Below are 55,437 nucleotides of genomic sequence, written 5' to 3' on the forward strand. Positions count from 1 at the left end.
GCCGTTCACCGGTTCGTCGAGCAGCAGCAGCTGTGGCCGCACCGCCAGCGCCCTGGCGAGTTCGATGCGTTTGAGGGTGCCGAACGGCAGCCCGGCGGCCGGGTGGTCGGCGACCGCGGTCAGGTCGAGGCGTTCGAGGAGTTCGTCGGCCTCGGCGCGCAGCAGCTTTTCCTCCTTGCGGACCTTAGGCAACCGCAGTCCGGCTGAAACGAAGCCCGCGCAGGCTCGGTGGTGCGCGCCGACGAGGACGTTCTCGCGCACCGAGAGGCGGGGGAACAGACCGAGGTTCTGGAACGTGCGGGCGATACCGAGCGCGGCCAGCGCGTCGGGCCGCACCGTGGACAGATCGGTGTCGAGGTAACGCATGGTGCCCGACGTCAGCCGGTTGCGCCGGGTCATGCAGTTGAACAGGGTGGTCTTGCCGGCGCCGTTGGGTCCGATCAGGCCGACCATCTCGCCGGGAGCGACCGTGAACCCGACGTCCTGTAAAGCGGTGATGCCGCCGAAGCGCACCGTCAGGTTGGTTATCTCGAGCATGTGAAGAACACTAAGACCGCAGGTCGGAGCCCACATCGGACGTTGCGGACCAAGAAACTCGGCCGGTGCTCGTCCGCTGCGGACAGTGTGACGTGGTTGACACTGTGGGCGCGTTGCCTGCACACTCCCGAAATATGTCAGCTGGATCACTTTTATCCGTTTCGACCGAGTCCGATCAGGTGCGGGCCGAGCGTCACCGGATAGCGGGCGCCGCTTACGACCACGCCGACGAGATCGCCGACGATGTGATGGCCAAGATCCGCGCCGAGCTGCCCGGCTACGCCACCGCGGGTCCCGGCCTGCTCGATGACGTGCACGATCAGCTCGCCCGGCTGAGCCGCACGGGGCTCGGCGCGTTGCTCGAGCACCGACGCGTCTGCCCGTCCGACGTCGCCTATGCCCGGCAGGCGGCGGCGCGGCGGGCCCGCACCGGGCTGCCGCTGGTCGACTACATCGCCGCGTTCCGTCTCGGCCAGCGGGCCATCTGGAAATCGCTGCTCGCGCACGCGGGCGATTCCGAGGCGGGCCGCGCGGCCGTGCTGTCGCTGGCCGGTCCGCTGGCGCGCTACACCGATCTGATCAGCACCCAGGCCACCGACGCGTATCTGGAATTCCAGCAGTACGTGGCCGCCGAATCGGGGCGCGACTCGCAGGCTCTGATGGACGCGTTGCTCGACGGCGCGCTGCCCGCGAGCGGTCCGCACCTGTCGGTGGCCACCGCGCACGGCATCGGGGCCGAACGCGCCACGCCGGTGGTCGTCGTCACCGCGGTGGTCCTGGATCGGGGCGAGGACTCGTCCGAAAGCTTGCTCCAGGCAAGGCAATTGGTGTCCGCGGCACTGGCGCGCTGCACCGTCAACGGATTGCGGACCCTGTCGGTGGTGCGCGGATCCGAGATCGTCGCGGTGCCCGCGCTCGGTGCGGGCCTCGCGGCCGACGGACTGTGCGAGCGGCTGCGCGCGATGCAGGACGAATTGGGCGCCGAGGGCATCACCCTCGCCATCGGGGTGAGCACCACGGTGACCGAGGTGGCCCAGATTCCCCGCGCCTACCGGCAGGCGCAGGCCGCGCTCGAACTCCTGCCCGAAGGGGGTGGGGTACTCGCGTTGCCGCAGATCACGCCGTTCAAATACCTGCTCCTGCGTGCCGATGACACGACCCGCCAGCTGGTCGACCCGCGCATCGGCAGCGCACTGGCCGAGGACCGTGTTCGCGGCGGGACCTTGGCCGAGACGATCCGCGCGTTCGCCGCCGCCGACATGAATCTGCGCGAGGCCGCCGACACCCTCCATATCCACCTCAATACGGCCAAGTACCGCCTCGGCCGGATCCAGGAGCTCACCGGTCGCAATGTGCGCAGTGTGAACGACCTCGTCGAACTGCTGGTGGCCATCGAACTGGCTGCTGTTATAAACGAGGCATGAGCCTCGACCCTGCCATCGCCGCCCGCCTCAAGCGCACCGAGGACGGACTGATCGCCGCGATCGCGCAGGAGAAGGCGACCGGTGACGTGCTGATGATGGCGTGGATGGACGACGAGGCGCTGGCGCGCACGCTGCACACCCGTCGGGCGACCTACTATTCGCGCTCGCGGCAGCAGTACTGGGTCAAGGGCGAGACCTCGGGGCACACCCAGTACGTGCACGAGGTGCGCCTGGATTGCGACGGCGACACGCTGCTGCTGATCGTCGATCAGGAAGGCGCGGCCTGCCACACCGGCACCCACACCTGCTTCGACGCCGACGTGCTGCTCGCCGCGGACTAGTCGCCGTCTTCGGCGAGGATCCGATTCAGCCGGTCGGACAGAGTTTCCCCGAACACCGCCAGTTGCGCGGTCTGCTGATCGGTGAGACCGTCGAGCACGAGCCTGCGCACGGCGTCGACATAGCCGGGGGCAGCTTCGATCACCTTCTCGAAACCCGCGTCGGTGAGTACCGCGTGCACTCCGCGTCGACCCGCGGTGGTGTCGCGGCGGGCCCAGCCGAGTCGTTCCAGCTTCGACACCACATGGGACAGTCGCGATAGCGACGCATTTGCCTTGTGGGCGAGATCACTCAACTGCAGGCGATGGCCCGGCTCCTCCGAGAGCGCGCTGAGCACTCGGAATTCGAAATGGGTGAGCCCGGACTCGCGTTGCAGCCGGGTGTCCAACGCGCCGGGAATCCGGGTCATGAGCGCGACGATCGCCTGCCATGCGCGTTGTTCGACGGGGTCGAGCCACTGAGTCATCGCCGTGACTGCCTCGCGGCCGGACGGCGGACATGGTGGAATTGGGCGCGCACAAGAAAGAGTTTGCCACGACGTCGCTGTGGCGTCCGCGAGTTGGCGGTGGTCGTGAGGTCACTCACATCACCGCGGGGGTGTGCGTGAAGGCTATCGATCGCCGGTCATCGGCGGGGTGACGGGCTCCGGCGCCTGGGCGGCGGCCTTGGCGGCCTTGTGACGGCTGAATCCACGCTTGCCCATCAGTGCGAGCGCCAGTGCGAACACCACCGCCGCGATGATGGCGCCGACCAGGCAGGCGCCGCGGAAGGCCGGTGCGTCGACATCCAGAATGCGTTGACCGGCGTGTGCGGCATTGTTGCCACCGAGCACGATCGTCAAGGTCATCAGATTCGGCAGCGAGCAGGCCAGGGCGACGATCACCGCCGCGCCCGCCATGAACTTGCCGCCCTTGCGCTTCCAGACCCGCACCGCGAATATCAGCAGCACCAGTGGCAGCAGGGTGAACACGAACCCGTAGACCAGTCCCCACCAGATGCCCGAGCTGAAACTGCCGTGCACAGTGTTGGCCAGTCGCTGTGCCCACCATCGGGGGATGAACGAGGAAAGAACGAAGTAGGCGATCACCAGCACCACCACCGTGGCGAGGGTCATGATCGCCCGGTTGCGCCAGATGACGGCCGTGGATTTCTGACCGCTCGACTGCACCTCGCCGGTTGTCATCTGGCCAGCGTAAGTGCGTCGAGGTCGCCGGGCGTCGATCCGCCGCCCGGCGATTCGTCGATCGGTGCTACTCCGGGGTGTGGCTGCGTTCGCGCAGGAAAGCCAGTGCTTCGTCGGCGTGCACGGCCGCGCGCAGTTCGCCGGTGATGATCTTCAGGATCGTGCGGTCGGTGTCGATGACGAAGGTATGCCGTTTGACGGGGGCGAGTTTGCCGAGCAGTCCACGCTTGACGCCGAATTCGGCGGCCACCGCGCCGTCGTGGTCGGACAGCACGGGGTAGTCGAGGCGCTGCTTGGTGGCGAAACCGGCCTGCACCTCGGTGCTGTCGGTGCTGATGCCGACGCACGAGGCGCCGAGCGCGGCGAACTCGCCGCTCAGATCCCTGAAGTGGCAGGCTTCCGCGGTGCACACCGGGGTATTGGCGGCGGGGTAGAAGAACAGCACCACCGGGCCGTCGGCGAGCAAGCCGTCGAGCGAGCGGAGCTGGGCGGACTGATCGGGGAGCTCGAACTGCGGAGCGCGCTGGCCTGGCTGCATGCCCAGACAGTAACGATCAGCGGCCGAGTAAGGAAGATCCCCGCTCACGGAGACGAGCGGGGATCGTCGCGGCCTACTGGTCGAGCAGCGCCGCGATGTCGGGATTGCGGATCTGCATCACGTCGAGGATGCCGTGCGCGCGCAGCAGTGGTTCCAGCTCGCGGATGCGATCGCTGTGCCCGGCGTACTCGTCGGGGAAGGTCTTCTTGTCGAGGTCCTGGATGGCCTTGGCGTAGGTGACGAACGAGTTGATCGCGCTCGTGGGCACCGCCTGCTGGCCGGGACCGTAGTGCTGCTGCGACGGGACAGCCAGTCGGCCGTCCTGTGCGCCCTGGTGCGAGGGGTACAACATTGCTCCTCTCGGAAAGGGGATTACCGCATGCGACATGGAACGCGCGCGAGTGTAGTGATGCCGGTCACCGCCCGATTCGGCGCGGGGTCGGGTCCGCGCGCGTCGGCGGCGGCACGCCTGGGATGATGGGCTCATGCAGGGCGCGTCGACACCAACCACCACGACCCGCGAACAGTTCCGGCTGCTCGCCGCCGAGCACCGGGTCGTCCCGGTGACCCGAAAGGTGCTGGCGGACTCCGAAACTCCGCTCTCGGCCTATTCCAAACTGGCCGGTGACCGGCCGGGGACCTTCCTGTTCGAATCCGCGGAGAACGGGCGTTCGTGGTCGCGCTGGTCGTTCATCGGCGCGGGCAGCCCGTCCGCGCTCACCGTCGTCGACGGTGAAGCCGCCTGGCTTGGCACGGTGCCCGCCGACGCACCCACCGGCGGTGACCCGCTGCGTGTGCTGCACGAGACGCTCGAACTGCTGCGCACCGAACGGCTGCCCGGTCTGCCGCCGCTCACCGGCGGCATGGTCGGCTTTCTCGGCTACGACGCGGTGCGCCGGATCGAACGACTGCCCGAGCTCGCCACCGACGATCTGCGAGTTCCCGAACTGGTGCTCATGCTGGCCACCGACCTGGCCGCGTTCGACCACCACGAGGGCGCGATCACCCTCATCGCCAACGCGGTGAACTGGGACGGCACCGACTCCCGCGTCGACGCCGCCTACGACGACGCCGTCGCCCGCCTCGACCGGATGACCGCCGCGCTGGCCACCCCGGCGCCCTCGACGGTGTCGGTCTTCGACCAGCCCGAACCGCAGTTCCTGCGCAGGCGCACCACCGAGGAATTCGGTGCGGGCGTGCGCCGCCTGATCAAGGAGATCGAGGCGGGCGAGGCGTTCCAGGTGGTGCTCTCGCAGCGCTTCGAAATGGATTACACCGGATCCCCGCTCGCGGTCTACCGGATGCTGCGGGCCTCGAATCCGAGCCCGTACATGTATCTGATGCACATCCCCGACGGCGAGGGCGGCACCGCGTTCTCCATCGTCGGATCGAGTCCGGAATCGCTGGTCACCGTGATAGATGGGGTGGCCACGACACATCCGATCGCGGGCACCCGCTGGCGTGGCGACAGCGCCGAGGACGACATCCTGCTCGAGAAGGATCTGCTCGCCGACGAGAAGGAGAACGCCGAGCACCTGATGCTCGTCGACCTCGGTCGCAACGATCTCGGCCGGGTCTGCCGTCCCGGCACGGTGAAGGTCACCCAGTACCGCCACGTGGAGCGATACAGCCACGTGATGCACCTGGTCTCGACGGTGTCCGGGCTGCTCGCCGAGGGCAAGGACGCGCTCGACGCGGTGCGGGCCTGCTTCCCCGCCGGCACGCTGTCGGGAGCGCCGAAGGTGCGGGCGATGGAACTGATCGAGGAGCTGGAACCGACCCGTCGCGGCATCTACGGCGGCGTGGTCGGCTACCTCGACTTCGCCGGTGACGCCGACACCGCCATCGCCATCCGCACCGCCCTGCTCAAGGACGGCACCGCCTATGTCCAGGCCGGCGCGGGCGTGGTCGCCGACTCCGACCCGATCGCCGAGGACACCGAGGCCCGCAACAAGGCCATGGCGGTGCTCAAGGCGATCGCGGCCGCGCAGACCCTGCACACCTACGAAGGCGGTGCCCTATGACGGCCACCCCAGGAGAAGACGACACCGGACGGTCGGTCGACGCGACTGACGCCGACGTGCCGGGGACGGGCGCCACGCCCGCCCCGACGGCGAAGCCGATCGTTCCGGTCGTGTTGCTCGCGCTGGCGGCCGCCGGTCTGTGGGCGTCCTCGCGGATGACGTGGGTGACGGTGCACTCGGCCGACGGTCTCACCGAGCCGCGCACCGACGACCTCAACGGCGGGGTGTGGTTCGGCGCCCTCACCCCGCTTGCGCTGGTGCTGGTCGCCTCGATCGCGGCGGTCTTCGCGGTCAAGGGCGTGCTGCGTCAGCTGCTCGGGGTGGTGATCTCGGTGGTGGCCGCGGCCGCCGCGGTGCCGGGCTTCGCGCTGGCCGTCGGCGCGGGCAGGACCGCCGAACGGGCGGGCACACTGGCCGAGCTGCCGGTGCGCGCGGTGGTCAGCTCCGCCGAGACGCATCTCGCCCCCGCGATCCTGTCGATCTTCGCGGCGGGCCTGGCACTGGCCGCGGGCATCCTGCTCACCCGCCGCCCCGGTGAACACGCCGAGGTCTCCGACAGATACGACAACCCCGTGTTCCGTAAGGCCGACGCCAGCGCCGCGGTGAGCAAGCAGAACACGGAGACCGGAACCGCGGCGCCACTGTCGGACCGGGTGCTGTGGGACGCGCTCGACGCGGGCACCGACCCGACCGACACCTCCGACACCTCGGGCGCCGACCAGCGTCCGGCCGAGGGAAACAAGTGACCGGCAGCACCCCCGCCGCAGTGACACGCGCGACGGGCATTTATTCTTTACCAGCATCGGTGAGACAGCGCCTGAGGGGACTCTCGGGCGAGAAGTGCGTCTCCCCAGAAAGGATTCGAGCCAGATGACGGTACTCGACTCGATTCTCGACGGGGTCCGAGCGGATGTTGCCGCTCGCGAAGCCCTCCTCGATTTTCAAGCGATCAAAGCTGCTGCTGCCGCGGTCAAGGGCCCGCTGGACGCACACGCCGCGCTGCACGAGGACGGAATCGGTGTCATCGCCGAGGTGAAGCGAGCCAGCCCCTCCAAGGGCGCGCTGGCCGACATCCCCGATCCCGCCGTGCTGGCCAAGGCCTACGAAGACGGGGGCGCGCGCATCATCAGCGTGCTCACCGAGGGTCGCCGCTTCGGCGGATCGCTCGACGATCTCGACGCCGTGCGCGCCGCCGTGAACATCCCGGTGCTGCGCAAGGACTTCGTCGTCGGTCCGTACCAGATCCACGAGGCCCGTGCCCACGGCGCCGACGTGATCCTGCTGATCGTGGCCGCGCTCGAACAGGACGTGCTGGCCTCGCTGATCGACCGCACCGAATCCCTCGGCATGACCGCCCTGGTGGAGGTGCACACCGAGGAAGAGGCCGACCGCGCCCTCGAAGCCGGTGCGACGGTGATCGGCATCAACGCGCGCAACCTCAAGACCCTCGAGGTCGACCGCGATGTGTTCGCGCGGATCGCGCCCGGCCTGCCCTCCGAGGTCATCCGGGTGGCCGAGTCCGGCATCCGCGGCACCGCCGACCTGCTGGCCTACGCCGGTGCGGGCGCCGATGCCGTGCTCGTCGGCGAGGGCCTGGTGACCAGCGGTAACCCACGTTCGGCCGTGTCCGAACTGGTGACCGCGGGCACGCACCCGTCCTGCCCGAAGCCGGCCCGCCGGAGCATCCGGTGACGGTGCTTCCCCCGGCGAGCGCCGGTGTCGCGCAGCACTCCGACTACGAACCCGACGCGGGCGGCCACTTCGGCGTCTACGGTGGACGCCACGTCCCCGAGGCGCTGATGGCCGTGATCGAAGAGGTCACCGCCGAGTACGACAAGATCCGCACCGATCGCACCTTCCTCGACGAGCTCGACCGGTTGCAGCGCGACTACACCGGCCGTCCGTCGCCGGTGTTCGAATGCACCGGGCTGGCCGCGCATGCCGGTGGCGCGCGGATCTTCCTCAAGCGCGAGGATCTCAACCACACCGGCTCGCACAAGATCAACAATGTGCTCGGCCAAGCCCTGCTCGCCAAGCGGATGGGCAAGACCCGCGTCATCGCCGAGACCGGAGCGGGCCAGCACGGCGTCGCGACCGCCACCGCGTGCGCGCTGCTCGGCCTCGACTGCGTGATCTACATGGGCGCGGTCGACACCGCCCGCCAGGCGCTGAACGTGGCCCGCATGCGGCTGCTCGGCGCCGAGGTGATTCCGGTGACCTCGGGTTCGCAGACTCTCAAGGACGCCATCAACGAGGCGTTGCGCGACTGGGTCAGCCACGCCGACGACACCTTCTACTGCTTCGGCACCGCCGCGGGCCCGCACCCGTTCCCACTGCTGGTGCGCGATTTCCAGCGCGTGATCGGTTTGGAAGCGCGCGAGCAGATCCAGACCACGGAGCAGGCGGGCAGGCTGCCCGATGCCGTCGTGGCCTGTGTCGGCGGCGGTTCCAACGCCATCGGCATCTTCCACGCGTTCATTCCCGACGCGGGCGTGCGCCTCGTCGGTTTCGAAGCGGCCGGTGACGGCGTCGAAACCGGGCGGCACGCGGCCACCTTCACCGGCGGCACCCCCGGCGCGTTCCAGGGCGCGTACTCGTACCTGCTGCAGGACGAGGACGGCCAGACCATCGAATCGCATTCGATCTCGGCCGGTCTGGACTACCCGGGCGTCGGCCCCGAGCACGCCCACCTCAAGGACATCGGCCGCGCCGAATACCGGCCGATCACCGACACCGAGGCGATGGACGCGCTGCTGCTGCTCTCGCGCACCGAGGGCATCATCCCGGCGATCGAGTCCGCGCACGCGGTGGCGGGCGCGCTGAAGCTGGGCAAGGAGCTCGGCGAGGGCGCGGTCATCCTGGTCAACCTGTCCGGTCGCGGCGACAAGGACATGGACACCGCGGGCCGCTGGTTCGGCCTGTTCGATGACGATGCCGCCGAGGAGAACAAGCAGTGAGCCAGCAGTCCCGTCTCGCGAACACCTTCGCCGCCGCGCGTAGCGAAGGTCGGGCCGCCCTGATCGGGTACCTGCCCGCGGGCTTTCCCGACCTCGCCGGATCCATCGCCGCCTGCCGCGCCCTGGTCGAAGCCGGGTGCGACATCGTCGAAGTGGGCGTCGCCTACTCCGATCCGGTGATGGACGGCCCGGTCATCCAGGCCGCCGCCGAGCAGGCGCTGCGCAGTGGGGTACGCGTACGTGACGTGTTCTCCGTCGTCGAGGCGATCGCCGACGCCGGTGGTCAGGCCGTAGTGATGAGCTACTGGAACCCGGTGCTCAGCTACGGCGTCGACACCTTCGCCCGCGACCTGGCCGCGGCCGGTGGCGCCGGGATGATCACCCCGAACCTGATTCCCGACGAGGCCGACGACTGGTTCGTCGCCTCGTCCACCCACAATCTGGATCGCATCTTCCTGGTCGCACCGTCCTCGACCGAAGAGCGTCTGGTCAAGACCCTCGAGGCCTCGCGTGGCTTCATCTACGCGGCCTCGACCATGGGTGTGACCGGTGCGCGCGACGCGGTCTCCTCGGCCGCACCCGCGCTGTGCTCGCGCATCCGCGCGCATTCCGACATCCCGATCGGCGTCGGCCTCGGCGTGCGTTCGGGTGCGCAGGCCGCCGAGATCGCCGCGTACGCCGACGGCGTCATCGTCGGTTCGGCGCTGGTCTCGGCGGTACCCGAGGGCCTCGACGCGGTCCGCGCACTGACCGCCGAGCTAGCTGAAGGCGTGCGCGCGGCGGCCGTTCGTTCCTGAGAGTTCGCACGATGGGCCCGGCCGCTGATCAGCGGCCGGGCCCATCGCTCGTCACCGGCCCGTCGTCCGCCGTCCGGGTCGCGGCAACACGCCCGTAAGCCTCTCCACTAACGTGGGCCGGGTGAACTCAGTCCTGGCTTACATTCCGAGTCCGCCCCAGGGGGTCTGGCACCTCGGACCCTTCCCGCTGCGGGCGTACGCACTGTTCATCATTCTCGGCATCGTCGTCGCCATCTGGTGGGGTGAACGGCGGTGGCGCGAGCGCGGTGGTCAGCCGGGCGCCGTGCTCGATGTCGCGATGTTCGCGGTGCCGTTCGGTCTGGTCGGCGGCCGGATCTATCACGTGGCCACCGACTGGCAGAAGTACTTCGGCGAGGGCAAGCACCCCGTCGAGGCGCTCTATATCTGGCAGGGCGGCCTCGGCATCTGGGGTGCGGTGTTCTTCGGCGCCATCGGCGCCTGGATCGGCTGCCGGATGTACAAGATCCCGCTGCCCGCGCTCGGCGACGCGGTCGCGCCCGCGGTGCTGCTGGCGCAGGCGATCGGCCGGCTCGGCAACTACTTCAATCAGGAGCTCTACGGACGCGCCACCGAGGTCCCGTGGGGCCTGGAGATCTACGAGCGGTTCGACCCGGAGACCGGCGCGCGCGACATGATGAACGGGGTGTCGACCGGGCGAGTGCTCGAAGTCGTGCAGCCGACGTTCCTCTACGAGCTCGTCTGGAACGTGCTGGTCGTCGTCGCGCTGGTGCTGCTCGACAGGCGCTACAAGATCGGTCACGGTCGCCTGTTCGCGCTCTATGTCGCGGGCTACAGCTTCGGCCGGTTCTTCGTCGAACTGCTGCGCAACGACGAAGCCACTCACATTCTCGGCATCAGGATCAACTCGTTCACCTCCGCACTCGTCTTCCTCGCCGCCATGGCCTACTTCGCGTTGGCGACCAAGGGTCGCGAGACACCGGCGCAGCTGCAGCCCGATGCTGAGCCACGCCCCTGGCCGTGGCAGTTCTCCGCGCTGCGGGCGGCCGGTGCGGCCGACGACACCGTGGTGGCGACGGACGCCGAGACCGCGGCCGTCGATGTCACGAAGAAGTTGGATTCCGCTGCGGTGGAAAAGGATTCGGGCGATGCGGCCGAGGAGAAGGCCGCGGCGGAGGTGAGCGGCGAGGACTCCGCGTCCACGACCGACGACTCCGCGGAGTCGACGAAATCAGGTGCGAAGAAGTCCTGATCCGCGACAGTTTTCGTGGACTCGGCGGGCGTCCGGCAACATTGCGGACGCCCGCCGCGATATTCCGAATGTATGGCGAGCACCGATCGGTGACACCCGACAAGACAACACAGGGCAGTACCGGCAACAATGTCGGCGTGATCGTCGCGGGCGCACCGCCGTTCGGCCGATCGCCACTGGCCGGGGGCCACGATGGGTACCCGCACGAATGATGGAGGACATGAGTGACCGACCCCTACAACCCCAATCCCCAGTACGGCCCTGACCTGAGCAAGCCGCAGGACGGCGGCTCGCAGCCGCAGTACGGTCAGCCGGCCTACGGTCAGCCTTCCGATCCGTACGCCCAGCAGCCGCAGCCCGGCTACGGCCAGCCGCAGTACGGTGCGCCGCAGCCGCAGTACGGTCAGCCCGCCGACCCGTACGCCCAGCAGCCGCAGCCGGGTTACGGTGCCGCGCCGTACGGGGCCATGCCGCAGGGCTACAACCCGAACGATCCGGAAGCGCCCTACGGCCGGGACATGTACGGCGTGCCCTTCTCGGACAAGCAGAAGCTGATGGCCGGTCTGCTGCAGATCTTCCTCGGCAGCTTCGGTGTCGGCCGCTTCTACCTCGGCTACACCGGCCTCGGTATCGCCCAGATCGCGGTCACCTGGCTGACCTGTGGCCTCGGCGCCATCTGGCCGCTGATCGACGGCATCATGATGCTCACCGGCAAGGTGCCCGATGCGCAGGGTCGTCCGCTGCGCGACTGATTCGTCGCGCATACGGGGATGTAGACGGGTGCTCTGCTCACGTGGAGCGCCCGTTTTCGCGTTTCCCCACCGGTATTGCGATCACGGTGAGCGATACTCTGTGTCGGTCTGTGGCGGCGCCGTAGCGTCGCTGGGCCTGCGCGTGCCCCATACGCGCAGCGGAGAAAGGGATGTCCGTGCGCAAATTCATTGCCGCCGCCGTACTCGCTGTCGTCGCCGCGACTGGCCTGTCGGCCTGCTCGTCCGCCTCGGACCCGAATGTGCTGAAGGTCGGCACCGAGGGCACCTACGCGCCGTTCAGCTACCAGGAGGGCGGCACGCTCACCGGCTACGACGTCGAGGTCGCTCGCGCGGTCGGCGAGAAGCTCGGCAAGCGGGTCGAATTCGTGCAGACCCCCTGGGACTCGATCTTCGCAGGTCTCGAGTCCCAGCGTTTCGATCTGGTCGCCAACCAGGTCACCGTGAACCCCGAGCGCACGGCCAAGTACGCGCTGTCGCAGCCCTATACGACTTCCGAGGGCGTGATCGTCACCAAGTCCGACAACACCACCATCACCTCGCTGGCGAGCCTGGCGGGCAAGACCACCGCGCAGTCGGCCACCAGTAACTGGAGCAAGGTCGCCGCGGGCGCGGGCGCGAAAGTCGAAGCGGTGGAAGGGTTCGTGCAGGCGGTACAGCTGCTGAAGGCCGGTCGGGTCGACGCCACCGTCAACGACACCCTCGCCGTGGGCGAGTACACCAAGAAGACCGGTGACACCGGCATCAAGGTCGCGGCCCAGACCGGCGAGACCAGCAAGCAGGCCTTCGCCGCCCGCAAGGACGACACCGCGTTGATCACCGACGTCGACAAGGCGCTCGCGGAGCTGCGGGCCGACGGCACCCTAGCTCGGCTGTCGGAGAAGTACTTCGGCACCGACGTCAGCAAATAGCGGATGGATCCGGCTACCTGGGAGCTGATCCGGCAGAACCTGGTGCCGATGCTGAAGGCCACGGTGACGATGACGTTGCCGCTGACCGCGATCAGTTTCGTCATCGGTCTCGCCATCGCGGTGGGTGTCGCGCTCGCGCGGATGTCGACCCGGCGGGTGCTGTCGCTGCCGGCCCGCTTCTACATCTCGATCATTCGTGGCACCCCGCTGCTGGTGCAGTTGTTCATCGTGTTCTACGCCCTGCCGCAGTTCGGGATCGTCATCGATCCGTTCCCGGCGGCGGTGATCGCGTTCAGCCTCAATGTCGGTGGATACGCGGCGGAGGTAGTGCGCTCGTCGATCATGAGCGTGGCGCACGGGCAGTGGGAGGCCGCGCAATCGCTGGGCATGTCCTATGTCCAGACGCTCTGGGACATCGTGTTCCCGCAGGCCGCCCGGATCGCGGTACCCCCGCTGTCGAACACGCTGATCTCGCTGGTCAAGGACACTTCTCTGGCTTCGACCATCCTGGTCACCGAACTGCTGCGCACCGCCCAGCTCGCCGCCGCGCCCACCTTCGACTTCTTCGCCCTCTACGGCGTCGCGGCGCTCTACTACTGGGTGATCTGCCTGATTCTCGGCTTCGGCCAAACTCGTCTGGAGACAAGGCTTTCCCGACACGTAGCAGTTCGGTGACAAGTGATTTCGTGAACACATGGGTAACTCATCGGGAACGCTCGGCCCCGTTCCGTCGATAACCGCCGGTCCGGTCGATAGGTGAGGACAACCCCCCGACCGGCAAAATTCGCGGAGCGGCGGACAAGCATTAGGCTAGGGGCCGTGATGCGACGGACGAAGATTGTGTGCACCTTGGGCCCGGCCACTGCCACCCAGGATCGTATTCGTGAGCTCGTCGAAAGCGGCATGGATGTGGCCCGGCTGAACTTCAGCCACGGCGACCACGCCGACCACGCCGACAACTACAAGATGGTTCGCGCGGCCTCCGACGAGACCGGCCGCGCGGTCGGCATCCTCGCCGATCTCCAGGGCCCCAAGATCCGCCTCGGCCGCTTCGCCGACGGCAAGACCGTGTGGGCCAACGGCGAGCAGGTGCGGATCACCGTCGACGAGGTCGACGGCACCCACGACCGTGTTTCGACCACCTACAAAGAGCTCGCCCAGGACGCCAAGGCCGGTGACCGGCTGCTCGTCGACGACGGCAAGGTCGGCCTCACGGTGGAATCCGTCGAGGGCAACGACGTCGTCTGCCGGGTGACCGAGGGCGGTCCGGTGAGCAACAACAAGGGCCTGTCGCTGCCCGGCATGAACGTGTCGGTGCCCGCCCTGTCCGAAAAGGACATCGCCGACCTGGAATTCGCCCTGGATTTGGGCGTCGACTTCATCGCGCTGTCGTTCGTGCGCTCGCCGTCCGACATCGAACTCGTGCACGACATCATGGACCGCGTCGGCCGTCGGGTCCCGGTGATCGCCAAGCTGGAGAAGCCGGAGGCGATCGAGAACCTCGAGGCGATCGTGCTGGCCTTCGACGCGGTGATGGTCGCCCGCGGTGACCTCGGTGTCGAGCTGCCGCTCGAGCAGGTGCCGCTGGTGCAGAAGCGCGCGATCCAGATGGCGCGCGAGAACGCCAAGCCGGTCATCGTCGCCACCCAGATGCTCGAGTCGATGATCGAGAACTCGCGCCCCACCCGCGCGGAAGCCTCCGATGTCGCCAACGCGGTGCTCGATGGCGCCGACGCGGTGATGCTGTCGGGTGAGACCTCGGTCGGCGCATGGCCGATCGACGCGGTGCGCACCATGGCCCGCATCGTGACCGCGGTCGAGTCCGAGACGTCGCGGGTGCCACCCCTGACCCACGTGCCCCGCACCAAGCGTGGCGTGATCTCCTACGCCGCCCGCGATATCGGCGAGCGGCTCAACGCCAAGGCGCTGGTGGCCTTCACCCAGTCCGGTGACACCGTTCGCCGCCTCGCCCGCCTGCACACCCCGCTGCCGCTGCTGGCGTTCACCCCGATGCCGGAGGTCCGCAGCCAGCTCACCCTGACCTGGGGCACCGAGACGTTCATCGTGCCGATGGTGGACACCACCGACGCGATGATCCACCAGGTGGATCAGGCGCTCCTGTCGCTGGAGCGTTATCGCAAGGGTGACCTGGTGGTCATCGTCGCCGGTTCCCCTCCGGGTACCGTCGGTTCCACCAACCTGATCCACGTGCACCGCATCGGCGAAGAGGACCACTAGTAGTGAACAGTTCGATCGAACTCGAGACCACCCAGGGCGAGCCGACACCCGATCTGCGGGTGTTGCTCGACCTGCTCGACCTCGAGTTGATCGGCGAGGACACCTTCCTCGGCAAGCACCCGGAGAAGGTGTGGAGCCGTACCTTCGGTGGGCAGTTGGTCTCGCAGGCCATCATCGCGGCCGGTCGTACGGCGGGGGATCGGCCGCTGCACGCGATCAACGCGCATTTCGTGCGCGGCGGCGATGTGAAGAAGCCGATCGAGTATCACGTGCAGCGTCACCGTGACGGTCGCGCGCTGGCCAACCGCACGGTGACGGCCAGCCAGGACGGCCAGGAACTGTTCGTCATGCTGGCCGCCTTCCAGGACTTCGGCAAAGGCCTCGAGCACTCCCACGAGGGCCCCGACGTGCCCGATCCCGAAACCCTGCCCCGGGTGGAGGAGAGCTTCGCCGGCTTCGAGGACAAGCTGGAGATGTTCATCAAGGCGCCGCACCCGATCGACATGCGCTACACCAATGATCCGGCCTGGATCCTCAAGGGCACCGGCGAGAAGCTCAATCACAACCGCGTCTGGATGCGTACCGACGGCACGTTGCCCGCCGATCCGCTGCTGCACACCGCCGCGTTGGGTTATTCCTCCGATACCACCGTGCTCGATTCGATCATCACCACGCACGGTTTGTCGTGGGGGCTGGACCGAATTCTCGCGGCGACGGTGAACCATTCGATCTGGTTCCATCGCCCGTTCCGTTTCGACGAGTGGGTTCTCTACGCCACCGAGTCGCCGGTCGCGGCGGGTTCGCGCGGATTGGCGACGGGCCGGTTCTATTCACGCACCGGCGAATTGATCGCCACCACCGTGCAGGAAGGCGTCATCCGGCACTTCCCGGCGCGCTGAGTACCGCGGAAGGCTCACGCGGGCGGACAGCTCAACGCAGTTCGTGGTCGAGTTCCGGTGCGACGACGTCGGTGCGCTGATCGGCGCGCAAGGTGAAAGGCACACCGTACACGGCCAGTGCCAGCCCGCGCTCGAGATCGGCGATGTCGGCGTCGGTGAGATCGGCCGGATCACCGACCAGACTCAGCGCGATCTCGTAGGTGCTCTCCGCGCTCGGCTCGCAGCCGGGAAAGCCTCCGCGCCACTGTGATTCGAGATCGCGATGAATCGGATCACTCGCGTCGACAGGCATGGTGAACCGCCAGGCATAGACATCGCGGTCGTGCACATGGTCGTCGAGGACCGTTCGAACACCGGCGACGATGCGGTCGAGGATCTCCGGCGTCACATACACATGGAGCGAAACATCCGAAATGCGTTTCGGCAAGTCTGTAGTCCCGTCGTGTGTCGAACCTGCAAGGGGTAACCACCCACGTCCGCGCCGAAGTCTAATCCCTGCGCGCCGTGGCGAACAGCCCTAGCGCGGACTCAGCGTCCGCGCTGCGCGGCGAGGAAGGCCGACAGGGGCCCGGCGGGCGCGCCGGGTGCTATCACCAGGCCGGGGCGATCGCCGTCGCCGGAGAGTTTCGTCTGTTCGTGCGGGGCGAGCGCTCCCAGTACGGGGAACAGCATTTCGGCGATGCGGTCGCCGACCGCGAGGAAGGCTTCCGGCGAGAGGCCGATCGGGTCGGCGATGTTCTCCCGGCCGACGTAGGCCAGGTTGTTGCGCGCATGGTGCAGGGCGGCAATGGATTTCGCGCCGGTGACTTTGGCGATGCGATACGCCTCGGCGAGGGTGAAGGTGCGCGGCGCGGCGCCGAAAGCCAGTTCGCCGACCTGGTCGCGTAAAGAATCGGTCATCGTCAGCACCAGATCGGCGCGATCGACCATCTCGGGCCGGAGCTTTCTGGCCTTGAATCCGGAGGTGTCGCCACCGAGGCCCTGGATGGTCTCCACGGCCATCGGCTCGGGCGGAAAGCCGACCAGGGCGCGGGTGCCCGCGCTTTCCGCGGTGAGGCCGGGTAGTCGGTGCTCTGTCGCGAACGCCCGGGTGAGCCGTTCGGCGATCACCGACCGGCAGACATTGGAGTTGCAGACGAAGAGCACGTGCATACCGACACCGTAATCGGGTCGATTGTCACGGAGTAGGCCCGAATTGTAACCATCACAAGCGTGGTACTACCTATTCACCTTTCGGTTGAATGCCGTACATCATTCACGATGCGCAAATCTGTTGTGTGTGACCGTGATACCCGCGAGATAGGGGCGTGAAACCCTGTGGTGATATGTGTCGGCCGTCACTCTTTTCGATTATAGTAATTCGATTCGGTAATAACCGGCGGCACCGCCGGTGGGGCGCCGTGTACGCGGCCCCTGGTGGAGAACATCGGGCCACGCGCGGGCACGACCGGCGCGAACGCCGCCAGTCCGGTCGTGGTCGACATGTCGTCGTAGACCGCGTCGATCCCACCGCGGCGGAAGTAGGCCTCGTGCCAGAAGCCGGTGCCGCCGGAATCGCGGAGGAATTCCCGCCACCACTGCCGGTGCGGCTCCGATCGCGTCCAGCGCTCGAGCGAATCCAGATCGCGCCAGTACTGCCTGGCTCCCCAGTGGGGCGGAAGCATCGACCACACGATGTCTTCGTGCCGGAGCAATCCGTCGGGCCGGTCGGTATGTGAGCGATACAACTTCGGGCCGACGCCGAGTAGTCGCAGCATGCCGCGCGGAGTGCGCACGCGCATGCCGAGCAGGATCATCACCAGGTCGGGGTAGGCATCGAGGTCGACCGTAGTTCTGTGCACGCGCATGATCGCAGCCCCTTCCGTGGTGCCCTTACGAGGTACTACGGCGCGGGCCGACGTCCGGTTCGACCGGCGGTTGGCTTCCCTGCGCGCCGAGACGCTATAGTGACCGCGGTGCGCCGGGTTGGCGGAACTGGCAGACGCGACGGTCTCAAAAACCGTTGTCCGGAAGGACGTGTGGGTTCGAGTCCCACACTCGGCACCACGGCGGAAGCGCGGCGCAAGTAGCCGCGCTCCGCGGGGGAGTATCCGGCGCAGGGTGTGCGCGATCTCATCGCAGGCGCATTCTCTGCGCGGAAGCAAAAGGTACTCTTTACAACGCCAGTCGTGGTGTGATCGACAGGCATCAGAATCCAGAGGGGTCGAACCTATGAGCACGAATGCAGCCGGCGCCACGCGTGAGGCCGCGGCCAAGCGGGTCGTCGTCGCCGAGGATGAGGCCTTGATCCGGATGGATCTCGTCGAGATGCTCAAGGAAGAGGGCTACGACGTCGTCGGCGAAGCGGGTGACGGGCAGCAGGCCGTCGAGCTCGCCGAGGAGCTGCGCCCCGATCTGGTCATCATGGACGTGAAGATGCCGCGCCGTGACGGCATTGATGCCGCCGCCGAGATCGCGTCGAAACGTGTTGCGCCCGTGGTGATTCTGACCGCGTTCAGTCAGCGCGATCTGGTCGAGCGGGCCCGGGACGCCGGCGCGATGGCCTATCTCGTGAAGCCGTTCACCAAATCCGATCTGGTCCCCGCGATCGAACTCGCGGCCAGTCGTTTTCACGAAATCACCGCGCTGGAAACAGAAGTAGCGAATCTGTCGGACCGTTTGGAGACGCGCAAACTGGTGGAGCGGGCCAAGGGCGTGCTCATGCAGACCCAGGGGCTGTCGGAACCGCAGGCGTTCAAATGGATTCAGCGCACCGCGATGGATCGCCGCACGACCATGAAGGCGGTCGCCGAAGTCGTGCTGGAGAACCTCACCCCGCAGTGACACGGTTCGGCTCTCGCTGCCGCGCGGGCCGAAAGCAGGAAATGTTTACGCAAGCGAAACGATAATGTGAACTATTGCTGGACAAGAGGCGTCCGACATGATGCGAATGTGATGCGGATCTAACAAAGCGGCGATATGTTCTCTGCGGGCTGAACGTGGTCGGCCCCCTCGGTGAACCCGGGGAGCACAGGACATAGAGGTGAGACGTGCTCAGTTCGACATGGCGCAGTCGGTCGACGCGAGGAGTTCTGGTTATCGGAGCTGCCGCGTCGTTGGTGTTGTCCGGATGCAGTGACAAGTCGTCCGATGGCGGCGGTGGCGGCAACACCGATCTCTCCATCCAGTCGGTCGTTCAGCTCGATACCCAGGGTAAGGCCGTCGCGACAACCGAAGCCGGTGCGGCCGCGGACCCCGCAGGCGACGGCAAGGCCAAGTGCGCGCCGCTGACCCTCGGCATGGCCGGCCCGCTGACCGGCGGCAATGCCGCCCTCGGCATCAACATCATCATGGGCGTGAAGCTCGCGCTCGACCAGCACAACAAGGCCAACCCGGACTGTCAGGTCTCGGTGAAGCAGTTCGACACCGAGGGCAAGCCGCAGATCGCCAGCCAGGTGGTTCCGACGATCGTCGCCGACCCGAACATCGTGGCGCTGGTCGGCCCGACCTTCTCGGGTGAGACCAAGGCGACCGGCCAGATCCTCAGCGAGGCAGGCATGCCCACGCTGACGGCGTCGGCCACCAACCCCACGCTCACCCAGAACGGCTGGAAGACCTTCTTCCGCGGTCTCGGCAACGACGACTCGCAGGGTCCGGCCGTGGCCAACTACCTGACCGGCGAGAAGGGCTTCAAGAAGATCTGCGTCGTGCAGGACAACACCGACTACGGTGCCGGTCTGGCGAAGGCCTTCATCACCGCCGCGGGTCCCGCGGCCGACGCCTCCTGCGGGACGAGCGTCAAGGAAGGTGACAAGGACTTCTCGGCAGCGGTCTCGAAGCTGTCCGCGGCCAAGCCCGACGCCATCTTCTACGCCGGGTACTACGCCGAGGCGGCACCGTTCGTGCAGCAGCTGCGTTCCGGTGGCGTGACCGCGGCCTTCGTTTCCGCCGACGGCACCAACGATCCCGAGTTCGTCCGTCAGGCCGGTTCCTCGTCCAAGGACGCGCTGCTGTCGTGCCCGTGCAGCCCCGCGCCGGAGAAGTTCGCCGCCGACTACAAGGCGCTCAACGGCCAGGCGCCCGGCGTCTACTCCGTCGAGGGCTACGACCTGACCACGATCCTGCTCAAGGGAATCGATTCCGGCAAGGTCACCCGCGCCGAGCTCGTCGACTACGTCCGCAACTACGACGGCACCGGTGTCGCCCGCCAGTACAAGTGGGGCGAGACCGGCGAGTTGGCCAATATCCAGATCTGGATGTACCAGGTCAAGTAGTTCAGACGATGTGTGCGGCGGTGCGCGTGGCTGTGATGCCACGCGCACCGCTCGCCTGACGCGAGAGTAATCATGACATCAGCGGCTTCGCTCGGTGTATCCCTGTTAGCCGAGGGGTCCATCGATTTCAACGTCTCCGGGGTGATCGACCAGTTCTGGCGATTGACCGTGGACGGCCTCACCTACGGCTCGATCTACGCTCTGGTCGCTGTCGGCTACACGCTGGTCTACGGCGTGCTTCGATTGATCAACTTCGCCCACTCCGAGATCTTCATGCTCGGCATGTTCGGCACCTATGTGGGGCTGGAACTGCTCGGCTTCGCGCCCAGCGGCAACGTGTATTCCCAGGGTGTCGGGCTGACGGTTCTGTATCTGGGCTTGGCGATGCTGTTCGGCATGCTCGTCTCCGGCATCGCGGCGGTGGGGCTCGAACGAGTCGCCTACCGGCCGCTGCGCAGGCGGGGCGCGAAACCGCTGGCCTTCCTGATCACCGCGATCGGTATGTCGTTCGTGATCCAGGAGTTCGTCCACTACATCCTGCCCAAGATCAAGCCCGGTCTCGGCGGGTCCAACGCCCAGACCGGTATCCGGCTCGTGGAGCCGAAGGTGCAGTTCACCTTCCTCGGCGCGCCGGTCACCAATGTGGCGCTGGTGATCTTCGCCGCGGCCATCGTGCTCGCGGTCACCACCGAGATCGTCATCAACAGAACCAAATTCGGCCGCGCCATCCGCGCGGTGGCCCAAGACCCCGACACCGCCACCCTGATGGGCGTCTCGCGTGAGCGGGTCATCGTGTTGACCTTCCTCATCGGCGGGCTGCTGGCAGGCGCCGCCGCGATGTTGTACACGCTCTACATCCCCACCGGCATCATCTTCTCCGGCGGCTTCATCCTCGGTATCAAGGCGTTCAGCGCCGCGGTGCTCGGTGGCATCGGCAACCTGCGTGGCGCGCTGCTCGGCGGGTTGATCCTCGGCGTCGCCGAGCAGTACGGACAGATCCTGTTCGGTACCGAATGGCGTGACGTGGTGGCATTCGTCCTGCTGGTGACCGTGCTGATGTTCCGGCCTACCGGCATCCTCGGCGAGAGCCTGGGGAGGGCACGCGCATGATCGACCTGACGAAAACCCCGAAAGCGCCTGTCGCGCACCAGGATCGACGTGGCGTCGGTGACGCGATCCGGGTCTGGTGGGACGGGCTCTCGCGTCCGGCCCAGTGGGCCGTCGGCGTGCCGATCATCGCCCTGCTGGCGCTGATGCCGCTGTTCCCGCCCCCGCTGCTCGACACTCCGGGCGTGAGCTTCGGCGGTGTGATGGCGCAATTCGCCATGTACGCGCTGATCGCCATCGGCCTGAACGTGGTGGTCGGCCAGACCGGTCTGCTCGACCTCGGTTACGTCGGCTTCTACGCCGTCGGCGCCTATACGGTCGGCCTGCTCACCAGTCCGAACAGTCCGTGGAACCAAACCGACGGCGGCTGGCTGGAACCCGGCTGGGCGTGGGTGGCCTGCCTGCCGATCGCGATCGCGCTGACCGCGCTGGCCGGGCTGATCCTCGGTGCGCCGACGCTGCGCCTGCGTGGTGACTACCTCGCGATCGTGACGTTGGGCTTCGGCGAGATCGTCCGGCTGATGGCCGACAACCTGACCGAGCTGACCAACGGCAGTCTCGGGCTCTCCAAGATCGCGTACCCCGCGGTCGGCGAGTCCGAGGCGCACCCCGGCGGCTTCTTCTCCCCGGGCAACCTCGGCGACCCCAACAGCTGGAATCCCTTCCAGCGGGCGAGCAACGGCACCTGGTGGTTCTGGCTCGGCATGGCCTTCGTGATCGTGGTGCTGCTGATCATCGGCAACCTCGAGCGCAGCCGGGTCGGCCGCTCCTGGGTCGCCATCCGCGAGGACGAGGACGCCGCCGAGATCATGGGCGTGCCGACCTTCAAGTTCAAGCTGTGGGCGTTCGTGATCGGGGCCTCGGTCGGCGGACTGTCCGGCGCGATGTATGCCGGTCAGGTCACCTACGTCAACCCCAAACAGTTCGACATCATCTTGTCGATGCTGTTCCTGTGCGCGGTGGTGCTCGGTGGTTCGGGCAACAAACTCGGCGTGATCGTCGGCGCGTTCCTCATCGCCTACCTGCCGATGCGGTTGCAGTCGGTGCAGTTGGTGTCCAGCGAGTCGACCGGATATCTGATGCTCGGCCTCGATGTCGCGCTGCTGATCGGACTGTGGCTGCTGTGGCGGTGGAAGAAGGATTCGCTGGCCGTGTGGGTCCGGCGGGTGGTGATCGGAGTGGCGATCGTCGGGGTGGTCCTCGGTTTGCTGCTGCTCGGCAGCGTGTTGCTGTTCCGTCCGGGCGGCGCCCAGAACCTCGGTGACCTGAAGTACCTCTACTTCGGCATCGCGCTCGTGGTGATGATGATTCTGCGGCCACAGGGTCTGTTCCCGGTCCGGCAGAAGCTGCTCGCCTACGGCAGACAGGTGTACCAGGCGGTCGTGCGCAAGCCGGCGGCCGGATCGATCGGAGCAGGGCAATGACGGGGCCGGGCGCGGGAGACGCGCTGTACGACAACGAAGACATGAAGGCCGGTTACCGGCCGCCGCCCGAGGTCGAGCCCGCGGGCGAGGTCGACGTCACCGCGGTGATGCCCGAACTCGCCGACGCCGAGACCGTCGCCGAGGTGGTCGCCCCGCATCGTGAGATCGACACGGCGGTGGGCGAGCCACTGCTGCGCACGGACGGTCTGACCGTCAAGTTCGGTGGTCTGACCGCGTTGGACGGGGTCAGTTTCGAGATCCGCCGCGGCGAGATCCTCGGCCTGATCGGCCCCAACGGCGCGGGCAAGACCACCTGCTTCAACGCGATCACCGGTGTGTACAAGCCCGCGTCGGGCAGCGTGCACTTCGACGGTCAGCCACTGGCCAAGACCAAGCGCAACGAGATCACCCGCATGGGTATCGCGCGCACGTTCCAGAACGTGCGGTTGTTCGGCGAGATGACGGCGCTGGAGAACGTCGTCGTCGGCACCGATGCTCGCCACACCACGTCGGTGCCCGGCGCGGTGTTCCGTACGCCGAAGTTCAAGCGCGAGGAACGCGACGCCATCGAACGTGGCATGGCGTTGCTCGAGTTCGTCGGCATCGCACCGCGCGCGGTCGAGAAGGCCCGCAATCTGTCCTACGGCGACCAGCGCAGGCTCGAGATCGCGCGGGCGCTGGCCACCGAGCCCAAACTGCTGTGCCTGGACGAACCGGCTGCTGGTTTCAATCCCAGCGAGAAGTCGGCGCTGATGGACCTGATCCGCAAGATCCGCGACGACGGCTACACCGTGCTGCTCATCGAGCACGACATGCGCCTGGTGATGGGCGTGACCGACCGGATCGTGGTCCTGGAGTTCGGGCGCAAGATCGCCGACGGCCTGCCCACCGAGGTGCGCGAGGACCCGGCGGTGATCGCGGCCTACCTCGGCGTTCCCGACGCGGACACCGTCGAGGAGGTGCGCGAGGGATCCGCGGCAGCCGCGGCGGAAGGGGTGACCTCGCCTTCGGTGCCTGCCACCGTGTCGGTGCAGGAGCGCGAGGACGAGCCGCAAGCCGCTGTCGAGTCGGCGGCGCCGCTGCTCGAGGTGCAGGACATGGTCGTGAACTACGGCCGGATCGAAGCGCTGCACGGCATTTCGCTCTCGGTCGCCCCGGGCGAACTGGTGACCCTGCTCGGTGCCAACGGCGCGGGCAAGACCACCACCATGCGGGCGCTGTCCGGTCTGCTGCCGCTCACCTCGGGTCGGATCCTGTTCCAGGGCAGAGACATCACCACGATGAAGGCCCACGATCGGGTGGTCGAGGGTCTGATCCAGGCGCCCGAAGGTCGCGGTGTGTTTCCCGGTATGACGGTCGCGGAGAATCTCGATATGGGCTGCTACGGCAGACCTTTCGAGAAGAAGACCGAGTACCAGCAGACCCTCGACTGGGTCTTCGAGCTGTTTCCCCGCCTGGCCGAACGGCGCAAGCAGGTCGGCGGCACGATGTCGGGCGGCGAACAGCAGATGCTCGCGATCGGACGCGCCCTCATGGCCCGGCCCAAGCTGCTGCTGCTCGACGAGCCCTCGATGGGTCTGGCTCCCATGGTGATCCAGCAGATCTTCCGGATCATCAGCGAGATCAACCGCCAGGGCACCACCGTGTTGCTCGTGGAGCAGAACGCCCAACAGGCTCTGACCCGCAGCGATCGGGCCTACATCCTGGAAACCGGTGAGGTCACCAAGTCCGGCCCTGGTGCGGCGTTGTTGACCGACTCCGCGGTGAAGTCGGCCTACCTCGGCGTCGACTGACCCGGGATCCGGCGAGTGTCCGGCCCCGCATCGCTCTCGGGCGATGCGGGGCCGGTTCTGTCGGTGGGGGTGCCTAGACTCATGCGCGTGAGTTCACCGACGACTGCGCAGGCATCGACACCGACCACTGCCCCCGATGGCGAGCGGCCTACGCTGCTGCTCCTGGACGGGCATTCGATCGCCTATCGCGCGTTCTTCGCGCTACCGGCGGAGAACTTCAAGACCGTGACGGGTCAGACCACCAATGCGGTGTACGGATTCACCTCGATGCTGATCAATCTGCTGCGCGACGAGAAGCCGAGCCATGTCGCCGCGGCGTTCGACGTGTCGCGCAAGACTTTCCGCACCGAGGCCTACCCCGAGTACAAGGCCAATCGCAGCGCCACCCCCGACGAGTTCCGTGGGCAGGTCGAACTCACCAAGGATGTGCTCGGCGCGATGGGCATTCCGGTGATGGCCATCGACGGCTACGAGGCCGACGATGTGATCGCCACCCTCACCACCCAGGCGATGACCCAGGGCTACCGGGTTCTCATCGTCACCGGCGACCGCGACGCGATCCAGCTGGTCAACGACGACGTCACCGTGCTCTACCCGAAGAAGGGCGTCTCGGATCTGACCCGCTTCACCCCGGCCGAGGTGGAGACCAAGTACGGACTCACGCCCGCCCAGTACCCCGACTACGCGGCTCTGCGCGGCGACCCGAGCGACAATCTGCCCGGCATTCCCGGGGTGGGGGAGAAGACCGCCGCCAAGTGGATCCGCGAATACGGTGACCTCGCCACCCTGGTCGACCGGGTCGATCAGGTGAAGGGCAAGGTCGGCGAGTCGCTGCGCGCGAACCTGTCCAGCGTGGTGCTCAACCGCCAGCTCACCGAGATGGTGCGCGAGGTGCCGCTGCCCTACAGCCCCGATCAGCTGGCCAAGGCGCCGTGGGACCGCGACAAGATCCACCAGCTCTTCGACGACCTCGAGTTCCGGGTCCTGCGCGACCGGCTCTTCGACACCCTCGGTTCCCCCGAGCCGGAAGCCGAATCGGGTTTCGAGATCAGCGGTGGCGCCCTCGATCAGGGCGCGGTCGCCGACTGGCTGGCCGAGCATGCCAAAGCCGGTGTGCGCCACGGCCTCTCGATCGTCGGGACCGGCACCCCGGTGCACGGTGACGCGCGGGCCCTGGCAATCGCCGCGGCCGACGGCGAGGGTGGCTACATCGATCTGACCGTGCTCACCCCCGAGGACGAGACGGCTCTGGCGACGTGGCTGGCAGACCCCGAGGTGCTCAAGGCCCTGCACGAGGCCAAGTCCGCCGGTCACGCCCTGCGCGGGCGCGGCTTCACCCTGGGCGGTCTCGCCACCGACACCGCCCTGTCGGCCTACCTGGTGCGCCCCGGCCAGCGCAGCTTCAATCTCGACGACCTGTCCCTGCGCTACCTCAAGCGCGAACTGCGCGTCGAGACCGGCGACACCGGCCAGCTCTCCCTGCTCGACGACGAGGACACCGTCGCCGCCGATATCGCGCGCGAGGAGATGCTGCGCGCCCGCGCGGTCGCCGACCTGGCCGTGGCCCTTGATACCGAACTCGAGGCGATCGAGTCGACCCCGCTGCTCACGGAGATGGAGCTGCCGCTGCTCGGGGTGCTCGGTCAGCTCGAGGAAGCGGGCATCGCGGTCGACGTCGCCCAGCTCGAAAACCTCCAGCAGCAGTTCGCCGACCGCGTCACCGAGGCGGCGAACTCCGCCTACGACGTGATCGGCAAGCAGATCAACCTCGGCTCGCCCAAGCAGCTGCAGGTGGTGCTGTTCGACGAGCTCGATATGCCCAAGACCAAGCGCACCAAGACCGGTTACACCACCGACGCCGACGCGCTGGAATCGCTGTTCGAGAAGACCGGCCACGCGTTCCTGGAACACCTGCTCGCCCACCGCGACGCGACCCGGCTCAAGGTGACCGTCGACGGCCTGCTCAAGTCGGTGTCCGACGACGGCCGCGTGCACACCACGTTCAACCAGACCATCGCCGCGACCGGTCGCCTGTCCTCGACCGAGCCGAACCTGCAGAACATCCCGATCCGCACCGACACCGGCCGCCAGATCCGCGACACGTTCGTGGTCGGTCCCGGTTTCGCCGAGCTCATGACCGCCGACTACAGCCAGATCGAGATGCGCATCATGGCGCACCTGTCCGGCGACGCCGGTCTGATCGAGGCGTTCAATTCCGGCGAGGACCTGCACACCTTCGTCGCGTCGAAGGCCTTCGACATCCCGATCGCGGAGGTGAGCCCCGAGCTGCGCCGCCGGATCAAGGCCATGTCCTACGGCCTCGCCTACGGTCTCAGTTCCTATGGCCTGAGCGCCCAGCTGAAGATCAGCACGACCGAGGCCAAGGAGCAGATGGACGTCTACTTCGATCGCTTCGGCGGCATCCGCGACTACCTGTCCGACGTCGTCGATCAGGCCCGCAAGGTCGGCTACACCCAAACCCTGTTCGGTCGCCGCCGCTACCTGCCCGACCTGGACTCCAGCAACCGCCAGCGTCGCGAATCCGCCGAGCGTATGGCGCTCAACGCCCCCATCCAGGGTACCGCGGCCGACATCATCAAGGTCGCGATGATCAACGTGCAGAAGGCGATCCACGACGCCGGACTGCGCTCGCGCATGCTCCTGCAGATCCACGACGAACTCGTCTTCGAGGTGGTCGAGGGCGAACGTGAAGCGCTCGAAGCCCTTGCGCGCGAACAGATGTCAGCCGCGATCGACCTCTCGGTGCCGCTCACCGTCTCCGTCGGCACCGGACGCAGCTGGGATGCGGCCGCGCACTGAGATGGCCCAGACGCCACGATGGGCACCTACCCGCGCGGGTAGGTGCCCATCGTCAGGCAACGCTGATTACGCGTTGACCGTCACCGCATCGTCGGCGATCGAGTAGCTGATCGAGCCGTTCTCGAACTGGCTGATCTTGCCGCCGTCGATGTCCTGCTCGTCGGTGGTCGGGTAGCCCAGTCGGCCGCCCGCGCCGCCTTCGGCTTCCCATGCCAGTCGGATGGCGCCGTACACGGTCTTGGCTCCGGTCGGGAGCTTGAAGTAGATGACTCCGCCGGTGAATTCCTGGAACTTGCCACCGTTGGGGGCGTCCTGCTCTGCCGAGGTCGGCTCACCCAGCGGGCTGGACGCGCCACCGGCTTCGTTGTAGTGATCGCCGATAGCCCCAGTGACTTCGAATGCCATGTCGAACAATTCCTTTCACGCAGTAACAATTGGCCTAGCGGCGGCGACGCTACAGTGCGATCGCTCGTTCCCGGCGGCGACGCGCGGGAGATTCACAATCTGGTCACACTTTATTAGCCAGGGATTCGCTCGGGCTCGACGACCGGAACCGGCGCACTGTCCAGGCGGCGCTAGCGAAAACGCTGGACGATAGCTTCGGCGACCGCGCCGGGCTCGTGTTCGGGGACGAAATGTCCGGCGCCGGGCAACTCGACGACCTGATGATCGGTGAACGTGCCGCGCATCCGTGGCAGGAACGACGCAGGCCGGAAAGCCATGTCCTTCATGCCCCGGATCAGCAGTGTCGGGGTGGCCAGCTGATCGAGAAAGGGGCGGGCAGCCAGGATCTGTCCGGGCATCGCGGCGATGCGGTGCCTGGCTTCTGGTGAGGGCTGCACCGCGCGATAGTGATCGGCCTCGGCGTCGCTGATCGTGTTCCGCAGCTCACGGAGCAGAAAACGCTCGACGAGCAGGTTGTCATGCGTGCGGGGAGGGGCCCGACCGACAGCGCGCTGGCCGGTGTGTTCCAGGCGGCCGGCCCGTTCACGCGCCGGTTCGCCGGTTCGCCGGAGCGGGGCGGGCGTGGCGAACTGTGGCAGCATCGGCCCTATGCCTGCTGACGTCATCGCGACCCCGCTGCCCGACTGCCCCGATATCGAGCAGGCCTTCGCGATGTCGTGGCCGGTGCGGTTGGGTGATACCGACGGCGACGACCGGTTGCGGCTCGACGCGGTGGCGCGGTATCTGCAGGACATCGGGTTCGATCACCTCGATGCCGTCGAGGACGGCCACACCCATCAGGCGTGGATCGTGCGACGCACTGTCATCGACGTGTACGAGCCGATCGTGTTCGGTGACCGCGTCCAGCTACGTCGCTGGGCCGACGCGCTCTCGAATCGCTGGTGCGACATGCGAATTCAGCTGCGCGGGGAGAAGGGCGGACACATCGAGGCCGCGGCCTTCCTGATCCACATCGACCCTGTCGCCGGTCGGCCCGCCCGGATGAGCGAGGCGTTCATGGCGCCGATGCTGGCCAGCACCACCGAGCACCGCCTCCGCTGGAAAGCGGCCCTCACCGAACTCGACGACCCGCACGTGGAGTCGGTGCCGTTCCCGCTGCGCGTCACCGATGTCGACCGGCTCGGCCACGTCAACAACGCCGTCTACTGGGAAGCGGTCGAGGAGGCGCTCGCGGCGCACCCAGGCCGCCACCGGTTGCCGTATCGGGCGATCGTCGAACACGTCGGCCCGGTGATGATGGGCGACAAGGTGGTGTTGCGGACGAGCTCGCTGCCCGGCAGCCTGCGCGTGCAGGTCGATGTCAACGGTTCGGCGCGGGCTCTCGCCTCGGTCGAACCCCTGCCAGGGCGCTGATCGAGCAGCGGCGGCGCACCCTCCGACGGGTTCTCCCGATGCATGAGCGTGCTCTGACGCTGCTCGAACTCGTGGTGCTCGGACCCCTGGAACATCGCGGTGAGATGGTCGAATCCGGTAGCCGACGCGACCGTGCCTCCACGCTTGCGCGTCCACGGCAGAAAACGTGTCCCGGTGACCCGGTTGATCGCCACCTCGACGAACGCCAACAGGACCAGCAGACATGCGAGCCCGGGAATCGTCATCGCCATGAGCAGCCCATACCCGATACGGTGCCCATCGCCGGAGCCGCGGCCGACGTTACCGTTCCTGAGCTGCGGTGATGGTACTCACCGGTAGACACTCCGGGCGGTGAACCAGGTTGCGGTTTCGAGGCGATCGCCCTATTCTCGACTGCGTGCCGAATCCCGCCCGCTGTGCCGCGCTGCTAGTCGCTGACCGCGACCTCGCGGTCGCTGCTGCGCAGACCGCGCAGGTAGCTTCACGGCGAATTCTTCTCGTAGTAATCCGCCGTAGCGGGGTCTGATTCGGACCAGCCCCTACGCTGCGGGCTGCTTTTCATCGTTCTGCTGGTCCCATCCTGCCAACGAAGACATCTTCGGGAAGACCTCACCTGCAATGACGCTGACACTGGACCATGCCCTGTTCGACGCCGCCCCCAAAGGTCTGCGCGCCGAGCTCACCGACCTCGACCCCGCCGCCTTCCTGGACCGGTACACCCGCGCCGACGGATCCATCGCGCTTCGCGAATGGTCTTGTTCCGGAACGGATTTCACCGCCACCCTGGAATTCGCCGACCATCTTCGCACCGTCATCGCCACCGGTAGCCCCGTCGCCGTGATGACCTCCGCGCTCTACGACGAGGGCTACCCCCTCGAGATCCTGCGCTTCCATCAGCGCCCGACCACCGACGGCATCGCCACGTTCATGCACTGCGAGATCAACGGCAGGCGTGGCTGGGCGGTGGCGACAGCCGCCGACAGCGCGGAATCGACCGTGCGCGCCATGATCGCCGGCGTCAACCTGCTCGCGGGCTGACACCACACGAACACACAAGGGCCCGTTCACCACGAAAGGTGAACGGGCCCTTTGCGTTGCGCGCGAAAGACGCGGCGCCGAACTACTCGGCGGGGGAGGACTCCTGCTGCTCGGCGATCTGCTTGCGCACCTCGTCCATGTCCAGGTCCTTGATCTGGGTCACCAGATCCTCGAGCGCGGCAGGCGGCAACGCGCCGGGCTGGGCGAAGACGAGCACGCCCTCGCGGAAGGCCATGATGGTCGGAATCGACTGGATGTTGGCGGCAGCGGCGAGTCCCTGCTCGGCCTCGGTATCGACCTTGCCGTAGACGACGTCGGTGTGCTTTTCCGACGAGGTCTCGTAGGTCGGCGCGAAACTGCGGCACGGACCGCACCAGGAAGCCCAGAAATCGACGAGGACCACGTCGTTTCCGGTGATGACTTCGTCGAAGTTCTGCTGGGTCAGCGTCTGGGTGGCCATGACGTCCTCTCCTTGTCGGTGTCCTCGGCTGTAACGCCGCGGCGTCCTACTATCTTCCCCCGATCGCGCGACGCTCCGGCCGTCACGGCCCGATCGGGCAGCGAATCCGCACTACAGCGGCCAGAAATTCGGTCCCGGCCGCGTGTCAGTACCGCCCGCGTGGTCACCGCTGGGCGGGTGCGCGCGAAGATAGCGGAGTGAACGCGACGAAGGCGAGCCTGCGACTCGGAGTGATCGACGGCGACGGAATCGGCCCCGAGGTGGTGGCCGCGACCCGCGCGGTCGTCGATGAGGCGATCGGCGCGGCCGGGCTCGCCCCGGCGCAGTGGGTTCCGCTGGTGATCGGGCACGACGCGATCGCCGCCTACGGCAACCCGCTGCCGGAACAGACTCTGACAGCCCTCGAGGATCTCGACGCCTGGATCCTCGGCCCCCACGACAACGCCTCCTACCCGTCGGACATGCGGGTGGCACCGGGCGGCGTCATCCGCAAACGCCTCGGGCTCTACGCGAACGTCCGCCCCGCCGTCGCGTTCACCGGGGTGCGCGCGATGGCGCCCGATATCGATCTGGTGATCGTTCGGGAGAACAGCGAGGGCTTCTACGCCGATCGCAACATGTTCGCCGGCTCGGGGGAGTTCCGTCCCACCGAGGACGTGGCGATGGCGGTCGCGGTGATCACACGCCAGGCGTGCGAGCGGATCGCGCATCAGGCGCTGCGCCTGGCGCAGGGTCGGCGCAAGCGGGTCACCGTGGTGCACAAGGCCAATGTGCTGCCGATGACGACCGGCCTGTTCCGTGACGTCTGCTACGCGGTGGCCGAGCAGTATCCGGAGGTGACCGTCGACGACGAACACGTCGACGCGATGGCGGCGCACCTGGTGCGCTCACCCGCCGAATACGACGTGATCGTCACCGAGAACCTCTTCGGTGACATCCTCTCGGACCTGGCCGGTGAGCTCAGCGGTTCCCTCGGCATGGCGGCCTCGCTCAACTGCTCCGACACGCGCGCGATGGCACAGGCCGTGCACGGCGCGGCGCCGGGTCTGGCCGGACATAATCGGGCCAATCCCGCCGCGCTGCAATTGTCGGCGGCAATGCTGTTGCGCTGGTTGGCAGTTCGTGACGACAATCGTTTTCTCCATGATGCCGCCGACCGGATTACCCGCGCCGTGGCGGCGACGTTCGCGGCCGGAATCGCGACCGCGGATCTCGGCGGACTGGCTTCCACCAGCGAATTCACCGAACAGGTCAGTGCCCGTGTGCACCGGAGGTGAAGGGACCCCTTTCACATCGGCTGATTAATCTTCGGTTACTGTCGCACCACGCTGTGTCCGGTTCGCATACATTGCCAAACAGGCGCTGACACGTGGCCGGCGTCGACGTGAAATGTGGAGGCTCCTTTGTCTGTTCGAACTGTCCTCGGCCGTGGCGCCGTGCGGCTGCTGTGTACCGTCGCCGGCGGTGCCTTGTTGTTGACCGGCTGCGCCGAGAACACCGAGGGCGACGGCGCCTCGGTCGACAAGGTGTCGGTGGAGAAGGTCGACGCGCTCGCCGCGGCGGTCCCCGACAAAGTGAAGCAGGCAGGCAAGTTGGTCGTCGGCGTGAACGTGCCGTACCAGCCGAACGAGTACAAGGACGCGAGCGGCAAGATCGTCGGCTTCGATGTGGACCTCCTCGATGCCGTCGCGAGCACCCTCGGACTGAAGGTCGACTATGTCGAATCCTCGTTCGAGAAGATCATTCCCGCCATTCAGGCAGGGACCTACGACGTGGGTATGTCCTCGATCACCGATTCGCGCGAACGGGAGCAGCAGGTCGATTTCACGACCTATTTCTCCGCGGGCATCCAGTGGGCCCAGCAAACCGGTAAAACGATCGATCCGAACAATGCGTGCGGCCTGAAAGTCGCCGTACAGGCCACTACGGTCGAGCACACCGACGAGATTCCCGCCAAGAGCGCCAAGTGCGTCGCCGAGGGTAAGCCCGCTATCGATATGAAGGCATTCGACGAGCAGAGCGCCGCGACCAACGCATTGATGCTCGGCCAGGTCGACGCGATGTCGGCCGATTCCCCGGTGACCGCGTACGCGATCAAGCAGAGCGAAGGCAAGATCGAGTCGGCGGGCCCGCTGTTCGACTCCGCGCCCTACGGCTGGGCCGTGCAGAAGACCTCGCCACTGGCGGTGTCGTTGCAGAAGGCGCTGCAGCACCTGATCGACAACGGCAAGTACGGCGAGATCACCACCAACTGGGGTGTGCAGGACGGTCAGATCAAGACCTCGGTGATCAACGGTGCAGTGAGCTGACGTGACCGACGAGAAAGACACGGTGGAGGTGCCCGGACCGGGCACCGAACCCGAACCGATCAAAGCGGTCCCGCTGCGCAGGCCGGGCCGCTGGATCGCGGCGGCAATCATCCTGATCCTGGTGGGATTGTTCGTCTACGGTGCTGCTACCAATCCCGCCTACCGGTGGGATACCTACGGCAAATATCTGTTCGACACCCGCATCACCCAGGGTGCGATCGTCACCCTGGAACTCACCGTGCTCGCGATGGCGATCGCGGTGGGTCTGGGCACGGTGCTGGCGGTGATGCGCCTGTCGCCGAACCCGGTGCTGCGCACGGCCGCGTGGATCTATCTGTGGATCTTCCGCGGCACTCCGGTGTTCGTGCAGTTGGTGTTCTGGGGTCTGGTTCCCTCGCTGTACAAGCAGATCGACCTCGGCGTGCCGTTCGGTCCGCAGTTCTTTCACCTCGACGTGCAGAACCTGCAGGCCGCGTTCCTGTTCGCGGTGATCGGCCTCGGTCTCAACGAGGCCGCGTACATGGCCGAGATCGTGCGCGCGGGCATCAACTCCGTCGGCGAGGGTCAGCGCGAAGCGTCGGTGGCGCTGGGTATGTCGTGGACGCAGACCATGCGCCGCACGGTGCTGCCGCAGGCCATGCGGGTGATCATCCCGCCCACCGGCAACGAGCTGATCGGCATGCTCAAGACGACCTCGCTGGTCACCGCGATTCCCTTGAGCACCGACCTGTTCGGCCGCGCCCGTGACATCTACGGCGTGAACTTCCAGCCGATCCCGCTGCTGCTCGTCTGTGCCACCTGGTACCTCGCGATCACCAGCGTCCTGATGGTCGGCCAGTACTACTTGGAACGCTATTACTCGCGCGGCGCCACCCGGCAGCTGACGGCAAAGCAGCTCCAGGAACTGGCCACGGCGCAGGCGGCGGTGAAGGCGAAATGACCGAACCACAAGTGGCAGTCCCGCCGATGGTGCTGGCCGACCGGGTGTGCAAGAACTTCGGCGCGCTGCAGGTGCTCAAGGGCATCTCGCTCGAGGTGCAGCGCGGCAAGGTGCTCACCCTGGTCGGGCCGTCCGGCTCGGGAAAGTCGACGTTCCTGCGGTGTATCAATCACCTCGAGCAGGTGAACGCGGGCAGGCTCTATGTCGACGGCGATCTCGTGGGCTACCGGGAGAAGAACGGCAAGCTCTACGAGATGCACGAGCGCGATGCCGCGGTGCAGCGTCGAGATATCGGCATGGTGTTCCAGCATTTCAACCTGTTTCCGCACCGTACGGCGTTGGAGAACGTGATCGAAGCGCCCATCCAGGTGCGCGGGATCCGCAAGTCAGAGGCGATCGCCAGGGCCGAGGACCTGCTCGAGCGGGTCGGGCTCTCGGCCAAGCGCAATGCCTACCCCGCGCAGTTGTCCGGTGGTCAGCAGCAGCGCGTCGCCATCGCGCGAGCACTGGCGATGGATCCCAAGCTGATGCTCTTCGACGAGCCGACCTCGGCGCTGGACCCCGAGCTGGTCGGTGAGGTGCTCGCGGTGATGCGGGAGCTGGCCGATTCGGGCATGACCATGCTGGTGGTGACGCACGAGATGGGCTTCGCCCGCGAGGTCGCCGACGAACTGGTGTTCATGGATGCCGGTGTGGTCGTGGAGTCGGGTCCGCCGCGTGAACTGCTGGCCAACCCACAACAGGAGCGGACCCAGGCTTTCCTGTCACGTCTGCTCTGACTGTCCCGCCTCCCCGCGTAATTCGGCCGGACTACGTTCTTGCGAGATCAGTTGACCCCCTGAGGTTTTCTCAGGGGGTTTCCTGGTTCTTCAGGCGTTCCAGCGAGACCTGGGCCTGGGCGATGCGGCGGATGGCGGCCAGTGCGGTGTCGCCGAGGACGGTGAGTACGACGACCGCGTCGATGATGTCGTCGCGTCCGCCCGCGGACAGGGCCGACGCCACGTCGTTCTCCGCGACCGCGCGGGTGCTGTCGAAATAGGTGGGCAGGGTGGTGGTGGCCCAGTCCCGGTAGCCGAGTTGGGCGAGTCGAACGATCACTCCGGTGAGGGTGTCGATGGCCTGTGGGCTGGGTTTCATGTCCCAGCCGCGCCGGTCCATCTCCGTGCGCACGGCCTCGTGCGCACGGTCCCATTCGGCGTCGTGGGCGGCGGGCACGGGTGTGGACAGACTGTCCTGCGTCACCCCGAGCACGTGGAACAGGGGCATTTCGGGGGAGTCGATCGCGGCGAGGACATCGGAGACGGTGGCGACCGGTATCCCGCCCACCTCGATCAGCGCGCGGATCAGGCGCAATCGGCGCAGGTGGTCTTCGCCGTAGCTGGCCTGGTTGGGGCTGCTGCGTTCACCCGCGGGCAGTATTCCCTCACGCAGGTAGTACTTGATGGTGGCCACCGCGATGCCGCTGCGTTCACTCAACTCCGAGATTCGCACTCTTACCTCCGTTGTCTTCCTTACCCCTTGCCTACGTCACCCATAGCGGATAGTCTAGCTATCTATAACGGATAGTGTAGCTATCTATCTCTGGGAGATTCGAATGTCAGTCCTGACCGCCCCCTCGCTGCCCCGCCCTCGAGCCCCGCTGCATCGACCGCTGATGTATTTCGCCGCCGTCAACGCCGCGCTCGTCGTGGTCGGCCTGATCGGGATGCTGGTCGACGACCGGGTGATCGCCGGGTCGACCGCCTGGTTCAAGCCGACCAAGTTCGCGATCTCGTTCGTCTTCTACGGCGTGGCGCTGGCGTGGTTGATCTCGTTGCGGCCCAAATCTTCTCGGCTCGCCTCGGGGATGGCGACGGTGATCGTGGTCGCCGGGGTGATCGAACAGGCGATCATCTTCGGGCAGGTGATCCGCGGGACTCGCAGCCACTACAACACGACCACGGCCCTGGACGGCACCCTCTGGGTGATCATGGGATCCACCATTCTCATACTGTTCCTGGCAACCCTGTGATCGGGATCGGACTGATGCGCGCACGTCTCGGCGACGCCTCGATCACCTGGTCGATTCGTCTCGGCATCGCGATCACCTTGGTCGGGTTGGCGCTGGGAAATCTGATGCCACAACAGGAATCCGGCGTCGAGGGCATCGCGGGCGCGCACACGGTCGGAGCGCCCGACGGTACGCCCGGCATGCCGCTGACCGGGTGGAGCACGACCAACGGCGATCTGCGCATTCCGCACTTCTTCGGCATGCACGCCCTCCAGGCGCTGCCGTTGCTCGCGGCACTGCTGGTGGTGCTGGCGCCACGGATCGCGCTGTTGCGGCCGGTGCGTGTTCGGCTCGGCCTGATCATCACCGCGTCGGCGGGTTACGCGGCGGTGCTCGCGCTGGTTACCTGGCAGGCGCTGCGTGGGCAGCCGTTGATCCACCCCGATCAGGCCACACTCACCGTCGCGGCCGCGATCATCACCGGAGTTGTTGTCGGAGTAATGATCTCGGTCGCGAGCGCGGCCGGCAATCGAAAGGTAGCCACCGCATGAGCACGCTGTTCGACCTGTCGTTCTTCGTCACGGTGCCGTTCTGGGCGTTGATGATCTTCGCCCCGACCTGGCGCTGGACCCGCACGATCATCTCCTCACCGTGGATCGTGCTGGTGCCCTTGGTGGTGTGGGCGATCGTCGCGGTGCCGGTGTTGGGCGCGATGTGGTCGCTGGTGACATCGCCGTCCTTGGCCGCCATCACCGAAGCCACTGCCGATCCCGCTGTGCTCACCGCGCTGTGGGCGCAGATCATCGCGTGGGATCTGTTCCTCGGACGCTGGATCTACCTCGACAGCCGCGAGCGCGACGTCCATCCGCTCCTGATGGGCCCGCTGCTGGTCGGCACAATCCTGTTGTCGCCCCTCGCCTTCCCGATCTATCTGGTCGTCCGTGAGGTCGCACGGCGCACGCAGGCCGGGAGCTCTGCTGTGGCACAGGCAGATCCGGTCGGGGCTCAGCCGCCGTGAGCCTGGCTCACGGCGTCGGTTGACAGTGACGGGCCGCTACAACGGCATCAGGCGATGTTTGCGGGGCGCCTGCTCGATGTGCTTGTCACCGAGCAGGCGCAACGCTTTACGGATTTCCAGGCGGGTGCTCGAGGGCTCGATGACCGCGTCGATATAGCCGCGTTCGGCGGCGATCCACGGGGTGGCGACGGCGGCGTTGTAGAAGTCGACCATCTGCTGACGCACAGCGGGCCGGTCGGCCTCGGGAACGGCGGCGAGCTGTTTGCGCTGGGTCAGGCCCACGGCGGCTTCGGCGCCCATCACGGCGATCCGCGCGGTGGGCCACGCGAGGTTGATGTCGCCACCGAGTTGCTTGCACCCCATCACCGCGTAGCCGCCGCCGTAGGCCTTGCGGACCACGACGGTGACGATCGGAACGGTCGCCTCGACCACCGCGTAGAAGAACCGGCCGCCACGTTTGATGACGCCGATCTTCTCCTCCTCGACCCCGGGCAGCACGCCCGGCGTGTCGACCACGAACACCAGCGGAATGTCGAACGCGTCGCAGAGGCGGATGAAGTGCGCGGCCTTGTCCGACCCGCGCGCATCGATCGCGCCGCTGGCCACCAGCGGCTGATTGGCGACGACACCTACGCTGCGCCCGTCGACCCGCGCGAATCCGGTGATCAGGTTGCGGGCGGCGCCGTCGCCGATCTCGTGGAACTCCCCGTCGTCGAAGATCCGGAGCAGCACCTCGTACATGTCGTAGCCCCTGCGATCGGAATCCGGTATCAGCGCGTCGAGTTCGCGATCGGAGTCGGTGATCTCCGGTTCCAGACCGGGATTCACCAGCGGCGCACGCTCGTAGCAATTAGACGGCATGAAGCTCAAATAGGTGCGCGCCCACTCGAATGCGGACTTCTCGTCCACCGCCACATGGTGGATATTGCCGTTGTGCGCCTGGTTGAACGCGCCGCCGAGCTCGTCGAGGGTCACTTCCTCGCCGGTGGTCTCGCGAATGACGTCGGGACCGGTGACGAACATGTACGCCGACTCGGTCGCGATCAGCACATCGGTATTGATCGGCGAATACACCGCGCCCGCAGCGCATTTGCCCAGCATCACCGACACCTGCGGCACCACCCCGGACAGCCGGGTCTGCCGCCTGCTCATCTCCGCGTACCAGGCCAGCGAGGTGACCGCGTCCTGTACCCGCGCACCGCCGGAGTCGTTGATCGCCACGAACGGGCAGGCGATGTCGGCCGCCAGATCCATCGCCATCGCGACCTTGCGCCCGAACATCTCACCCACCGATCCGCCGAACACGGTCTGGTCGTGGGCGATCACCACCACAGGTCGCCCGTCGATCCTGCCGTGTCCGGTGACGACGCCGTCACCGTAGAGACCGTCGGCCGCGCCCGGCTGTTTCACCAGCGCGCCGATTTCGGTGAAACTGCCCTGGTCGAGAAGTATTTCGATGCGTTCGCGTGGGCCTGGTATTCCTTTCGCCGCACGCTTGGCGATTCCCGCATCCCCCGCGGGTTCCCGCGCCGCCGTCAGATTGTCCCGCAGCTCTTGCAGTTTCGCAGCAGTAGTCGACTCCACCACGCACGCCCTTCCTCGTCCTGGTCGAGCTCTCCTTCATCGGTTAGCCAAAGCGTAGCGCTGACGCCCGCGCCGACATCAGCGGCACGGCGGACCGATCCTTGACGAATCACGAGTCGTACCGTGGGTGGGGTGAACAAGCCGACCCGATACGGAGCCATCGCCTTCTCCGCGGCCACCGCGCGCCGCCAGCACAGCGGTGGCGGTTTCACCGTCCACGGCAGGCGGATGGCCGACGGCGCCGACATCGGTGAGCCCGAAGAACTGGAGCCGCAAGTGGCGGGCCTGATCCGGGCGGCCGACTCGTTCTACCTCGCGACCGTCACCGGCTCCGGCTGGCCCTACATCCAACATCGCGGCGGTCCAACGGGTTTTGTGCACCTGCTCGACGCCGCGACCATCGCGTGGGCCGAATACCCGGGCAACAACCAGTTCGTCACGCTGGGCAATCTCGACACCGACGATCGGGTCGCGCTGTTCTTCATCGATTACCCGACCCGCACCAGGGTCAAGATCTTCGGCCGTGCCGAGGTCGTCGAACGCGCCGACGATCCCGAGCTCCTCGACCGACTCCTGACCACCCCGGCGGGCCCGATCGACGCGCGCTCGGATCGGGCGTTCGTGGTGCGGATCGAAGCGTTCGACCGCAACTGCACCAAGAACATCACTCCCCGTTACCGTTCCGAGTGGATCCAGGACTACGCCCGCGCCGGCCGCGCTCCACTCGAAGCCGAAATCGACCGCCTCCGACACCGCAACGCCGAGCTCGAAGCCGAAATCGCCCGTCTGAAATCCACATCCTGACCGGCCGCGCCTCCCGGGCGACGGCTCAGGCGTGACCACCGAAGGCGATGCGCAACTGCCCGAGCAGCACCTTCGCCGCCGGGCCGGGCGGGGGATCGGTGCGCCAGGCCAGGGCCAGTCGGCCGTGGATGGTGGGCTCGACGATGTCGAGGGTTCGCACACCGAAGGCGTCTGCTTCGGCGGGGGCGAGGGCGGGGACGATGGCGGTTCCCAGTCCGCGCGCGGCGAGTTCGAGCAGTAGCGGGGGAGCGGCGGCCTCGAAGGCGATGTCCGGCGTGAAACCGGCGGCGGCACAGGAACGTTCGAAGACGCCGCGCAGGCCGGTGCCCCGGGTGAGGCAGATGAGGCGGCGATCGGCGAGGTCTTGCAAGGCGATGGAGCCCGCCGATTCGGCGGGGTCGCCGGGTGCGTCGCGAGCGACCGCGGCGACGAGTGCGGTGTGCAGGATCACGTGCAGGCCGATGCTGGAATCTGTGGGGGCGCCGGTCAATCCGGTCAGCGCGATATCGAGCTCACCGTGCTCGACGGCGGCGAGCATCCGTTCGGCGGTGTCCTCGGTGAGGCTGATCCCGACCTGCGGATGGTCGTGGTGGAAATCGGCGAGCACCCCGGCCACGTCGAAGACCTCCGACGCCGCCCCGGAGATCATGCCGACCCGGACCTGCCCCCGCAGCAAGCCCGTGAACTCCCCGACGGTATCCCCGATTCGATCGGCGGCGGCCAGGGCGGTGCGCGCGTGCTCGAGCACGGCGGCCCCGACGTCGGTCAGCGTCACGGTGCGAGCGCCGCGGTCGAGCAGGCGCTGTCCGAGTTCGCGTTCGAGTTGCCGGATCTGAGTGCTGAGGCCGGGCTGGGACAAGTGCAGCCGCTCGGCGGCCCTGGTGAACCCGCCTTCGTCGACGACCGTCACGAAGTAGCGCAGCTGCCGCAGTTCCATAACTATCAATTATAGGTAGGAGAAGATCTATCTCTTGTACTTATTCTTCCGGTCGGCGCAGAGTCGAAGACATGACCGATATCGCAACGAAGTTCGCTGGTCCCGTATTCACGCCGGACGACGCCGGGTACGCCGAGGAGGTCGCCGGCTTCCAAACCGCCTACACGCACCGTCCGGAGTTCGTGGTCGGCGCCCTGCACAGCCAGGACGTGCGTGCCGCGGTGGAGTTCGCCGCACGGCACGGGCTGCCGGTCGCTGTGCAGGCGACCGGACACGGTTTGTCGGTCGCTGTCGACGGTGGGGTGCTCATCACGACCGGACGCATGGACAACATCACCATCGACCCGCAGGCTCGGACCGCCCGCGTCGGTGCCGGGGTGCGCGCGGGTGCTTTGGTCGAGGCGGCCGCTCGACACGGGCTGGCGCCTTTGAACGGGTCGTCACCGTCGGTGGGCGTCGTCGGGTATGTGCTCGGCGGCGGGCTCGGACTGCTGGCGCGTGAATTCGGCTATGCCGCTGATCATGTCCGGCGCATCGAGCTCGTGACCGCCGACGGCCGGGTGCGCTCGCTCGGCCCGGACGACGAATTGTTCGGGGCGGTACTGGGTTCGGGTGGGAACTTCGGTGTGGTGACCGGGCTCGAACTCGACCTCGTCCCCGTCGCTGAAATCTACGGTGGTCAGTTGGTTTTCGACGCGCCGCTCGTAGATGCGGCGCTGGCGGCGTGGCGGGAATGGACCGCGACCGTGCCGAGCGAGCTGACCTCGACGATCGCGGTGGTGACCTATCCCGACATCCCGCCCGTGCCGGAATCGCTGCGCGGCCGCCACGTTGCCTCGATTCGGATCGCCTTCGACGGGACGAACGAGGAAGGGGAACGGTGGGTGGCGCCGTTGCGGCGGATCGGACCTCGTCTACACGAGGACCTACGGACGATGCCCTACGCCGAATCGCACACCATCCACAGCGATCCTCCTTTCCCCCACGCCTATGCCGCGACCAACGCGCTGCTCGCGGAGCTGACGCCGCAGGGCCTGTCCGCGCTGCGCGCGTTGACCGCTCCGGGCGGCCAGGTCGACGCGGTGATCGACATCCGCCATCTCGGCGCAGCCCTCCGACACGGCGGCCCGGCGTCGATCGATCATCGGAACGCCGAATTCATCGTGCGGGTGATCACCGGACCTGGTGCGGGCGACGCCGCGCCCGAAGGGCTGGCCGCCGTTCGAGAAGCGTTGGCGCCGTGGACGATCGGACACAGCCTCGCGTTCCTCTACGGCGCGGGCGGTGCGGCGGACGCGGCCCAGACCGCGGCCGGGTACTCCCCGGACACCTACCGCTGGCTGACGGCGGCGAAGGCGAAATACGACCCGCGGAACATGTTTCGGGCCAACCGCAACATCGCCCCCGGTTCCTAGCGCCCCTTGCCCGTCCTCCCGATATCTACTATCTTAGTGATATCACTCAGATATCGGGAGGATGTCATGGAGCTGCGGTCCGCATTCCGCGCCAACGGATTCGTCGTCGTGCTGGGGTGGCTGGTGTTCACCCTGTTGTTCGGCGGCGCTGCCGTTCTCGCGTTCATTTCCGCCACCCAGCACAACGGTGGCGCACTGGCCTGGACCGGCGCGGTCGCCGCCGTCGTCGTGATCCTTGTCGTCTGGCTGCTCGCCACCGGGCTGATCATCGTCAACCCCAACGAGGCCAAGGTCGTCACCTTCTTCGGCCGCTACATCGGCTCGGTCAGTGACCCGGGGTTCTTCTCGGTGGTTCCGCTCACCGACCGCAAATCCATCTCACTGCGGGTGCGTAACTTCGAAACCCAGAAGCTCAAGGTCAACGACGCCGACGGCAACCCCGTCGAGATCGCGGCCGTCGTCGTCTACAAGGTGGTCGACAGCTTCAAGGCCGCTTTCGCCGTCGACGACTACGAGGAATACGTCGCGACCCAGTCGGAGGCCGCCGTGCGCCACCTCGCCACCACCCATCCCTACGATGCCCACGACGACGCCCGCACCAGCCTGCGCGACGGCGCCGAGGTCGCCGAGGAACTGACCGTCGAGTTGCGCGAGCGCACTCTCACCGCGGGTATCGAGGTCATCGAGGCCCGCATCACCCACCTCGCCTACGCCCCGGAGATCGCCCAGGCCATGCTCGTTCGCCAGCAGGCCGCCCAGGTCGTCGCGGCCCGCACCCAGATCGTCGAGGGTGCTGTCGGCATGGTCGCCCTTGCGCTCGATCGCCTCGCCGAACAGGGCACCGTCGAACTCGACGAGGAGCGCAAGGCCAACATGGTCTCCAACCTGCTCGTCGTCCTCTGCGGCGACCGCGCCACCCAGCCGGTGGTCAACGCCGGATCCCTCTACTCCTGAGCCGCCCGATGACCCAGCCGAAGAGGGACCCCAAAAAGATCCTGCTGCGGCTCGACCCGGCCGTCCACGAGGCAATAGCCAAGTGGGCGGCCGACGACCTGCGCAGCATCAACTCCCAAATCGAATACGCCCTCCGCCTGGCCCTCGACCAAGCGGGACGAAAGCCGAAGCGGGACTAGAGGATCGATCACCCGGCCGATCAGCCGACCCCGAGAACGCGAGACAGGAGGCGTTGGCGGGTTCGGGTGTCGGATTTGGCGAGGATGGCTTTGACGTGGTCGTTGATCGTGTGTTCGGACAGGAACAACTCCGTGGCCAGCTCGTGGGAATCCAGGCCGGTCGCCAAGAGCGTCAGGACCTGGGATTCACGGGCGGAGAGGCCGTGGGCTCGGGCGAAGAGGTCGAGGCGTTCGGTGGCGGTGCTCGGTTCCAGGGCCACGGCGATATCGGTGCCGATGCGGTCGGCTTTCACGGTGAGCCAGCGATTGCCACCCAGGTGAACGCGTGACGTGGCGGGGCCGAGGGGCGTGTCCGCCTCGATGGCGAGGAGGGCGGCGGCCGCGTTGTAGACCGAGGCGGGAACAGGCGGCATCGGTTCGTCCGGGGGGAGTAGCCGGAGGAGGGAATCCGCGGCGGCCGCTGTCCGGGCGCGCACTCGCAGGGTGTTGTCGAGAAGTACGACCGCGGGGCCGAGGGGTGGAAGGCGGGCGTCGGATTCGACGAACGTGGCCCCGACGGTACGGCGCAGGCCGACGGTGACGGTGGAGGTCAGCGTGCTCAGCGCAGTGAGTTCTGCTGTGGTGAAAGGGGATTCGGTGTAGCGGAGCAGTTCGAGAAAGCCCCAGCAGCCATAGCGGTCGGCGAAAGTGATGGTGGCGGAGTCGGTGACGCCGAGATCGCGCTGAGCGGTGCGCCACAGCAGGGACCGGTTCGGGTCGCCGTCGGTCGCGCCGAGCAAAGAGTGGGCGCCGGTGCCGCGCACCGTGTCCCAGCGATTGAGCGGGGTGAGGTAGCGGGCGCGGATCAAGGCCGGCAGGAGCCCGAAGTCGAGGCCGGGGACATCGGCGAGCGGCGCCGTCGCGACCGCGGTGACGGGATCGGTGAGCGCGAAGACGTGACCGGCGAACGGGATCGTCGCGCGGATCTCGACCAGGACGAGTTCACGCAGTCGTTTGGCGGAGTGATCGGCGCGGCACAGACGGCCGATCCGGTCGGCCAAGGTACTCGGCACATGTCCCAGCCTACGGCGAAATCCCCCCAGGATCAGGGATGTTGCGGCGCTTCGGACCGGCCGATGATCGAGATATCCCATTCGGCACGACAACGGAGGCCATCATGACCGTCACCTTGCACATCGACAACACCGTTCGCGACTACGACGACTGGAAGGCCGCGTTCGACCAGTTCGAGCGGTTCCGCGCCGACAACGGGGTGCGGGGCTACCGCGTCGGCCGGGTCGCGGACACACCACAGCGGGTGCTCATCGATCTCGACTTCGACGACCGTTCGGCCGCCGAGGCGTTTCGCACCGCATTGGCGGCCGTGCTCGCCACCCCGCGCAGCCGCGCGATGGTGATCGATCACGAAGCCTGGCTCGTCGACTTGGTCGAAGAGCGCGATTGTCCCCTGATCGACGCGCCGAGCGCCGCACGGGGACAACCGAAGTCGACGGCGCCGGTAAATTGATCCGGTGCCCATCTCGTTCGACATTCCTGGAATGCAACAGTTGGACGACACGACCTGGGGGAATCCGGCCACTCGTGACGTCGTCGCGCTGAACTATGTCAACGGCGTGCCCGACCTGCCCGCTCGACTCGACGACCTGAAACGGTTACGCAGGCGGCTGGCCGAGCACCACGCGCGGACCGGCTGCCTGATCGAGGCGTTCGTGGTGTGGGTCGACCAGTTGCCCGCCCTGCTGCGGGTGGAGAAGACCCAGCTCGGGGGTCCGCGCGGCGAGCTCGTCTTCGCGGCGTCGATCGTGGTGCCCAAGGACCGGTGTTCGGCGGTGTTCCAGGTCATCTGCCCCGAGACCGGTGTGCCCGGTGCGCGCGAGACCGCGATCGGGCGGCAAGTGCGACGCGACGAGATGTGCCCGCCCCACCCGTACGCGCCCGGCCTGCGCGGCCGGTTGCCCTATCTACTGTCCGACGACGTCCGCTTCGATGGGGAGTTCCCCGACCATGCCCTGACCAGGGCGCGCCGCTGGGTCGCCGACACGGTGCCGAACGTGCGCGTCGACCCGTCCTTCGCCGCGCTCCCGGAGTTCTAGGGCTTCTCGGCGATGAAGATAGCGGTGCCGGGGAAGATCTGTCCGCGCAGCGGCGACCACTGACCCCATTCGCGGTCGAGCCATTCCGGCCAGTCCGGTTCCACGATGTCGACCAGGTGCAGGCCGGCTCCGACGATCTCGCGGACGCGGTCACCGATCGTGCGATGGTGCTCGACGTAGGTCGGCACACCGTCCCCGTCGACCTCTACATAAGGAGTGCGGTCGAAATAGGGGATCGTGGCGGTGAGACCTGCCTGGCCCGGATCGTCGGGGAAGATCCAGCGCATCGGATGGTTCACCGAGAACACCCAGCGCCCGCCCGGCCGCAACACCCGTGCCACCTCGCGCATCACCAGCGCCGAGTCGGCGACGAACGGCACGCCACCGAACGCCGAGCAGGCCAGGTCGAACGACGCGTCGGCGAAGGGCAGCGCTTCGGCCCCGGCCTGCACGAGCGGCACCCGCGGCCCGCCCTGATCCATCGCGGCCACGCCACGCTCCAGCATCCCCATCGACACATCGAGCCCGACCGGGAACGCGCCGTGACCCGCCAGCCATCGCGAGCACGGCGCCGAACCGCAGCCGATCTCCAGGATCGTCTTGCCGGTCACGTCACCGAGGAAGCCCATGTCACCCTCGTGCAGACCCTCCGGGCACCACACGAACTCACCGCCCGGGGAGTCGACGCCGAGGAAGTCGGCGTGGGTCTGGTGGTACTGCTCGGCGTCGGCGTCCCACCAGCGGCGATTCGCGCGCTCGCTGTCGCGCGAGTCGATCTTGGTTCGAGTGGTTGCTGAGGTACCGAGTAGCGCGTTGGCCTGCGCGTGGCGTTCGTCGTCGGACACGCCGAACAGGGTATCGGCGTGGTGCGGGGGGTGGTTTGCCCGGCTCGGCGCGGGTCGCGTAGGCTGATGCACGCTGTAGAGGGACGCTGAAGTTGATCAGCGGCAAGTGCGACGGTCCGTGCGATACTTTACCGGTATCCCTTCGTCGCGTCGTCGCGGTGATCTCGCAGCGTACCGAAAGATCCAATGTCCGCAACCGACCACAATCCGTCCGGAGCAAACCCACATATGCCCACCACCGTCACCTCGCCGCAGGTAGCCATTAACGATATTGGCTCCGCCGAGGATTTCCTGGCCGCCATCGACGCAACGATCAAGTACTTCAACGATGGTGACATCGTCGAAGGCACCATCGTCAAGGTCGATCGTGACGAGGTCCTGCTCGACATCGGTTACAAGACCGAAGGTGTCATCCCCTCCCGCGAGCTCTCCATCAAGCACGACGTCGACCCGAACGAGGTCGTTTCCGTGGGCGACGCGGTCGAGGCCCTTGTCCTCACGAAGGAGGACAAGGAAGGCCGCCTGATCCTGTCGAAGAAGCGGGCGCAGTACGAGCGCGCGTGGGGCACGATCGAGGAGCTCAAGGAGAAGGACGAGGCCGTCAAGGGCACCGTCATCGAGGTCGTCAAGGGCGGCCTGATCCTCGACATCGGTCTTCGTGGCTTCCTGCCCGCCTCGCTCGTCGAGATGCGTCGTGTCCGCGACCTCCAGCCGTACGTCGGCAAGGAGATCGAGGCCAAGATCATCGAGCTCGACAAGAACCGCAACAACGTGGTTCTGTCGCGTCGCGCCTGGCTCGAGCAGACCCAGTCCGAGGTCCGCAGCGAGTTCCTGCACCAGCTCCAGAAGGGCCAGGTCCGCAAGGGCGTCGTGTCCTCCATCGTCAACTTCGGTGCCTTCGTGGACCTGGGTGGCGTCGACGGCCTGGTGCACGTCTCCGAGCTGTCCTGGAAGCACATCGACCACCCGTCCGAGGTTGTCGAGGTCGGCAACGAGGTCACCGTCGAGGTTCTCGACGTCGACCTGGACCGCGAGCGCGTCTCCCTGTCGCTCAAGGCGACTCAGGAAGACCCGTGGCGTCAGTTCGCCCGGACCCACGCCATCGGCCAGATCGTGCCCGGCAAGGTCACCAAGCTGGTTCCCTTCGGTGCCTTCGTGCGCGTCGAAGAGGGCATCGAGGGCCTGGTTCACATCTCCGAGCTGGCCGAGCGCCACGTCGAGGTCCCGGACCAGGTTGTGGCCGTCGGCGACGACGCCATGGTCAAGGTCATCGACATCGACCTCGAGCGTCGTCGCATCTCGCTGTCGCTGAAGCAGGCGAACGAGGACTACAACGCCGAGTTCGACCCGTCGAAGTACGGCATGGCCGACAGCTACGACGATGCGGGCAACTACATCTTCCCCGAGGGCTTCGATCCCGAGACCAACGAATGGCTCGACGGGTTCGACAAGCAGCGTGAAGAGTGGGAAGGCCGCTACGCCGAGGCCGAGCGTCGCCACAAGATGCACACTGCTCAGATGGAGAAGATGGCAGCCGACGCTGCCGCCGAGGCCGCCGCTGGCGGTCCCGTCGCGGGCAACTACTCCTCCGAGACCGGTGGCAGCGCGGCTGCGTCCACCTCCGGTCCGGCCGAGTCCACGGGCGGCTCGCTGGCCAGCGATGCTCAGCTCGCGGCTCTGCGGGAGAAGCTCAGCGGCAACGCCTGATTCACCGGCAACGGCTGAATCAACTGCACTACCGAAGGCCCTGGTCCACACGGACCGGGGCCTTCGGCCTTTTCCCATGGGTGTAGCGTGTGCGCGATTGCTCCATCCCCTACGGGAAAGGTGCTCCACTCACGATGAGTTCTGGTCCCTTCGCCGGTCTCAACCGGCGACAATTCCTTGCGAAGGCTATGGCCGCCGGTGCGGTGGGAACGCTTGCCACCTGGGCGAATCCGATCATCGACCGAGCTTTTGCCGCCGATCCGGCCGGCATGGGCGGGCTCGGCGACATCGAGCATTTCGTCTTGCTCATGCAGGAGAACCGGTCCTTCGACCACTATTTCGGCACCCTGTCGGGGGTGCGCGGGTTCGGTGAGGCGTCCGCGTCGTGGCGTCAGTTCGGGTGGTCGCCCGGAATCGGGCCCACCGCAGCGGGTTTCGTCGAGCCGTTTCGGCTCGACACCACCCGCGGCGCCACCCTGGACGGGGAGTGCATCAACGACCCCGACCACACCTGGCCCGGCATGCACAAGGCATTCAACGACGGGCGCAACGACGGCTGGATGCCGATGTCGGTGGCCTCGGTCGGGCCGGACAACGCCCCCGCGGCGATGGGTTACTACCTGCCGGAAGACATTCCGATCCATACCGAGCTCGCGCAGGCATTCACCCTCTGCGACAACTACCACTGCTCGGTGCTCGGTCCCACCGACCCCAACCGGCTGTACTGGATGAGCGCGAGCATCGACCCCGACGGCTTGGCGGGCGGTCCGCTGGTGGAGACGCCGACGCTGATCCCGAAGAACGTCTACAGCTGGCGCACCTACCCGGAGAACCTGTCCGAGGGTGGGGTCCCGTGGAAGATCTACAGCAATCGCGATGCCGGCCCCGTCTCGTCGATGGTCCTGGACGGCATGATGGGCTGCTTCACTCAGGCCGCCGACCCGAATTCCGAACTGGCGCGCCGTGGTATCGCACCGATCTACCCGAACGACTTCCAAGCCGACGTCGCCGGCAACACCCTGCCCGCGGTGTCCTGGGTGGTGCCGTCGCTACTGCACTGCGAACATCCCGCGCTGCCCGCGGCTTTCGGCGCGCTCGGGATCGTGCAGCTCCTCGATATCCTCACCTCGAATCCGGCGGTCTGGGAGAAGACCGCGCTGATCATCAGCTACGACGAGAACGGCGGCTTCTTCGACCACGTCACCCCGCCGACCCCACCGCCCGGCACCCCGGGCGAATTCCTGACGGTGCCACTGGATCGGGTACCTGCGGCGGGCGGGATAACCGGCCCGATCGGACTGGGTTATCGGGTGCCGTGCATGGTGATCTCGCCGTACAGTCGCGGTGGGCTGGTGGCATCCCAGACCTTCGACCACACGTCCCAATTGCGTTTGCTGGAAACCAGATTCGGTGTCGACGTGCCGAACCTGACCGCCTGGCGACGCGGCATCACCGGCGACATGACCTCCACGTTCGACTTCGCGGCGGCGCCGAACGCCGCGAAACCGGTGCTGCCCGACCCGCGGCCCAAGGCCGACGCGGCGATCGCGCAATGTGGTCCGAATATCGCGGCGGGCAGCCTGGGGCGGGGTGTGCCGTACCCGGTACCGCCGAATGCGATGCCGACGCAACAGCCGGGCACCCGGCGCGCGCCGAGTGGTCTCATCGGGGCGTGAGCAGGTGGTGGGCTCGGCGCTGCGCCGGGCCCACCGATCAGTTCGCGGCCGCGGCGGGCGACCAGTAGCCGGTGGCCATCCTGGGGCGTTTGCGCATCGCGGCGAAGCTGTGTCTGGCGGGCGAGAGCAGGGTGCTGAACCAGGAGCGTCGATATTCGGCGAGAGTTGCTGCCACGGCGGGGAATTCGATGCAGTGCACACCGCCCGGCATGCCGAGACGGTGGCGAGCCGTCCGGTCGTTCCTGGTACCCATGATCATCCCGTCGGTAGTCGTGCGGCCTTCTCGCCTGCGCGGTAGATTAATCCACTCGACGCGCCCGACCGGGGATCTCCCGCTGCTCCACGCGTGGGCGTGTCGTGGGACCTGCCCCGGCCCGTCGGTCGGGATGCGAGACTGGGCCCATGTTGCGGATCGGCCTCACCGGAGGCATGGGAGCGGGTAAATCCACAGTGGCGCGGACACTGGTCGAGCTAGGGGCGGTGCTCATCGACTCCGACGCGATCGCCCGCGAGGTCGTCGCCCCCGGCACGCCGGGCCTGACCGCGCTGGTCGAGGAGTTCGGTGAGCGAATCCTGAGCCCCGACGGCAGTCTCGACCGGCCCGCGCTGGCCGCGGTCGCCTTCGCCGATGACGTGTCGCGGGGCAAGCTCAACGCCATCACCCACCCGCTGGTCGGTGCCCGCACCGCGGAACTGATCGGCGACGCGCCCGCGGATGCCATTGTGGTGCAGGATATTCCGCTGCTCGTCGAGAACGGGCTCGCGCCGCTGATGCAGCTCGTCGTGGTGGTCGGGGCCGAGGAGGAGACCCGGCTGCGCAGGCTGGTCGAACACCGCGGGGTGGCCGAAGCGGACGCGCGCGTCAGGATCGCCGCGCAGGCCACCGACGAACAGCGCCGTGCGGTCGCTGATGTGTGGCTCGACAACAACGGCGCACCGGAGGTGGTCGAGGAGCAGGTCCGGGAGCTGTGGACGCGACGGTTGGTGCCGTTCGAGCGCAATCAGCGCGAGGGCGTCCGCGCGCGCGCCGACTACCGCCTCGTCACCGACCCGGAGTGGGACGTGCAGGCGCGCAGGATCATCGCCCGGCTGCATCTGGCGTGCGGTGCGTCGGCGGTGCGCATCGATCACGTCGGATCGACCGCGGTGCACGGCCTGCCCGCCAAGGACATCATCGACATCCAGGTGACGGTGGCCGACATGGCCACGGCCGAATCGCTGACCGATGCCCTGACGGCGGGCGGATTCCCGCTGGCCACTCGGGTGACGCACGACAATCCGAAGCCGAGTGAGGGCGATCCGGAAGGCACCGACCTCGCCCGGTGGGGAAAACGCCTGCACGGCAATGCCGATCCCGGTCGACCCGCCAATATCCATCTGCGCGTGCAGGATTCACTGGGCCAGCGGTTCGCGCTCGACCTGCGCGACTGGTTGCGGGCGAACGACAGCGCGCGGGCGGAGTATCTGGCGGTCAAGCGAGGGGCCGAACTCGCGGCGGCGGATCTGACCTATGACGCGGCCGGTGATGCCTACTACGTGGTGAAGGAACCATGGTTCGACGCGGTCTATCCGGTGGTCACCGAGTGGGCCCGTGCCCGCGCGTGAACCGCGTACCAATCTGTTAAACATCAATGTTTCGGAAACTGTCCGCACGCTACAGCGCGCTGTGTAAATTGTGCGAAGTCACTACAGGGTGACTCGATTCACAGGGAAGTTGTAGCGCCTATGACAACACATCACCGTCAGTTCGGCCGTGCGGGCTTCGGCATCACCGCCCTCGGCGCTGTGGCTGCCAGCCTCGTGCTGGCCGCTCCGCAGGCCTCGGCCTGGGTCGGTAATCTCGCCGTGGCCGGAACCGACCACAAGGTCGGTTGCAGCTACAAGTTGACCGCTAGCGTCGAGGTCGACCGGCTGACCTCGGTGAAGTTCACCGACAACGGGGTGGATATCCCGGGCAGCCCGGTGTCGCCGTCGCTGCTGTCGGGCACGGTGAGCATCACTTGGAAGCCGACCACGGCGGGCCAGCACAAGCTCGAGGCTCGTCAGCTGCTGATCAGTGACACGATCACCGTCACTGTCGGCGCGGCGGGCAGCACCGGTAGCGCGTCGTGCGGCGGCGGCCTCGCGGATCTGTTCCCGAGCCTGTCGGCAGGCTGACACCGATCCGCGAACCGCCCGGACCCTTACCGAGGGCCGGGCGGTTCGTCGTTTCGGCGCCAGGTCAGGGTCATCCCGAAGGTGCTCAGCCAATCCTCGAGGGAATACCCGTGCGCCGCGATCCCGTCGATCGCGGCGGTCGCGTGTTCGATCGCGGCCTGGCATTGCGTGGCGTCGAGCAGGCCGTCGGTGTGCGCGGCCAGCAGTTCGTCGATATCGACGAGCCGCACGTCACGTCGGGTGCGCACCAGCAGATCGAGATAGTGGTCGACCGAGCGCCACAGCGTCGGCGACTGCCTGGTGAACGCGCCGACATCGACATAGATGTCCTGCCACTGTTCGACGCCGGGGTTGTAGTGGAGCTTCGACGCCCGCAGCGACAGATCGGGCAGCACCCACGATTCCAGGTAGTGGAAGTGCGCGTGATCGGAGTGGCGACCCATGTACAGGCCCCACGGCTCCACCCGATAGATCTCCACCGGCCGGACGAAGCCCTTGGGGTCGGTGTTCGTTCTGGCCGCGACGTCGAAGTACTCCACCTTGGGTGGATGCACGTGCACGGTGGATGCCTGCGTCATGAGCGCAGAATCTACCGGCGCGGGCGAACCCTCGCCCGGTCGCCGGCTACATCCAGGTCAGCGTGATGTCGCGGGAGCGCAGCCACTGTTCGACATCGTGGTCGTTGGCGGCCAAGCCGTCGAGCACACGAGCGGCGCGTTCGAAGGCCCGATCGGCGTGCTCGGTGTCGACATGGCCCGCGGCGTGCGCGGCGAGCAGTTCGCTCGACCCGGACAGGGTCGACGACCGGCCGCGCCGCACCGCGATGTCGAGGAAGTAGTCGGTGGCCCGCCACCGTTTCGGCCCGACCTGGACGAACTCGACGATGTCGAGCACGTAGTCGTGGCTGCGGTGATGGCCGGGCCGATCGTGGCTGATGGTGGCGCGAACGGCGTGGCCGGGCAACATCCACGACTCCTCGTAGCGACCGTGCGGCCGGTCGAGGATGCGGGCCAGGTAGACCCCCCATGGCTGTACTTCGTACCGGTCGACCGAGTGGATGTAGCCCTTGGCGTCGGTACTGGTCAGCTCGGCGAGGTCGAAGTACTCGACCCGGGGTCTGCCGGATGGTGAGACGAGCGTCGGATCAGTGGGCGGTGCGTGCGGGCCGCGTATCTCTCTGGCGAAATAACCGGCGAACCCGGTTACCGCTGGAGCCGCGACGAGCAGGGGAAGCAGAACGCTCATGGCCTTGTCCTTCACCACGTGCCGATGATCAACTCAGGGTACGCCCGCGTCGGGGTGTGTGGCGGGTTCGATTCGCGACCGCACTCGTCGAATATCATTGGGACAAAGGACTTTTCGGACATCGGGCGAAGTGCCGGGCATTCGCCGCGTTCGAACGCGATCGCCTGTACCAGGGGAAATGGCAGTCGCCGTCGGTTTGCGTGCCAGTGATCGTCGTCATCTTCGCGCAGCGGTGTGACGGCATCGATGAGCAGAAGTTCACGGGAACGACAACGAGGTGACCGGCGGTCGTCGGCGCGGCGCGTGGTGTGGCGAACGGGAGCCTGCTCGCCGGAGCCGAAACGTGTCAGTGGTCGCGCCTAAGCTGGGTCCATGGCATTCGCAACCGAGATCCCGACGGAAGGGTACGAAGAGCGGGGTCACCCGATCGCCCATTCCGAACACCGCCCCGTCGGCACGATCGAGCGCTCGGGCGCCCGGTTCGAGGTGGTCAGCGAGTACTCACCCGCAGGCGACCAGCCCGCGGCCATCGCGGAGCTCGAGCGCCGGGTGAACGCGGGGGAGAAGGACGTCGTCCTGCTCGGCGCCACCGGTACCGGTAAATCGGCCACCACCGCGTGGCTGATCGAGAAGTTGCAGCGGCCCACCCTGGTGATGGCGCCGAACAAGACCCTCGCCGCGCAGCTCGCCAACGAACTGCGCGAGATGCTGCCCAACAACGCGGTCGAGTACTTCGTCTCGTACTACGACTACTACCAACCCGAGGCGTACATCGCCCAGACCGACACCTACATCGAGAAGGACAGCTCGATCAACGACGACGTCGAGCGGCTGCGGCACTCGGCGACCTCGAGTCTGCTCTCGCGTCGCGATGTCGTCGTGGTCGCGTCGGTGTCGTGCATCTACGGCCTCGGCACCCCGCAGTCGTATCTGGATCGGTCGGTGCAGCTCGAAGTCGGCGGCGAGATCGACCGCGACGCGTTGCTGCGCCTGCTCGTCGACGTGCAATACACCCGCAACGACATGGCATTCACCCGTGGCTCGTTCCGGGTGCGCGGCGACACCGTCGAGATCATCCCGTCCTATGAGGAGCTGGCGATCCGCATCGAGTTCTTCGGTGACGAGATCGAGGCGCTCTACTACCTGCATCCGCTCACCGGTGATGTTGTGCGCCAAGTTGATTCGGCGCGCATCTTTCCGGCCACCCATTACGTGGCGGGGCCGGAGCGGATGGAACGGGCGGTCGGCGACATCGAGTCCGAACTGGCCGCGCGGCTGGAGGAATTCGAGCGTCAGGGCAAGTTGCTCGAGGCCCAGCGGTTGCGCATGCGCACCGAATACGACCTCGAGATGATCCGTCAGGTCGGCTTCTGCTCGGGTATCGAGAACTATTCGCGCCACATCGACGGGCGCCCGGCGGGTTCGGCGCCGGCCACCCTGCTCGACTACTTCCCCGACGATTTCCTGTTGGTGATCGACGAATCGCACGTCACGGTGCCGCAGATCGGCGGCATGTTCGAAGGTGACATGTCGCGCAAGCGCAACCTGGTCGATTTCGGTTTCCGGTTGCCCTCGGCGGTCGACAACCGCCCACTGACCTGGGAGGAGTTCGCCGGGCGAATCGGTCAGGCGGTGTATCTGTCGGCGACTCCCGGCAACTACGAGCTGGGGCAGGTCGGTGGCGAGGTGGTCGAGCAGGTCATCCGCCCGACCGGTCTGGTCGATCCGAAGGTCGTGGTCAAGCCCACCAAGGGCCAGATCGACGACCTGGTGCACGAGATCCGCGAGCGCGCGGAGCGCAACGAGCGGGTCCTGGTCACCACGCTCACCAAGAAGATGTCCGAAGACCTCACCGATTACCTGCTCGGCCTCGGCGTGAAGGTCCGCTACCTGCACTCCGAGATCGACACGCTGCGCCGCGTGGAACTGCTCCGGCAGCTGCGCCTTGGCGAATACGACGTGCTAGTCGGCATCAACCTGCTGCGTGAGGGCCTCGACCTGCCCGAGGTGTCGCTGGTGGCGATCCTCGACGCCGACAAGGAAGGCTTCCTGCGGTCGAGCACCAGCCTCATCCAGACCATCGGCCGCGCGGCGCGCAATGTGTCCGGCGAAGTGCACATGTACGCGGACAAGATCACCGACTCGATGCAGCACGCCATCGAGGAGACCGACCGGCGCCGTGCCAAACAGATCGCCTACAACACCGAACACGGCCTCGACCCGCAGCCGCTGCGCAAGAAGATCGCCGACATCCTCGACCAGGTGTATCTCGAGGCCGACGACGAAGTGGCCGTCGGCGGCTCGGGTCGCAACGCCAGTCGCGGCAGGCGGGCCCAGGGCGAGCCGGGCCGGGCGGTCAGCTCGGGCATCTACGCCGAACGCGACGTGAAGTCGATGCCACGCGCCGAATTGGCCAACCTGGTCACCGAACTCACCGCGCAGATGATGAACGCGGCCCGCGAACTGCAGTTCGAGCTGGCAGGCCGGTTGCGTGACGAGATCGCCGACCTGAAGAAGGAGCTGCGCGGTATGGACGCCGCGGGGCTCAGCTGAGCGATGCCGAGCCGAGCCCCGTGGCGCACGCCGTCAACCCTGCTCTGCCATCCAGGCGGCGACGCGGCGGTCGGCCTCTTCTTTGGAGACGTCCTCGACGCGGGTGATCACCGCCCAGCGGTGGCCGAAGGGGTCGATCACCACACCGAAGCGGTCGCCGGTGACGAAGGTCTGCGGCTCCTCGGCGCTGCGGGCACCGTGTTCGAGCGCACGGGCGATCACCGCGTCCACATCGGGGCAGTAGTGCACCACCGAGGTGTGCACCCAGTCCTGCGGCGCGCGAACATTGCTGTCGGGGATGGGCATTCCGAGCTGCAGGGTGGAATCACCGATGAGCAGTTCGGCGTGCGCGGGCTGGCCGTCGGGCTGATCGGCGCGGCTGAGCACCTTGGCCTCGAAGACCGCGGTGTAGAAGTCGATGGCCGCGTTTCCGTCCGGTACGGCCAGGAAACAGGTGATGGAGTGGTAGC

Annotated in this window: 60 protein-coding genes, 1 tRNA gene and 2 pseudogenes (2 of these 63 running past the window's edge); 42 read left to right on the forward strand and 21 right to left on the reverse strand. The window is 67.1% G+C overall.

Features of this window, described 5'->3' with window-relative positions; translation table 11 throughout:
* Positions 1-537 carry the 5' portion of an ABC transporter ATP-binding protein gene (locus tag NS1_RS15940; RefSeq protein WP_062985464.1) on the reverse strand. The gene continues 222 nt to the left of window position 1, outside the view, so 537 of the gene's 759 nt are visible here — the first part of the coding sequence; the start codon lies at positions 535-537; its stop codon lies off the left edge, out of view.
* A 134-nt stretch (positions 538-671) separates the two neighbouring features.
* Between NS1_RS15940 and NS1_RS15945 the strand changes: the two genes are divergently transcribed.
* Together NS1_RS15945 and hisI are read left to right on the forward strand one after the other, a co-directional pair.
* On the forward strand, positions 672-1,961 hold the full coding sequence (locus NS1_RS15945) for a PucR family transcriptional regulator (protein WP_062985466.1): 1,290 nt from the start codon (positions 672-674) through the stop codon (positions 1,959-1,961).
* Entirely contained in the window at positions 1,958-2,302 is a 345-nt protein-coding gene (hisI, locus tag NS1_RS15950; protein WP_056824662.1) for a phosphoribosyl-AMP cyclohydrolase, read from the forward strand. Before NS1_RS15945 ends, hisI begins: the two co-directional genes overlap by 4 nt.
* On the opposite strand, the gene NS1_RS15955 is transcribed toward hisI, so the two are convergent.
* The 4 genes from NS1_RS15955 to NS1_RS15970 all read right to left on the reverse strand — a co-directional run bounded on the left by NS1_RS15955 (position 2,299) and on the right by NS1_RS15970 (position 4,373).
* Complete coding sequence (locus NS1_RS15955) at positions 2,299-2,766, reverse strand: MarR family winged helix-turn-helix transcriptional regulator (RefSeq protein WP_056824659.1); 468 nt, start codon at positions 2,764-2,766, stop codon at positions 2,299-2,301. The two genes, hisI and NS1_RS15955, sit on opposite strands and share 4 nt — an antisense overlap.
* 144 nt (positions 2,767-2,910) lie before the next feature.
* On the reverse strand, positions 2,911-3,483 hold the full coding sequence (locus tag NS1_RS15960) for a hypothetical protein (protein ID WP_062985468.1): 573 nt from the start codon (positions 3,481-3,483) through the stop codon (positions 2,911-2,913).
* 67 nt (positions 3,484-3,550) lie between these two features.
* Positions 3,551-4,021 carry a peroxiredoxin gene (locus NS1_RS15965; protein ID WP_062985470.1) on the reverse strand — a complete coding sequence of 157 codons (471 nt, stop codon included), beginning with the start codon at positions 4,019-4,021 and terminating at the stop codon, positions 3,551-3,553.
* A gap of 73 nt (positions 4,022-4,094) precedes the next feature.
* The gene (locus tag NS1_RS15970; protein ID WP_062985472.1) at positions 4,095-4,373 is read right to left on the reverse strand and encodes a hypothetical protein; all 279 of its coding nucleotides are present in this window, start codon (positions 4,371-4,373) and stop codon (positions 4,095-4,097) included.
* Between the two features lie 133 nt (positions 4,374-4,506).
* Here NS1_RS15970 and NS1_RS15975 point away from each other — a divergent pair, with 133 nt between their 5' ends.
* From NS1_RS15975 to NS1_RS16025, 12 genes are all read left to right on the forward strand, one after another.
* Positions 4,507-6,045 (forward strand): anthranilate synthase component I, encoded by a 1,539-nt coding sequence (locus NS1_RS15975; protein WP_062985474.1) that lies wholly within the window; start codon positions 4,507-4,509, stop codon positions 6,043-6,045.
* The gene (locus NS1_RS15980) at positions 6,042-6,791 is read left to right on the forward strand and encodes a TIGR02234 family membrane protein (protein ID WP_084503762.1); all 750 of its coding nucleotides are present in this window, start codon (positions 6,042-6,044) and stop codon (positions 6,789-6,791) included. Before NS1_RS15975 ends, NS1_RS15980 begins: the two co-directional genes overlap by 4 nt.
* Before the next feature lie 124 nt (positions 6,792-6,915).
* Positions 6,916-7,737, forward strand: a complete 822-nt coding sequence (gene trpC / locus NS1_RS15985; protein ID WP_056824640.1) for an indole-3-glycerol phosphate synthase TrpC — start codon at positions 6,916-6,918, stop codon at positions 7,735-7,737.
* A complete protein-coding gene (trpB, locus tag NS1_RS15990; protein WP_174562657.1) occupies positions 7,734-9,002 on the forward strand; it encodes a tryptophan synthase subunit beta in 1,269 nt (422 codons plus the stop codon). The genes trpC and trpB overlap by 4 nt, the downstream gene beginning before the upstream one ends.
* On the forward strand, positions 8,999-9,799 hold the full coding sequence (gene trpA / locus NS1_RS15995; protein WP_062985478.1) for a tryptophan synthase subunit alpha: 801 nt from the start codon (positions 8,999-9,001) through the stop codon (positions 9,797-9,799). Before trpB ends, trpA begins: the two co-directional genes overlap by 4 nt.
* Positions 9,800-9,920: 121 nt before the next feature.
* Positions 9,921-11,030, forward strand: a complete 1,110-nt coding sequence (gene lgt / locus NS1_RS16000; protein WP_255284554.1) for a prolipoprotein diacylglyceryl transferase — start codon at positions 9,921-9,923, stop codon at positions 11,028-11,030.
* A gap of 89 nt (positions 11,031-11,119) precedes the next feature.
* The gene (locus NS1_RS41655) at positions 11,120-11,242 is read left to right on the forward strand and encodes a hypothetical protein (protein ID WP_255284555.1); all 123 of its coding nucleotides are present in this window, start codon (positions 11,120-11,122) and stop codon (positions 11,240-11,242) included.
* A 12-nt stretch (positions 11,243-11,254) separates the two neighbouring features.
* On the forward strand, positions 11,255-11,782 hold the full coding sequence (locus tag NS1_RS42180; RefSeq protein ID WP_062985481.1) for a TM2 domain-containing protein: 528 nt from the start codon (positions 11,255-11,257) through the stop codon (positions 11,780-11,782).
* A 176-nt stretch (positions 11,783-11,958) separates the two neighbouring features.
* Positions 11,959-12,711 carry an amino acid ABC transporter substrate-binding protein gene (locus NS1_RS16010; RefSeq protein WP_056824861.1) on the forward strand — a complete coding sequence of 251 codons (753 nt, stop codon included), beginning with the start codon at positions 11,959-11,961 and terminating at the stop codon, positions 12,709-12,711.
* 3 nt (positions 12,712-12,714) lie between these two features.
* Positions 12,715-13,386 carry an amino acid ABC transporter permease gene (locus tag NS1_RS16015; protein WP_056824623.1) on the forward strand — a complete coding sequence of 224 codons (672 nt, stop codon included), beginning with the start codon at positions 12,715-12,717 and terminating at the stop codon, positions 13,384-13,386.
* Positions 13,387-13,530: 144 nt separating this feature from the next.
* Positions 13,531-14,949, forward strand: coding sequence for a pyruvate kinase (pyk, locus tag NS1_RS16020; RefSeq protein WP_157125229.1), 1,419 nt, complete (start codon positions 13,531-13,533; stop codon positions 14,947-14,949).
* A gap of 2 nt (positions 14,950-14,951) precedes the next feature.
* Positions 14,952-15,848: an acyl-CoA thioesterase gene (locus tag NS1_RS16025; protein WP_235569919.1), complete on the forward strand. Its 897-nt coding sequence runs from the start codon at positions 14,952-14,954 to the stop codon at positions 15,846-15,848.
* A 31-nt stretch (positions 15,849-15,879) separates the two neighbouring features.
* Here NS1_RS16025 and NS1_RS16030 read toward each other — a convergent pair whose 3' ends face one another.
* The 3 genes from NS1_RS16030 to NS1_RS16040 all read right to left on the reverse strand — a co-directional run bounded on the left by NS1_RS16030 (position 15,880) and on the right by NS1_RS16040 (position 17,695).
* Positions 15,880-16,236 (reverse strand): hypothetical protein, encoded by a 357-nt coding sequence (locus NS1_RS16030; RefSeq protein WP_084503776.1) that lies wholly within the window; start codon positions 16,234-16,236, stop codon positions 15,880-15,882.
* Between the two features lie 140 nt (positions 16,237-16,376).
* Positions 16,377-17,000, reverse strand: coding sequence for an arsenate reductase/protein-tyrosine-phosphatase family protein (locus NS1_RS16035; protein WP_062985487.1), 624 nt, complete (start codon positions 16,998-17,000; stop codon positions 16,377-16,379).
* A gap of 185 nt (positions 17,001-17,185) precedes the next feature.
* Entirely contained in the window at positions 17,186-17,695 is a 510-nt protein-coding gene (locus tag NS1_RS16040; protein WP_062985489.1) for a monooxygenase family protein, read from the reverse strand.
* 112 nt (positions 17,696-17,807) lie between these two features.
* On the opposite strand from NS1_RS16040, the gene NS1_RS16045 reads away from it, so the two are divergent.
* The 8 genes and pseudogenes from NS1_RS16045 to polA all read left to right on the forward strand — a co-directional run bounded on the left by NS1_RS16045 (position 17,808) and on the right by polA (position 27,245).
* Positions 17,808-17,894, forward strand: a tRNA-Leu gene (locus NS1_RS16045).
* A 165-nt stretch (positions 17,895-18,059) separates the two neighbouring features.
* The gene (locus NS1_RS16050) at positions 18,060-18,671 is read left to right on the forward strand and encodes an ANTAR domain-containing response regulator (protein WP_056824610.1); all 612 of its coding nucleotides are present in this window, start codon (positions 18,060-18,062) and stop codon (positions 18,669-18,671) included.
* A 206-nt stretch (positions 18,672-18,877) separates the two neighbouring features.
* Entirely contained in the window at positions 18,878-20,101 is a 1,224-nt protein-coding gene (locus NS1_RS16055; RefSeq protein ID WP_373864340.1) for a branched-chain amino acid ABC transporter substrate-binding protein, read from the forward strand.
* Between the two features lie 72 nt (positions 20,102-20,173).
* On the forward strand, positions 20,174-21,211 hold the full coding sequence (locus NS1_RS16060) for a branched-chain amino acid ABC transporter permease (RefSeq protein WP_056824606.1): 1,038 nt from the start codon (positions 20,174-20,176) through the stop codon (positions 21,209-21,211).
* The gene (locus NS1_RS16065; protein ID WP_062985491.1) at positions 21,208-22,632 is read left to right on the forward strand and encodes a branched-chain amino acid ABC transporter permease; all 1,425 of its coding nucleotides are present in this window, start codon (positions 21,208-21,210) and stop codon (positions 22,630-22,632) included. Before NS1_RS16060 ends, NS1_RS16065 begins: the two co-directional genes overlap by 4 nt.
* Positions 22,633-22,673: 41 nt before the next feature.
* Positions 22,674-23,579 (forward strand): annotated as a pseudogene (locus NS1_RS42635) (ABC transporter ATP-binding protein); the annotation flags it as partial.
* Between the two features lie 150 nt (positions 23,580-23,729).
* A complete protein-coding gene (locus NS1_RS42640) occupies positions 23,730-24,425 on the forward strand; it encodes an ABC transporter ATP-binding protein (protein ID WP_255284566.1) in 696 nt (231 codons plus the stop codon).
* Between the two features lie 81 nt (positions 24,426-24,506).
* The gene (polA, locus tag NS1_RS16075; RefSeq protein ID WP_056824598.1) at positions 24,507-27,245 is read left to right on the forward strand and encodes a DNA polymerase I; all 2,739 of its coding nucleotides are present in this window, start codon (positions 24,507-24,509) and stop codon (positions 27,243-27,245) included.
* Positions 27,246-27,311: 66 nt separating this feature from the next.
* On the opposite strand, the gene NS1_RS16080 is transcribed toward polA, so the two are convergent.
* A complete protein-coding gene (locus tag NS1_RS16080; protein ID WP_056824593.1) occupies positions 27,312-27,650 on the reverse strand; it encodes an LGFP repeat-containing protein in 339 nt (112 codons plus the stop codon).
* A 170-nt stretch (positions 27,651-27,820) separates the two neighbouring features.
* Complete coding sequence (locus NS1_RS16085) at positions 27,821-28,291, reverse strand: alpha/beta fold hydrolase (RefSeq protein WP_062985493.1); 471 nt, start codon at positions 28,289-28,291, stop codon at positions 27,821-27,823.
* A 7-nt stretch (positions 28,292-28,298) separates the two neighbouring features.
* Between NS1_RS16085 and NS1_RS16090 the strand changes: the two genes are divergently transcribed.
* Positions 28,299-29,063, forward strand: a complete 765-nt coding sequence (locus NS1_RS16090; protein ID WP_062985494.1) for an acyl-[acyl-carrier-protein] thioesterase — start codon at positions 28,299-28,301, stop codon at positions 29,061-29,063.
* A 20-nt stretch (positions 29,064-29,083) separates the two neighbouring features.
* On the opposite strand, the pseudogene NS1_RS42255 reads toward NS1_RS16090, so the two are convergent.
* Positions 29,084-29,314 (reverse strand): annotated as a pseudogene (locus NS1_RS42255) (DUF6191 domain-containing protein); the annotation flags it as partial.
* Positions 29,315-29,681: 367 nt separating this feature from the next.
* Between NS1_RS42255 and NS1_RS16100 the strand changes: the two are divergent.
* Positions 29,682-30,101 carry a hypothetical protein gene (locus tag NS1_RS16100; protein WP_056824583.1) on the forward strand — a complete coding sequence of 140 codons (420 nt, stop codon included), beginning with the start codon at positions 29,682-29,684 and terminating at the stop codon, positions 30,099-30,101.
* 82 nt (positions 30,102-30,183) lie between these two features.
* Here the strand turns inward: NS1_RS16100 and trxA are convergent, their stop codons facing one another.
* Positions 30,184-30,561: a thioredoxin gene (gene trxA / locus NS1_RS16105; RefSeq protein WP_056824580.1), complete on the reverse strand. Its 378-nt coding sequence runs from the start codon at positions 30,559-30,561 to the stop codon at positions 30,184-30,186.
* 197 nt (positions 30,562-30,758) lie between these two features.
* Here trxA and NS1_RS16110 point away from each other — a divergent pair, with 197 nt between their 5' ends.
* The 4 genes from NS1_RS16110 to NS1_RS16125 all read left to right on the forward strand — a co-directional run bounded on the left by NS1_RS16110 (position 30,759) and on the right by NS1_RS16125 (position 34,589).
* Positions 30,759-31,838, forward strand: coding sequence for an isocitrate/isopropylmalate dehydrogenase family protein (locus NS1_RS16110; protein WP_062985498.1), 1,080 nt, complete (start codon positions 30,759-30,761; stop codon positions 31,836-31,838).
* A 126-nt stretch (positions 31,839-31,964) separates the two neighbouring features.
* Positions 31,965-32,870: an ABC transporter substrate-binding protein gene (locus tag NS1_RS16115; RefSeq protein WP_062985500.1), complete on the forward strand. Its 906-nt coding sequence runs from the start codon at positions 31,965-31,967 to the stop codon at positions 32,868-32,870.
* A gap of 1 nt (position 32,871) precedes the next feature.
* The gene (locus tag NS1_RS16120) at positions 32,872-33,810 is read left to right on the forward strand and encodes an amino acid ABC transporter permease (protein WP_056824570.1); all 939 of its coding nucleotides are present in this window, start codon (positions 32,872-32,874) and stop codon (positions 33,808-33,810) included.
* Positions 33,811-33,836: 26 nt separating this feature from the next.
* Entirely contained in the window at positions 33,837-34,589 is a 753-nt protein-coding gene (locus NS1_RS16125; protein WP_056824568.1) for an amino acid ABC transporter ATP-binding protein, read from the forward strand.
* A gap of 70 nt (positions 34,590-34,659) precedes the next feature.
* Here the strand turns inward: NS1_RS16125 and NS1_RS16130 are convergent, their stop codons facing one another.
* On the reverse strand, positions 34,660-35,301 hold the full coding sequence (locus tag NS1_RS16130; RefSeq protein ID WP_062985502.1) for a MerR family transcriptional regulator: 642 nt from the start codon (positions 35,299-35,301) through the stop codon (positions 34,660-34,662).
* Between the two features lie 103 nt (positions 35,302-35,404).
* Between NS1_RS16130 and NS1_RS41330 the strand changes: the two genes are divergently transcribed.
* From NS1_RS41330 to NS1_RS16140, 3 genes are read left to right on the forward strand one after another with little or no spacing between them, the layout of a single operon-like run.
* Positions 35,405-35,821 carry a hypothetical protein gene (locus NS1_RS41330; RefSeq protein WP_218019928.1) on the forward strand — a complete coding sequence of 139 codons (417 nt, stop codon included), beginning with the start codon at positions 35,405-35,407 and terminating at the stop codon, positions 35,819-35,821.
* A gap of 14 nt (positions 35,822-35,835) precedes the next feature.
* Entirely contained in the window at positions 35,836-36,351 is a 516-nt protein-coding gene (locus NS1_RS41335; protein WP_218019929.1) for a hypothetical protein, read from the forward strand.
* A complete protein-coding gene (locus NS1_RS16140; protein ID WP_062985504.1) occupies positions 36,348-36,818 on the forward strand; it encodes an ABA4-like family protein in 471 nt (156 codons plus the stop codon). Before NS1_RS41335 ends, NS1_RS16140 begins: the two co-directional genes overlap by 4 nt.
* A 36-nt stretch (positions 36,819-36,854) precedes the next feature.
* Here NS1_RS16140 and NS1_RS16145 read toward each other — a convergent pair whose 3' ends face one another.
* Positions 36,855-38,402, reverse strand: coding sequence for an acyl-CoA carboxylase subunit beta (locus NS1_RS16145; RefSeq protein ID WP_062985676.1), 1,548 nt, complete (start codon positions 38,400-38,402; stop codon positions 36,855-36,857).
* 132 nt (positions 38,403-38,534) lie between these two features.
* Between NS1_RS16145 and NS1_RS16150 the strand changes: the two genes are divergently transcribed.
* The gene (locus tag NS1_RS16150; RefSeq protein WP_062985506.1) at positions 38,535-39,206 is read left to right on the forward strand and encodes a pyridoxamine 5'-phosphate oxidase family protein; all 672 of its coding nucleotides are present in this window, start codon (positions 38,535-38,537) and stop codon (positions 39,204-39,206) included.
* 25 nt (positions 39,207-39,231) lie between these two features.
* On the opposite strand, the gene NS1_RS16155 is transcribed toward NS1_RS16150, so the two are convergent.
* Positions 39,232-40,143: a LysR family transcriptional regulator gene (locus NS1_RS16155; protein ID WP_062985508.1), complete on the reverse strand. Its 912-nt coding sequence runs from the start codon at positions 40,141-40,143 to the stop codon at positions 39,232-39,234.
* Positions 40,144-40,214: 71 nt separating this feature from the next.
* Here NS1_RS16155 and NS1_RS16160 point away from each other — a divergent pair, with 71 nt between their 5' ends.
* From NS1_RS16160 to NS1_RS40050, 3 genes are all read left to right on the forward strand, one after another.
* Complete coding sequence (locus tag NS1_RS16160) at positions 40,215-41,558, forward strand: FAD-binding oxidoreductase (protein WP_062985509.1); 1,344 nt, start codon at positions 40,215-40,217, stop codon at positions 41,556-41,558.
* 66 nt (positions 41,559-41,624) lie between these two features.
* Positions 41,625-42,512 (forward strand): SPFH domain-containing protein, encoded by an 888-nt coding sequence (locus NS1_RS16165; protein WP_062985511.1) that lies wholly within the window; start codon positions 41,625-41,627, stop codon positions 42,510-42,512.
* Between the two features lie 8 nt (positions 42,513-42,520).
* Positions 42,521-42,691, forward strand: a complete 171-nt coding sequence (locus tag NS1_RS40050; protein ID WP_131816700.1) for a type II toxin-antitoxin system antitoxin — start codon at positions 42,521-42,523, stop codon at positions 42,689-42,691.
* Between the two features lie 20 nt (positions 42,692-42,711).
* On the opposite strand, the gene NS1_RS16170 is transcribed toward NS1_RS40050, so the two are convergent.
* Positions 42,712-43,743 (reverse strand): helix-turn-helix transcriptional regulator, encoded by a 1,032-nt coding sequence (locus tag NS1_RS16170; RefSeq protein ID WP_063816157.1) that lies wholly within the window; start codon positions 43,741-43,743, stop codon positions 42,712-42,714.
* A gap of 104 nt (positions 43,744-43,847) precedes the next feature.
* Between NS1_RS16170 and NS1_RS16175 the strand changes: the two genes are divergently transcribed.
* Positions 43,848-44,198, forward strand: a complete 351-nt coding sequence (locus tag NS1_RS16175; protein WP_056824536.1) for a hypothetical protein — start codon at positions 43,848-43,850, stop codon at positions 44,196-44,198.
* 4 nt (positions 44,199-44,202) lie between these two features.
* On the forward strand, positions 44,203-44,784 hold the full coding sequence (locus NS1_RS16180) for a hypothetical protein (RefSeq protein WP_255284556.1): 582 nt from the start codon (positions 44,203-44,205) through the stop codon (positions 44,782-44,784).
* On the opposite strand, the gene NS1_RS16185 is transcribed toward NS1_RS16180, so the two are convergent.
* Positions 44,781-45,629 carry a class I SAM-dependent methyltransferase gene (locus NS1_RS16185; RefSeq protein ID WP_062985524.1) on the reverse strand — a complete coding sequence of 283 codons (849 nt, stop codon included), beginning with the start codon at positions 45,627-45,629 and terminating at the stop codon, positions 44,781-44,783. The genes NS1_RS16180 and NS1_RS16185 overlap by 4 nt on opposite strands.
* 228 nt (positions 45,630-45,857) lie before the next feature.
* On the opposite strand from NS1_RS16185, the gene rpsA reads away from it, so the two are divergent.
* Positions 45,858-47,336 (forward strand): 30S ribosomal protein S1, encoded by a 1,479-nt coding sequence (gene rpsA, locus NS1_RS16190; protein ID WP_056824523.1) that lies wholly within the window; start codon positions 45,858-45,860, stop codon positions 47,334-47,336.
* 134 nt (positions 47,337-47,470) lie between these two features.
* Complete coding sequence (locus NS1_RS16195; protein ID WP_062985526.1) at positions 47,471-49,012, forward strand: phospholipase C; 1,542 nt, start codon at positions 47,471-47,473, stop codon at positions 49,010-49,012.
* Positions 49,013-49,049: 37 nt separating this feature from the next.
* Here the strand turns inward: NS1_RS16195 and NS1_RS16200 are convergent, their stop codons facing one another.
* Positions 49,050-49,265, reverse strand: coding sequence for a hypothetical protein (locus tag NS1_RS16200; RefSeq protein WP_062985677.1), 216 nt, complete (start codon positions 49,263-49,265; stop codon positions 49,050-49,052).
* 149 nt (positions 49,266-49,414) lie between these two features.
* Between NS1_RS16200 and coaE the strand changes: the two genes are divergently transcribed.
* Together coaE and NS1_RS16210 are read left to right on the forward strand one after the other, a co-directional pair.
* A complete protein-coding gene (coaE, locus tag NS1_RS16205) occupies positions 49,415-50,617 on the forward strand; it encodes a dephospho-CoA kinase (RefSeq protein WP_056824517.1) in 1,203 nt (400 codons plus the stop codon).
* Between the two features lie 120 nt (positions 50,618-50,737).
* Positions 50,738-51,169, forward strand: coding sequence for a hypothetical protein (locus NS1_RS16210; RefSeq protein WP_062985528.1), 432 nt, complete (start codon positions 50,738-50,740; stop codon positions 51,167-51,169).
* 26 nt (positions 51,170-51,195) lie between these two features.
* Here the strand turns inward: NS1_RS16210 and NS1_RS16215 are convergent, their stop codons facing one another.
* Entirely contained in the window at positions 51,196-51,747 is a 552-nt protein-coding gene (locus NS1_RS16215) for a ribonuclease FAU-1 family protein (protein WP_062985530.1), read from the reverse strand.
* Positions 51,748-51,793: 46 nt separating this feature from the next.
* On the reverse strand, positions 51,794-52,414 hold the full coding sequence (locus tag NS1_RS16220; RefSeq protein WP_062985678.1) for a ribonuclease FAU-1 family protein: 621 nt from the start codon (positions 52,412-52,414) through the stop codon (positions 51,794-51,796).
* A gap of 372 nt (positions 52,415-52,786) precedes the next feature.
* Here NS1_RS16220 and uvrB point away from each other — a divergent pair, with 372 nt between their 5' ends.
* Positions 52,787-54,967: an excinuclease ABC subunit UvrB gene (gene uvrB / locus NS1_RS16230; RefSeq protein ID WP_056824505.1), complete on the forward strand. Its 2,181-nt coding sequence runs from the start codon at positions 52,787-52,789 to the stop codon at positions 54,965-54,967.
* Between the two features lie 33 nt (positions 54,968-55,000).
* Here the strand turns inward: uvrB and NS1_RS16235 are convergent, their stop codons facing one another.
* Positions 55,001-55,437, reverse strand: the 3' portion of a protein-coding gene (locus NS1_RS16235; protein ID WP_056824502.1) for a VOC family protein. Its footprint extends 31 nt past the window's final position; only the last 437 of its 468 coding nucleotides appear in the window; its start codon lies off the right edge, out of view — the gene reads right to left on this strand; it ends in the stop codon at positions 55,001-55,003.

This window comes from Nocardia salmonicida NBRC 13393, assembly GCF_001613085.1.
GTDB lineage: Bacteria > Actinomycetota > Actinomycetes > Mycobacteriales > Mycobacteriaceae > Nocardia > Nocardia salmonicida.

Excerpts from the sequence above, each read along its gene's own strand:
- NS1_RS16140 (WP_062985504.1), top strand. The coding sequence starts at position 36,348 with ATGAGCACGCTGTTCGACCTGTCGTTCTTCGTCACGGTGCCGTTCTGG.
- NS1_RS41335 (WP_218019929.1), top strand. The coding sequence starts at position 35,836 with ATGCGCGCACGTCTCGGCGACGCCTCGATCACCTGGTCGATTCGTCTC.
- NS1_RS16165 (WP_062985511.1), top strand. The coding sequence starts at position 41,625 with ATGGAGCTGCGGTCCGCATTCCGCGCCAACGGATTCGTCGTCGTGCTG.
- NS1_RS16210 (WP_062985528.1), top strand. The coding sequence starts at position 50,738 with ATGACAACACATCACCGTCAGTTCGGCCGTGCGGGCTTCGGCATCACC.
- NS1_RS16050 (WP_056824610.1), top strand. The coding sequence starts at position 18,060 with ATGAGCACGAATGCAGCCGGCGCCACGCGTGAGGCCGCGGCCAAGCGG.
- NS1_RS41330 (WP_218019928.1), top strand. The coding sequence starts at position 35,405 with ATGTCAGTCCTGACCGCCCCCTCGCTGCCCCGCCCTCGAGCCCCGCTG.
- NS1_RS15975 (WP_062985474.1), top strand. The coding sequence starts at position 4,507 with ATGCAGGGCGCGTCGACACCAACCACCACGACCCGCGAACAGTTCCGG.
- NS1_RS16035 (WP_062985487.1), bottom strand. The coding sequence starts at position 17,000 with ATGCACGTGCTCTTCGTCTGCAACTCCAATGTCTGCCGGTCGGTGATC.
- coaE (WP_056824517.1), top strand. The coding sequence starts at position 49,415 with ATGTTGCGGATCGGCCTCACCGGAGGCATGGGAGCGGGTAAATCCACA.
- NS1_RS15970 (WP_062985472.1), bottom strand. The coding sequence starts at position 4,373 with ATGTTGTACCCCTCGCACCAGGGCGCACAGGACGGCCGACTGGCTGTC.
- NS1_RS15965 (WP_062985470.1), bottom strand. The coding sequence starts at position 4,021 with ATGCAGCCAGGCCAGCGCGCTCCGCAGTTCGAGCTCCCCGATCAGTCC.
- NS1_RS16100 (WP_056824583.1), top strand. The coding sequence starts at position 29,682 with ATGACGCTGACACTGGACCATGCCCTGTTCGACGCCGCCCCCAAAGGT.
- NS1_RS16080 (WP_056824593.1), bottom strand. The coding sequence starts at position 27,650 with ATGGCATTCGAAGTCACTGGGGCTATCGGCGATCACTACAACGAAGCC.
- NS1_RS16125 (WP_056824568.1), top strand. The coding sequence starts at position 33,837 with ATGGTGCTGGCCGACCGGGTGTGCAAGAACTTCGGCGCGCTGCAGGTG.
- polA (WP_056824598.1), top strand. The coding sequence starts at position 24,507 with ATGCGCGTGAGTTCACCGACGACTGCGCAGGCATCGACACCGACCACT.
- NS1_RS42640 (WP_255284566.1), top strand. The coding sequence starts at position 23,730 with ATGGTCGTGAACTACGGCCGGATCGAAGCGCTGCACGGCATTTCGCTC.
- NS1_RS15945 (WP_062985466.1), top strand. The coding sequence starts at position 672 with ATGTCAGCTGGATCACTTTTATCCGTTTCGACCGAGTCCGATCAGGTG.
- NS1_RS15960 (WP_062985468.1), bottom strand. The coding sequence starts at position 3,483 with ATGACAACCGGCGAGGTGCAGTCGAGCGGTCAGAAATCCACGGCCGTC.
- NS1_RS16220 (WP_062985678.1), bottom strand. The coding sequence starts at position 52,414 with ATGAGCGTTCTGCTTCCCCTGCTCGTCGCGGCTCCAGCGGTAACCGGG.
- trpC (WP_056824640.1), top strand. The coding sequence starts at position 6,916 with ATGACGGTACTCGACTCGATTCTCGACGGGGTCCGAGCGGATGTTGCC.
- NS1_RS16015 (WP_056824623.1), top strand. The coding sequence starts at position 12,715 with ATGGATCCGGCTACCTGGGAGCTGATCCGGCAGAACCTGGTGCCGATG.
- NS1_RS16090 (WP_062985494.1), top strand. The coding sequence starts at position 28,299 with ATGCCTGCTGACGTCATCGCGACCCCGCTGCCCGACTGCCCCGATATC.
- NS1_RS16200 (WP_062985677.1), bottom strand. The coding sequence starts at position 49,265 with ATGGGTACCAGGAACGACCGGACGGCTCGCCACCGTCTCGGCATGCCG.
- NS1_RS16160 (WP_062985509.1), top strand. The coding sequence starts at position 40,215 with ATGACCGATATCGCAACGAAGTTCGCTGGTCCCGTATTCACGCCGGAC.
- NS1_RS16040 (WP_062985489.1), bottom strand. The coding sequence starts at position 17,695 with ATGCGCGTGCACAGAACTACGGTCGACCTCGATGCCTACCCCGACCTG.
- trxA (WP_056824580.1), bottom strand. The coding sequence starts at position 30,561 with ATGGCCACCCAGACGCTGACCCAGCAGAACTTCGACGAAGTCATCACC.
- NS1_RS16065 (WP_062985491.1), top strand. The coding sequence starts at position 21,208 with ATGATCGACCTGACGAAAACCCCGAAAGCGCCTGTCGCGCACCAGGAT.
- NS1_RS16060 (WP_056824606.1), top strand. The coding sequence starts at position 20,174 with ATGACATCAGCGGCTTCGCTCGGTGTATCCCTGTTAGCCGAGGGGTCC.
- NS1_RS15955 (WP_056824659.1), bottom strand. The coding sequence starts at position 2,766 with ATGACTCAGTGGCTCGACCCCGTCGAACAACGCGCATGGCAGGCGATC.
- NS1_RS16175 (WP_056824536.1), top strand. The coding sequence starts at position 43,848 with ATGACCGTCACCTTGCACATCGACAACACCGTTCGCGACTACGACGAC.
- NS1_RS16085 (WP_062985493.1), bottom strand. The coding sequence starts at position 28,291 with ATGCTGCCACAGTTCGCCACGCCCGCCCCGCTCCGGCGAACCGGCGAA.
- uvrB (WP_056824505.1), top strand. The coding sequence starts at position 52,787 with ATGGCATTCGCAACCGAGATCCCGACGGAAGGGTACGAAGAGCGGGGT.
- NS1_RS16195 (WP_062985526.1), top strand. The coding sequence starts at position 47,471 with ATGAGTTCTGGTCCCTTCGCCGGTCTCAACCGGCGACAATTCCTTGCG.
- rpsA (WP_056824523.1), top strand. The coding sequence starts at position 45,858 with ATGCCCACCACCGTCACCTCGCCGCAGGTAGCCATTAACGATATTGGC.
- NS1_RS16155 (WP_062985508.1), bottom strand. The coding sequence starts at position 40,143 with ATGGAACTGCGGCAGCTGCGCTACTTCGTGACGGTCGTCGACGAAGGC.
- hisI (WP_056824662.1), top strand. The coding sequence starts at position 1,958 with ATGAGCCTCGACCCTGCCATCGCCGCCCGCCTCAAGCGCACCGAGGAC.
- NS1_RS16215 (WP_062985530.1), bottom strand. The coding sequence starts at position 51,747 with ATGACGCAGGCATCCACCGTGCACGTGCATCCACCCAAGGTGGAGTAC.
- NS1_RS15980 (WP_084503762.1), top strand. The coding sequence starts at position 6,042 with ATGACGGCCACCCCAGGAGAAGACGACACCGGACGGTCGGTCGACGCG.
- NS1_RS40050 (WP_131816700.1), top strand. The coding sequence starts at position 42,521 with ATGACCCAGCCGAAGAGGGACCCCAAAAAGATCCTGCTGCGGCTCGAC.